Source organism: Pseudomonas sp. NFACC13-1, from assembly GCF_900104425.1.
Classification (GTDB): Bacteria; Pseudomonadota; Gammaproteobacteria; order Pseudomonadales; family Pseudomonadaceae; genus Aquipseudomonas; species Aquipseudomonas fluorescens_AA.
Window position 1 is genome coordinate 111,782 of the sequence record NZ_FMXV01000015.1, and the last position, 40,618, is coordinate 152,399.

At 60.7% G+C, this 40,618-nt stretch carries 43 protein-coding genes (1 of these 43 only partly in view); 24 read left to right on the plus strand and 19 right to left on the minus strand.

What is annotated here, in order from left to right; translation table 11 throughout:
* Positions 1 to 516, minus strand: partial view of a DMT family transporter gene (locus tag BLQ55_RS19100; RefSeq protein ID WP_092255950.1) — the 5' portion only. The gene continues 450 nt to the left of window position 1, outside the view; 516 of the gene's 966 nt are visible here — the first part of the coding sequence; the start codon lies at positions 514 to 516; its stop codon lies off the left edge, out of view.
* Positions 516 to 1,190, minus strand: a complete 675-nt coding sequence (locus BLQ55_RS19105; RefSeq protein ID WP_256326604.1) for a DUF3916 domain-containing protein — start codon at positions 1,188 to 1,190, stop codon at positions 516 to 518. Before BLQ55_RS19105 ends, BLQ55_RS19100 begins: the two co-directional genes overlap by 1 nt.
* Here BLQ55_RS19105 and BLQ55_RS19110 point away from each other — a divergent pair.
* Positions 1,180 to 1,722: a GNAT family N-acetyltransferase gene (locus BLQ55_RS19110; RefSeq protein ID WP_092255880.1), complete on the plus strand. Its 543-nt coding sequence runs from the start codon at positions 1,180 to 1,182 to the stop codon at positions 1,720 to 1,722. The two genes, BLQ55_RS19105 and BLQ55_RS19110, sit on opposite strands and share 11 nt — an antisense overlap.
* A 3-nt stretch (positions 1,723 to 1,725) precedes the next feature.
* Here BLQ55_RS19110 and BLQ55_RS19115 read toward each other — a convergent pair whose 3' ends face one another.
* Positions 1,726 to 2,847: a S1C family serine protease gene (locus BLQ55_RS19115; protein ID WP_143011748.1), complete on the minus strand. Its 1,122-nt coding sequence runs from the start codon at positions 2,845 to 2,847 to the stop codon at positions 1,726 to 1,728.
* Positions 2,848 to 3,050: 203 nt separating this feature from the next.
* Between BLQ55_RS19115 and BLQ55_RS19120 the strand changes: the two genes are divergently transcribed.
* The gene (locus BLQ55_RS19120; RefSeq protein WP_092255885.1) at positions 3,051 to 4,211 is read left to right on the plus strand and encodes a PDZ domain-containing protein; all 1,161 of its coding nucleotides are present in this window, start codon (positions 3,051 to 3,053) and stop codon (positions 4,209 to 4,211) included.
* 81 nt (positions 4,212 to 4,292) lie between these two features.
* On the opposite strand, the gene BLQ55_RS19125 is transcribed toward BLQ55_RS19120, so the two are convergent.
* On the minus strand, positions 4,293 to 4,634 hold the full coding sequence (locus BLQ55_RS19125) for a DUF2834 domain-containing protein (RefSeq protein ID WP_092255888.1): 342 nt from the start codon (positions 4,632 to 4,634) through the stop codon (positions 4,293 to 4,295).
* Between the two features lie 117 nt (positions 4,635 to 4,751).
* Between BLQ55_RS19125 and BLQ55_RS19130 the strand changes: the two genes are divergently transcribed.
* The 5 genes from BLQ55_RS19130 to BLQ55_RS19155 all read left to right on the plus strand — a co-directional run bounded on the left by BLQ55_RS19130 (position 4,752) and on the right by BLQ55_RS19155 (position 8,478).
* Positions 4,752 to 5,564: a helix-turn-helix domain-containing protein gene (locus BLQ55_RS19130; protein ID WP_092255953.1), complete on the plus strand. Its 813-nt coding sequence runs from the start codon at positions 4,752 to 4,754 to the stop codon at positions 5,562 to 5,564.
* A gap of 14 nt (positions 5,565 to 5,578) precedes the next feature.
* Entirely contained in the window at positions 5,579 to 5,944 is a 366-nt protein-coding gene (locus tag BLQ55_RS19135; protein ID WP_092255891.1) for a VOC family protein, read from the plus strand.
* Positions 5,935 to 6,738 (plus strand): diaminopimelate epimerase, encoded by an 804-nt coding sequence (gene dapF / locus BLQ55_RS19140; protein WP_092255894.1) that lies wholly within the window; start codon positions 5,935 to 5,937, stop codon positions 6,736 to 6,738. Before BLQ55_RS19135 ends, dapF begins: the two co-directional genes overlap by 10 nt.
* Before the next feature lie 204 nt (positions 6,739 to 6,942).
* A complete protein-coding gene (locus BLQ55_RS19150) occupies positions 6,943 to 7,758 on the plus strand; it encodes a suppressor of fused domain protein (protein ID WP_092255897.1) in 816 nt (271 codons plus the stop codon).
* A gap of 96 nt (positions 7,759 to 7,854) precedes the next feature.
* Positions 7,855 to 8,478: an SMI1/KNR4 family protein gene (locus BLQ55_RS19155; RefSeq protein ID WP_092255898.1), complete on the plus strand. Its 624-nt coding sequence runs from the start codon at positions 7,855 to 7,857 to the stop codon at positions 8,476 to 8,478.
* Positions 8,479 to 8,526: 48 nt separating this feature from the next.
* Here the strand turns inward: BLQ55_RS19155 and BLQ55_RS19160 are convergent, their stop codons facing one another.
* The 4 genes from BLQ55_RS19160 to BLQ55_RS19175 all read right to left on the minus strand — a co-directional run bounded on the left by BLQ55_RS19160 (position 8,527) and on the right by BLQ55_RS19175 (position 11,243).
* A complete protein-coding gene (locus BLQ55_RS19160) occupies positions 8,527 to 9,213 on the minus strand; it encodes an HD domain-containing protein (protein WP_092255901.1) in 687 nt (228 codons plus the stop codon).
* A 46-nt stretch (positions 9,214 to 9,259) separates the two neighbouring features.
* Entirely contained in the window at positions 9,260 to 9,649 is a 390-nt protein-coding gene (locus tag BLQ55_RS19165; RefSeq protein WP_092255904.1) for a hypothetical protein, read from the minus strand.
* Between the two features lie 244 nt (positions 9,650 to 9,893).
* Positions 9,894 to 10,433 (minus strand): VOC family protein, encoded by a 540-nt coding sequence (locus BLQ55_RS19170; protein WP_092255907.1) that lies wholly within the window; start codon positions 10,431 to 10,433, stop codon positions 9,894 to 9,896.
* A 57-nt stretch (positions 10,434 to 10,490) separates the two neighbouring features.
* On the minus strand, positions 10,491 to 11,243 hold the full coding sequence (locus tag BLQ55_RS19175; RefSeq protein WP_092204698.1) for an SDR family NAD(P)-dependent oxidoreductase: 753 nt from the start codon (positions 11,241 to 11,243) through the stop codon (positions 10,491 to 10,493).
* 109 nt (positions 11,244 to 11,352) lie between these two features.
* Here BLQ55_RS19175 and BLQ55_RS19180 point away from each other — a divergent pair, with 109 nt between their 5' ends.
* Both BLQ55_RS19180 and BLQ55_RS19185 read left to right on the plus strand, forming a co-directional pair.
* Positions 11,353 to 12,270, plus strand: a complete 918-nt coding sequence (locus BLQ55_RS19180; RefSeq protein ID WP_092255910.1) for a LysR family transcriptional regulator — start codon at positions 11,353 to 11,355, stop codon at positions 12,268 to 12,270.
* Between the two features lie 140 nt (positions 12,271 to 12,410).
* Positions 12,411 to 12,815 carry a nuclear transport factor 2 family protein gene (locus BLQ55_RS19185; RefSeq protein ID WP_092255913.1) on the plus strand — a complete coding sequence of 135 codons (405 nt, stop codon included), beginning with the start codon at positions 12,411 to 12,413 and terminating at the stop codon, positions 12,813 to 12,815.
* Between the two features lie 249 nt (positions 12,816 to 13,064).
* On the opposite strand, the gene BLQ55_RS19190 is transcribed toward BLQ55_RS19185, so the two are convergent.
* Together BLQ55_RS19190 and BLQ55_RS19195 are read right to left on the minus strand one after the other, a co-directional pair.
* Positions 13,065 to 14,120: an alpha/beta hydrolase family protein gene (locus tag BLQ55_RS19190; RefSeq protein WP_092255916.1), complete on the minus strand. Its 1,056-nt coding sequence runs from the start codon at positions 14,118 to 14,120 to the stop codon at positions 13,065 to 13,067.
* Between the two features lie 92 nt (positions 14,121 to 14,212).
* Positions 14,213 to 14,890 (minus strand): phytanoyl-CoA dioxygenase family protein, encoded by a 678-nt coding sequence (locus tag BLQ55_RS19195; RefSeq protein ID WP_092204701.1) that lies wholly within the window; start codon positions 14,888 to 14,890, stop codon positions 14,213 to 14,215.
* Between the two features lie 144 nt (positions 14,891 to 15,034).
* Between BLQ55_RS19195 and BLQ55_RS19200 the strand changes: the two genes are divergently transcribed.
* Complete coding sequence (locus BLQ55_RS19200) at positions 15,035 to 15,658, plus strand: hypothetical protein (protein WP_092255918.1); 624 nt, start codon at positions 15,035 to 15,037, stop codon at positions 15,656 to 15,658.
* A 140-nt stretch (positions 15,659 to 15,798) separates the two neighbouring features.
* Here BLQ55_RS19200 and BLQ55_RS19205 read toward each other — a convergent pair whose 3' ends face one another.
* Positions 15,799 to 16,077: a short-chain dehydrogenase gene (locus BLQ55_RS19205; RefSeq protein WP_092204703.1), complete on the minus strand. Its 279-nt coding sequence runs from the start codon at positions 16,075 to 16,077 to the stop codon at positions 15,799 to 15,801.
* A 567-nt stretch (positions 16,078 to 16,644) separates the two neighbouring features.
* On the opposite strand from BLQ55_RS19205, the gene BLQ55_RS19210 reads away from it, so the two are divergent.
* From BLQ55_RS19210 to BLQ55_RS19235, 6 genes are all read left to right on the plus strand, one after another.
* Complete coding sequence (locus tag BLQ55_RS19210) at positions 16,645 to 18,834, plus strand: GAF domain-containing hybrid sensor histidine kinase/response regulator (protein ID WP_092255921.1); 2,190 nt, start codon at positions 16,645 to 16,647, stop codon at positions 18,832 to 18,834.
* Positions 18,835 to 19,557: 723 nt separating this feature from the next.
* Positions 19,558 to 19,974, plus strand: coding sequence for a glycine zipper domain-containing protein (locus tag BLQ55_RS19220; protein ID WP_092204705.1), 417 nt, complete (start codon positions 19,558 to 19,560; stop codon positions 19,972 to 19,974).
* Positions 19,975 to 20,123: 149 nt separating this feature from the next.
* Entirely contained in the window at positions 20,124 to 20,297 is a 174-nt protein-coding gene (locus BLQ55_RS32205; RefSeq protein WP_170847657.1) for a hypothetical protein, read from the plus strand.
* A 69-nt stretch (positions 20,298 to 20,366) separates the two neighbouring features.
* Positions 20,367 to 20,570 (plus strand): hypothetical protein, encoded by a 204-nt coding sequence (locus BLQ55_RS19225; RefSeq protein ID WP_060741340.1) that lies wholly within the window; start codon positions 20,367 to 20,369, stop codon positions 20,568 to 20,570.
* An 88-nt stretch (positions 20,571 to 20,658) separates the two neighbouring features.
* Entirely contained in the window at positions 20,659 to 21,042 is a 384-nt protein-coding gene (locus tag BLQ55_RS19230) for a hypothetical protein (RefSeq protein WP_092255924.1), read from the plus strand.
* A 336-nt stretch (positions 21,043 to 21,378) separates the two neighbouring features.
* Entirely contained in the window at positions 21,379 to 22,074 is a 696-nt protein-coding gene (locus BLQ55_RS19235; protein WP_092255927.1) for an HAD-IA family hydrolase, read from the plus strand.
* 63 nt (positions 22,075 to 22,137) lie between these two features.
* On the opposite strand, the gene BLQ55_RS19240 is transcribed toward BLQ55_RS19235, so the two are convergent.
* On the minus strand, positions 22,138 to 22,884 hold the full coding sequence (locus tag BLQ55_RS19240; protein ID WP_092255930.1) for a 3-oxoacyl-ACP reductase family protein: 747 nt from the start codon (positions 22,882 to 22,884) through the stop codon (positions 22,138 to 22,140).
* A 125-nt stretch (positions 22,885 to 23,009) separates the two neighbouring features.
* On the opposite strand from BLQ55_RS19240, the gene BLQ55_RS19245 reads away from it, so the two are divergent.
* Positions 23,010 to 23,933, plus strand: coding sequence for a LysR family transcriptional regulator (locus tag BLQ55_RS19245; protein WP_092255932.1), 924 nt, complete (start codon positions 23,010 to 23,012; stop codon positions 23,931 to 23,933).
* Between the two features lie 143 nt (positions 23,934 to 24,076).
* On the opposite strand, the gene BLQ55_RS19250 is transcribed toward BLQ55_RS19245, so the two are convergent.
* The 3 genes from BLQ55_RS19250 to BLQ55_RS19260 form a co-directional block, all read right to left on the minus strand.
* The gene (locus BLQ55_RS19250) at positions 24,077 to 24,805 is read right to left on the minus strand and encodes an aspartate/glutamate racemase family protein (protein WP_092204709.1); all 729 of its coding nucleotides are present in this window, start codon (positions 24,803 to 24,805) and stop codon (positions 24,077 to 24,079) included.
* Between the two features lie 60 nt (positions 24,806 to 24,865).
* Complete coding sequence (locus BLQ55_RS19255; RefSeq protein WP_092255935.1) at positions 24,866 to 26,395, minus strand: NCS1 family nucleobase:cation symporter-1; 1,530 nt, start codon at positions 26,393 to 26,395, stop codon at positions 24,866 to 24,868.
* Between the two features lie 452 nt (positions 26,396 to 26,847).
* Complete coding sequence (locus tag BLQ55_RS19260; RefSeq protein WP_013693959.1) at positions 26,848 to 27,591, minus strand: phosphoadenylyl-sulfate reductase; 744 nt, start codon at positions 27,589 to 27,591, stop codon at positions 26,848 to 26,850.
* Positions 27,592 to 27,765: 174 nt separating this feature from the next.
* Here BLQ55_RS19260 and thrH point away from each other — a divergent pair, with 174 nt between their 5' ends.
* Positions 27,766 to 28,383: a bifunctional phosphoserine phosphatase/homoserine phosphotransferase ThrH gene (thrH, locus tag BLQ55_RS19265; RefSeq protein ID WP_092204711.1), complete on the plus strand. Its 618-nt coding sequence runs from the start codon at positions 27,766 to 27,768 to the stop codon at positions 28,381 to 28,383.
* Positions 28,384 to 28,529: 146 nt separating this feature from the next.
* Here the strand turns inward: thrH and pabB are convergent, their stop codons facing one another.
* The 4 genes from pabB to BLQ55_RS19285 form a co-directional block, all read right to left on the minus strand.
* On the minus strand, positions 28,530 to 29,873 hold the full coding sequence (gene pabB, locus BLQ55_RS19270) for an aminodeoxychorismate synthase component I (RefSeq protein ID WP_092255937.1): 1,344 nt from the start codon (positions 29,871 to 29,873) through the stop codon (positions 28,530 to 28,532).
* A gap of 224 nt (positions 29,874 to 30,097) precedes the next feature.
* The gene (locus BLQ55_RS19275) at positions 30,098 to 31,084 is read right to left on the minus strand and encodes an alpha-L-glutamate ligase-like protein (protein WP_092168683.1); all 987 of its coding nucleotides are present in this window, start codon (positions 31,082 to 31,084) and stop codon (positions 30,098 to 30,100) included.
* Positions 31,084 to 32,616, minus strand: a complete 1,533-nt coding sequence (locus BLQ55_RS19280) for an osmotic stress tolerance membrane protein RloB (RefSeq protein WP_060741350.1) — start codon at positions 32,614 to 32,616, stop codon at positions 31,084 to 31,086. The genes BLQ55_RS19275 and BLQ55_RS19280 overlap by 1 nt, the downstream gene beginning before the upstream one ends.
* Positions 32,617 to 32,621: 5 nt before the next feature.
* Positions 32,622 to 33,158: a retropepsin-like aspartic peptidase RloA gene (locus BLQ55_RS19285; protein WP_053186065.1), complete on the minus strand. Its 537-nt coding sequence runs from the start codon at positions 33,156 to 33,158 to the stop codon at positions 32,622 to 32,624.
* Positions 33,159 to 33,441: 283 nt separating this feature from the next.
* On the opposite strand from BLQ55_RS19285, the gene BLQ55_RS19290 reads away from it, so the two are divergent.
* The 6 genes from BLQ55_RS19290 to BLQ55_RS19315 form a co-directional block, all read left to right on the plus strand.
* Complete coding sequence (locus BLQ55_RS19290) at positions 33,442 to 34,155, plus strand: GntR family transcriptional regulator (RefSeq protein ID WP_053186063.1); 714 nt, start codon at positions 33,442 to 33,444, stop codon at positions 34,153 to 34,155.
* Entirely contained in the window at positions 34,152 to 35,036 is an 885-nt protein-coding gene (gene prpB / locus BLQ55_RS19295) for a methylisocitrate lyase (protein ID WP_030137801.1), read from the plus strand. Before BLQ55_RS19290 ends, prpB begins: the two co-directional genes overlap by 4 nt.
* Before the next feature lie 41 nt (positions 35,037 to 35,077).
* Positions 35,078 to 36,205 carry a bifunctional 2-methylcitrate synthase/citrate synthase gene (gene prpC / locus BLQ55_RS19300; RefSeq protein ID WP_092204713.1) on the plus strand — a complete coding sequence of 376 codons (1,128 nt, stop codon included), beginning with the start codon at positions 35,078 to 35,080 and terminating at the stop codon, positions 36,203 to 36,205.
* A gap of 201 nt (positions 36,206 to 36,406) precedes the next feature.
* A complete protein-coding gene (gene acnD / locus BLQ55_RS19305) occupies positions 36,407 to 38,998 on the plus strand; it encodes a Fe/S-dependent 2-methylisocitrate dehydratase AcnD (protein ID WP_092204714.1) in 2,592 nt (863 codons plus the stop codon).
* Positions 38,999 to 39,051: 53 nt separating this feature from the next.
* A complete protein-coding gene (gene prpF / locus BLQ55_RS19310) occupies positions 39,052 to 40,245 on the plus strand; it encodes a 2-methylaconitate cis-trans isomerase PrpF (protein ID WP_092255941.1) in 1,194 nt (397 codons plus the stop codon).
* Positions 40,246 to 40,408: 163 nt separating this feature from the next.
* Positions 40,409 to 40,618, plus strand: a 210-nt coding sequence (locus tag BLQ55_RS19315) for a transposase (protein ID WP_143011749.1), incomplete at its 3' end; no start/stop codon positions are given.

The following is a 40,618-nucleotide window of genomic DNA, read 5'->3' on the forward strand; positions in this document are numbered from 1 at the left end:
GAGCCACAAGACCACGGCACCGATTGAAAACAACAAGCCCATCGCCCACGAGCCCTCGCTTGTAACGGGTTGATGGACAGCGCCGAGATTCGACAGCAGAAGACCCACCGTCAAAAAAACCAGGGGGATCGCCAGTTTGCGCCATTGGAGGGTTTTGGTCGTGGCGTTGCCCAGCAATGCCAGCAAGACCGGCACCATGCCAATAAAGGCCGGGGTCAGCACCGGCCCGCCGAAAATGATGCCGGCGGCGATGCAGGCGCTATAGCCGAGGTAGCCGACCACGCCCAGGCCTGCGGCCAGCAGCACCTGATTACGGCGCAGCAGCCGCAACTGGGTCCGATAGAGCAGCACGACACCCAGGCCCAGGGCACCGGCGATCAGGAACCTTACGATCATCAAGTCATAGATCGTGTAGTCGCCGGTGACGTAGGGCGCAATGAAGTTCAACGCCCAGCTCAGTGTCGCGACTACCGCGAGGGCCAATCCGGTGATGAGGTTTGAATGGGGCTTCACTATCACGCAGGTTCCCCGATACACCACCAATGAATGTCGACTTCATCATCGCACTGGGTTACATCGTGCCCATGTTCGATGAAGGATTCGGGCACATTCAAAGCAAGTCGGTCGCTCAAGCGCAGCGGTGCAAGGGTGTTGTGTTGCCCCAGGAAGCTCAAGTAGTAATCACGGTCGTAGAACACCGTGACTTCACTTTGGTGAACAAAGGGCCAAACCAGCAGGCAGGCGACACGGTAGTAGCCTTGGCTGCGATCCGCCGCACGGGAAAGATGGGCGGCTGCTTCTAGCAACTGTTGAATACAGAAGGCCTGCACTTCGATGTGTGCGTGTGGACCCTGGACAAGTGAATTGATGACTGGGATTTTCCAATGCGCGTAGCGCTCGCTTTTATGGATGTGAGGGTAGAACCTGCCGTTGAATTTCGCGGCCCAGCGCTCCAGCGCTCGGAGACGGCGGGGGATACCTCGGAGTTTTCTGTCGCTGAGGGCAATTTGTCGCAAGGTGATGTCCTTATGCGATTCAATGGTACTGAGCGCATCCAGTGTAGGCCGCGAAACGATGTGATTGGAGTTCGCCGTGGTTGAGTGTGCAACTTGGTTTTTCCGCCCTACGCGGGCAGCATCCGTTTCGCAGCATGCCATAACGTTAGAAAAGGAATTCACCTTGGAACCCATCCCCACATTCCAAACCCGCCGCCTCATCCTCACACCCCTTGAACTGACGGATGCACCGGCGATTCAACAGTTATTCCCACACTGGGAAGTGGTCCGTTACCTGGACAGTCGCGTGCCCTGGCCTTACCCGGATGACGGCGCGCTGACATACGTGCGCGACCACGCGCTCCCCGCTGTCGCCGCCGGATGCGAGTGGCACTGGATGATCCGGATTGCCGACGATCCGCCACAGCGCATCGGCAGCATCAGCCTGTACGACCAGCCTGGCAACCACCGAGGTTTCTGGCTGGCGCCGCAGTGGCAGGGAAAGGGCTACATGCGCGAAGCGTGCGAGGCGATCAATACCTATTGGTTTGAAACCCTGGAACGCCCCGTCATGCAAGTGCCCAAGGCGGTGGGCAACCTGGCTTCACGTAAAGTTTCGGAACATGAAGGCATGCGCATGATTGCGACGCAGCAGGGGGACTTCGTTTGTGGGACGTTGCCTAAGGAAATCTGGGAAAAGACGCGGGAAGATTGGCTTGAGAGATAGCCATTATTTGCCCGCCAAAGGACGCCACGCGGTGGTCTGCAGATAAGGCCACTGTTTGAGCAGTAGACCACGCGTTGTTTCTACGCCCTGCAAGGTTTCAGTGCAATTGACCATCGCGGTAAAGCTGCGAGTGGTCAGCATGAAGCTCTCCGACCCTAGCGCTTGGCACTGCTCGCTGGCGCCGATGGGTTGGCAGAACATCGGTTGCATTTTCACGTCGTAGCCTTGGGCCCGAGTGAATGCCTGGAACTCCGGCATGGCAAGACGAGCCGGTGTGCCGCTCAGTGCCGGGCCTTGCCAGACGGGGGTGATAAGGCCCCTTGATGGATAGTCGCTCAGCCCCTGGACTTGCCTGGCCTCGAACAGGGCAAAACAGAACGAAGTATTTGTCGCGCTATTGCTCGCTGGCGATGTCACAGGGGCGGCCAGGGGGAGGCTCGGCGTCGGCGCGACGACTGCCGCAGGCGCAGGTGCTACCGAGGGCGCCATGCCCGATGAGTCGCCTACTTCCACCAGCACATCGATGGGAGCCCGATAACGCCACACCTTCAGCGGCGCCGCGAAACCAGGTCGAATACGGCTGGCGACAGCGGTCAGCTCGGCCGGGCTATTGACCGAAGTCCCGGCAATTTGCAAAACGATATCGCCGGCCAACATGCCTGCCTTTTCAGCGCCACTTCCAGGTACGGGTCCCAAGACCAAGACGCCACTGACAGCGGCTAAGCCGAATTGCCGAGCCACCGTCGGTGTAACAGGGGTGATGTGCAGGCCCAAGGTCCCCGACTGATTGGACACGGGTACGGGCAGTGCCGCTGGCGTCACGGATGTCGGAGCCACTGTAGCCGCGCTGGGCACAGGAGCGCTGCCGGCTGAACAGTCGCGTTGTGTGGCGACCTGTTGGATCACGAGGTTAACGGGGTCGGCGGCCATGTTGGGGTATTGTTCCCAACCCCGTTTGGTTGCCAGGAACGTTTCACAATCCATGGCGTAGTAGGTCGCCGGGTCTCTGACCTTGCGCAGGTATTCCGCTGTTTCGGCTCGCTCGGCGTCGCTGTACATGGGGTTGACGCAAGACGCCAGAAGGGGGGAGAGCACCAGTATTGCGGTAAGGCATTTTGTCGACATGGGCTTCTCTGGGGTCGTGGCGTTCAGGCGGGTCCAGGCAAGGTACTATTTGGCCATCATCCTGTCCAACCTCAAACCAAGCACTTCGTTGCCGTGGTGATTGAGACGGGCGGCATCCGGGCGAACCTGCATTCGATATACAACTTAAAGGCACTTTGCCATGATGCGCCGCGATCCATTCGAATCCATCACCGAGAAGCGAAATGTCTGCTCCTGCCTTCAAATCAAGCACCAGGCTCGCCGTTGTACTTTCGCTCACTGCCTTGGCTGGCTGTGCCTCTGATGGCGGTCTCGGTGAGGCGGCGGTAGTCGGCGCGATGCTGCTTCCCATGGGGGGAGTGGACACCAGCGTAATGACCAGTACCGTAGGCCTGGCGGCCGGCGCCTATGTGGTCTCCTCGGTCGCGACAGCGGACTCTGCCAGCGTCTCTCCCGCGACCTCCACCATTGCCGCGCCCCAAGGCCTGCCGCCCATTGACCTGCAAAAATTGGTGACCCGGGAAACGCCTGACCGCTATCGCTCCAAGTCCTGTGAGTACATCGAAATGTCCCTCAGCGAAGTGCCGATGTACCAGGCGAGCGCCGAGCCGATCATGAAGCAGGTCGCCACGGCTCGAAAAGAAGCGGCCAGCCAGGTATGGCTGGAAAAAGCTTGCCAGCCCGCCAATTTACCTCGTGGCCGGATCGGCGCCAGCATCGACACCATCGATCCGAAGCGGGCCATGGCCCTGTCAGCTCCCCCAGCTGGGGTTGTGGTGTTGTCAACCGTTCCGGGGAGCGGTGCGCAACAGGCCGGGATCTTGCCTCAAGACGTGATCGTGGCAGTGGATAACGGGCTTATTGCCGATTCAATCGATTTCAGGGTGGCCGTTGCAAAAGCGCCAATTGGCTCGCGGGTGAACCTGAAGGTATGGCGCAACAACGCGTTCAGCATCGTGCCGGTTCTGGTCGGGCCCGGCGGAACTCAAGTATCGATGACGCCGACGGTGATGGCGAACGGCGTAGCTGCTGCGGTTCCGGCCGATGCGCTGTATTGCACTGCCGTACTGTCCACCCAGCACACTTACGGCGCTAGCGTCAGCCCGGTCAAGTTGATCGCCGGAGCCGCGAGCGACATGCAGCCCTCGCTCAAAAACTACATCGCCAAGGTGAAGCAGGAACAACCTGGCGTTTGGGGGAATTTCAAACTTAACAGCGCTGTTTGTGCGCCGGGTGCGGTGATGTGCATGGCCGAGGCCAAGGGGCCGACCGGCAAGACCCAGAACGCCTTCGAGTTCTGCCACGCGACGCAAGCCAAGGCGGATGCTGAGCTGGCCCAGATGCGCCAGGGCGATCCGAAAGCAGTGATTGTTGATTGGCCTTGAGCTGCAATCGTCTTCTGCGGTTATGATCCAACGGTTTGAAGTGCTGGCGTGCCTGGAGGCATGCGCATGATGGGGGACGCTTTAAGGAGCTGGGTAATCGGGAATACCTGTCTCCGGCGATTGGCGTCCAAATCCGTTAACGACGATGTACAACAGTGGACCGATTGATACGAAGATGGCCGTGATCAGGAGGTAAGGCAGCAGCGATGTGAGCGACTTGCCTTTAGAACGTGCGTCCCGGTACATCCAGATGCACGCCATGCAAGCGAGTAGGTAAAGGTCGATGACGACCTGTGCGGTGTCTGGGCGAGACATGAGCCCGATGCCGAACGCCAGGAGCGATTGCTCGGCGAGAAACAAAGTAATCGCTGTGTACACGGAAAAAAGCAGCAGCGTGACAAGTGCGATGTAAGGTTTCTTCACTTTGCCTCCTTGGACAAGTTCATTGATCAGTGGAGATAGGCTAGTGATTTGACCGTCATGGTTTCAATGACCTCAGAGGTCATCGACGCCGCTCACCCGCAATGCCAGAGTCAACGGATGACCAGTCGACCTTTTTCTCGAACGACGCCGCCAACTTCGGCCGGTGCGCAACTGCGTCACTTGCGCCAACAGGCTGGACTGAGCCAGCTGGACTGCGCACTGATCACAGGCATCTCCCAGCGTCACCTTAGTTGCATCGAAACGGGGCGCGCCAAGCCAAGCCCCGGCACTCTGCATAACTTGTTGACTGCCCTGGATGTACCTTTGGAGCGATGCAACGACATCTTCCTGGCCAGTGGTTACGCCCCTCGCTACGAAACGACGCCGCTCACGTCGTCGTCAATGGAAGTGGTACGTGATGCCATTGACCATGTACTTCACGCCAATAACCCCGCTCCGGCGATTGTTCTGAATGCTCAATGGGACATCCTTGCCGCGAATGCCAGCGCGGGTGTCTTGTTCGATCTGGTTGGACTTGCCAGGGAAGCGGCAGAGGGACTCAACCTCTTGGTGACACTGCTGCAACCCGGCGGCTTGGGCGATCGTTTGAGCAACGCCGAGGAAATAAGAGTAGTGGCCTGGCAACGGGCATCTCGGGAAGCCTTGAACAATCCCGCGTTGGCTGAGATTCTGAAGAGCCTGCCGGCCCCACGCAGCGCTGCGGCGCTGGCGAACGAACTGCCTCCGTTGTTGCTGACACGAGTCGACTCTCCCCAGGGTGAGCTGACGTTCATGTCAACGTTCACAACCTTCGGCATGCCGTTCGACATCACCATGAGTTCATTGCGTATCGAGCATCTGATTCCTGCCGACGCCAAGACCTGGGCGGTCATGACCAAGGCATATGGGCAAGCGCAACACTCACAATGATCAAGGAAGAACCCATGCAACCGTCACTCAATCGAATCATGCTGTATGTCCGGGACGTTCAAGCGACCTGCGATTTTTATGAGCGTCACTTCGGTTTTACCAGTGAAAGAAAAGTCGATGACCGCGTCACCGAATTGAGCCCTGCAAACGGTGGCGCGATCCTGATGGTTCACCCTGTGGGGAAGGCGGTTAAAACGGGGCAAGTCACCGTAAAGCTTGTCTTTGATCTCCAGGATGTAGAAGGTTTCAAGGCAAAATGCCTGGCCCAGGGCCTGAAGTTTGGCGCGACGCACAGGGCGGACGGTTACTCTTTTGCCAACGCCAAAGACCCTGACGGTAATTCCATTTCTATCTCCAGCAGGGCGTTTGCATGCCACTGAGCTTTCATAAGATGCATGCCAATGGCGATGACTTCGTGATTGTCGATTCGCGAAATTCGGCCACTGCGGTGACGAGTGCCATGGCCCAGCGGATGGGGGATCGGAACCGGGGCATAGGCTTTAACCAACTCGCGGTGTTGCTCGACTGCGACGATGCCGCTGCGCGGGTGATGTTCTGGAACGCGGATGGCTCCGCGCTGGACGTTTGTGGCAGCGCGACACGAGGTGCGGCGGACCTGCTCATGCGCGAAGCCAATGTGACTTCGCTGGTGCTGCGCACTAACCGTGGTTTGCTTGCTTGCGAACGTACCCCCACCGGCGACATTTCCGTCGACATGGGCGTGCCGCTTTTCGGCTGGTCGGACATTCCCTTGGCACAGGAACTGGACTCCGCTGCCTTGCCACTTGCTGGCAGTCCAGCCGCCTGCAGCATGGGAAATCCCCACTGCACCTATTTTGTCGATGACCTGGCTAGCGTTGATCTCGCGACGATCGGCCCGGCCATCGAAACCAACGTGCTGTTTCCGCTCAAGACCAACGTGCATTTTGTCCAGATCATTGATCGCACGCATATTCGGTTGCGCATCTGGGAGCGCGGGGCGGGTATCGCGCTGGGGTCGGGGTCCTGTTCGTGCGGTGCGGTTGTCAATGGGATTCGTCGTGGTTTGTTGGACAGTACCGTCGAGGTTGAATGCGATGGCGGCAGCGTGACGGTGCAATGGGATGGCCTGGGTGCGGTCTTTCTCATCGGGCCGGTGGAGGCGAGTTTTTCGGGGACGATGAGTCAAGCTTGAGTGGATAGGATGAACTCCACAGAACCGGTATGCATTGAGTCAAACCGAGCGAAGGCAAGCGCGAAGTGATTTGTGCGTTGATTGGGTTGGTCATTGCTATGCTCATCAAACTTTCGACCGTCAACGTCATATCCATCCTTTTGAAATCGATCCAGGCGTAGTGACTGAGCCTACATCAACTGCAATTTTCGGATAGGAACACCCATGAATTTCTTCAAGAAACTCTTCGGTTCAGCGAAAACCCCTGAAATCCAAAACGACCAGCCCGCGCCGCAATCCTCCGAACTTGGCGACCTGACCGAGGCTGAAGCAGCCAATCTGGCCGTCCGGGAAGCCGGCGCAGCGTGCCTGGATCGTCATTGGAGCGCTGTCGGCACGGTCGAGCGGGATGTTCTTTCCTACTTGATCAGTCCGACCTTTTCCGGCGGCCCGTACTGGCCTTCGACCCGCCAGGCCTACCGCGTGGTGCGCCGTGGCGACGCGATCATTCTCGCCACCGAAGGTCTGTCCGATCCATTCGATGATACGGAAGGAATGGGCAACGGCTTCGAAATGGAACTGTTCGTCGAAACCGCGGATATCCCCGAGCACGCTTATGGCCCGGTGGGAGAGGTCGACCCTTTCAAACGCAGTTGGGCATTCGAGCTGGTGGAACACGTCGCCAAGACGGTGGCTGACGCGGGTGGCATCACCCACCAACTCGACCAGCACGGGGCGCTATCCCTTGAACTGCCCGGGCTGAGCCAATCGCACCACATGAGCGATCAACTGCCCAAACTCTTCGTGACCGATGACGACTCCACCGGCGTTCTGCTCGGCGCCCCGGCGCCGGATTTCCCTACCCAACTGGATGACATGCCCTTGTCCCCGGTCAGGTTGGTACCGGTGGTCTTGATCACCGCGGCGGAGCTGGAGTACGTGCGTTCAGGGGGGCGAACGGCTAGGGAGGATCTGGTGAGCCGGTTGAAGGCGGCGGGCGTTGGGCATATGAGCAGTCTGCATCGGGCGAGTGTGGTGTGAGGCCGGAGGGGGGCGGCCAAAAAACCAACCTCAGTGAACGGTCGCTTGTAAGATCGATTGATACCGTGTCCCATCCAATACCCTTTCGAGACACCAATGACTGACTACCGCGGACTCATCCTCGAAGACACTCGTGAAGGCGCCACCGACCTTGCCATCGCGCAATTGGAAGCCAGCCTGGGGGCCCGTTTGCCCGACGACTATCGCCAGTTCCTAAAAACCTGCAACGGCGCCTACCTGGAATACGATGTGCTGGCCACGCTCGCCAATGGCGATGAGGAGTTGCTCAGTTTTTCACTGTATGGGCTGGATCCGGACAAAGAGTATGAATCCAACCCCTTCGAGCTGGAGCAACTGCGGGCGCAGCCCGGCTTCCCTGCGACGGAATTATTGCCGATCGGGCGCGACGGCGGCGCGAGTATCTTGCTGCTGGACCTGCGGGAAGGGCGCCAGGACGTGGCGGCGATGGTGGCGGGCTTACCGGCCTGGACCGGGCGCCGTCAGCAGGGCGATGAGTATGTGGTGCTGGCGGATTCTTTCAATGGCTATCTGGATTCGTTGCATTTATCGGAAGAGCGGATCGAGGAGCATATCAATCACTTCATCATCAGCCCTGAAAGTGTTGAGGCGACGTTGGAGTGGCTGGATAAAGGAAGTCCGGGGTGGCGGGAGCGGTATCGGGAGTTGTGGAATGCGAGGGTTGTGGATCGGTTGATTTGAAGGGCTGATCAGATGGCTGGATCCCGCTTTCCCGAATGACGCCAGTCTTCAGTCGAGACGGTCGATGGCGCGTGCAAGATTGGCCCGTGCCTGCTGCTCGAATGCGTCGAAGTACGGTGCAGTCGTATAGATGCGCCCACGTGCCAGAAAACCTTCAAGGACCTGGCGGCGCTTTTGGCGGTACACAGGCAGAGGTACAAACGAGTACTCGCGGCGAATTTGTTGGTCGTACTCCTCGAACCGCTCGAACGCTGCCCCAAGGATCGCCAGATCCGTGTCCACCAGCACCGCTTCGTCTGCCGACGCCGGAGCGGCGTCGTGCCGCGTCACCATCACCAGCTCGTAAAGCCTGCGTCGCGTTTCATCGCCCAGGCCACTGTCGCGTGCCACGTCATCCAACCATTGGGCACTGCGCAGCTCGTTGTCGCTGCGAACAGGGTCGTAGATCGCATCATGGAACCATAGCGCGAGGTCGACTTCGGCGGGGGCCGGGCAGACCGCGTTGACGAATCGGCGCACCTGAAGGCATTCCTGCAGATGCTGGAGGGTGTGGTACGCGCGATGCGGCTCGCCGTAGCGTCGAATGAGTGCTTCGTACGTCTCTTGTGACGCGCATCCGACGCCAAGCTCCGCCCAGACCCGAGCCCAGGCAGCGAAACCCGTAGCATCAGCCACGTCGAGGTCGCCGTGTGTGCTGGCCGGCAACAGCGCACTCCCTTCTGGCGAGTCCGTCATCGTCTCTCCTGCGCTTCAAAAATGAAAAAGGGCATGCCCTTTTGAATTACTGGGCATCGCCCGCTGGCGCCTCGTCGGCATCGTCCGGTGGCGCCCCGTAAGGTACACCAATCTCGACCCGGTCCGCCTTTACCCAACCGGTGTAGTCGTCGCCACTCTTGGCGATGAAGTTCACTTCCAGCCATGATTCGTCTTCAAGGCTGGCGTAAACGGTGAGAGAGTCGCCGGGTATTACGAAAATCTTTTTATTGGCACAGGCTTCATCCGGCGCTTCGTGAAAATGCAGGCGTCCGGTGCCGATGACCTTGCCTTGCACCGACGGATGAAACTCAGGCACGGTGCCAGAGATCTTTTCTGCCAGGGCAGAACAGTTGACAGCGGCCTGGCTCAGGCTGCTGAAAAGGCACAGGCATAACACGCTTGAACGCAGATACATCTTGGCGAATCCGTTTGGGATGGAGGCGTAGGATAGTTAAGTCGGAAACTATTGGGAAAGAGACATCCTACAGTGCTCACGCGCTCACGTGGCTTTCCTGGATATCTCCCTGGGTATTACCAGCCCATTTGCAAACTTTTTGACCCGCGCATATGACTGCGGCTAGAGGGCTACTGCTGTAGGCCTGGCGTTTGTCGTGGCAGTCGGGCTGCTAATGAGCACCCGCCCGGCGCGAGCGGCGGGATTAGCCACCAACGCTTTGCGGCAGCGACACCAGCTCAATCTGGGTGCCCCACGGTGCTTGAAAATAGAACCAACGAACGCCGTCCGTGTTGGTGATGGGTTCGTTGAGAATGGTCACATTCAGACGCTTGAGGGTCGCTAGGCTGCCGTCAATATCGGCGGTGCGCAAGGCCACATGGCTGGCTCCGGCGTCGTCGCCGTGGGGTTGGACCTGATTGATCTCGGAGCCTTGGTATTGGAACAACTCCAGCTTCGCACCGCCATCCATTTGCAGCATCACAAAGCGTTGCAGCTCGCTGGAGCCATGCCAGCGGAATTGGCTTTTCCACTGATCCGGGATCGTTCCAGGGCTGATATCCGAGATCACCCGTGCACCCATCAGCGCGGAGAAAAAGCGGGTAGCGGTGTCGATATCCGGCACATTGATGCCGACATGGTCGATGGCTGAAACCTGAAGCGGTGCGGCTGAGTGGGTCGCCGCCTGAGTAGCGGCAGTCAGGGTCACGCTGGCGGCCAGCAATACCGATTGCAATGGGTTCACAATCTGTTCCTCTTGAGATGGGTTGGCGGGCGACCGTGGCAGTCGCCCGCTGGGTGGTCAGATTTGCGCCTGGCCGCCGTCAACAAACAGCTCGATACCGTTGACGAAGCTGGCGTCATCCGAGGCCAGGAACAACGCGGCGCTGGCAATTTCATCCGCTTCACCGACACGCCCCATGGGGATCAGCGATGCCATGTAGTCGAGCAAGCCCTGCTGCTGAGCGGCATCGGGGCCGGCCAATTCAACCAGGCCAGGAGTGCGGGTGGCGCCGGGGCTAATGGTGTTGATACGTACCTGGCGGTCTTTCAAATCCAGAATCCAGTTGCGTGCAAATGAGCGCACGGCGGCCTTGGACGCGGCGTACACACTAAAGGCGGCGGTGCCCGAGCTGCCCGCCGTGGAGCCGGTGAGAATCACCGAGGCTTTTGGGGCCAGCAGCGGCAGCGCCTTTTGCACGGTGAACAGCACGCCTTTTACGTTGCGATTGAAGGTGTCGTCGTACTGCTGTTCCGTGATGTCACCGAGCGGCAGCATGGAGCCGCCACCCGCATTGGCGAACAGCACATCGATTCGACCGTGGGTCGCGCCAATCTGGCGATACAACGCGTCCAACTGATCGAGGTTGGCTGAGTCCACCCGCACGCCGGTGGCGTTGCCAACAGCGGTGACAGCGGCGTCCAGTTCGGCTTGGCGACGGCCCGTGATATAGACATGGGCGCCTTCCTGAGCGAAGCGTTTGGCAGTGGCCAGACCGATGCCCGTACTGCCGCCGGTCACCAATGCAATTTTGCCTTCGAGTTTGTTAGCCATGGTGTTTCTCCCGTATTTCGATTGAGTGAGTTGCGGTGTGGGAGAAGCTTATCGACGGGGCAAAACTTTCAAAATAGAATTGTCTGAAACCTATCGTTGCAGAAATGAAATGAGCAAGCTTCCAGATTTCGAAGGGTTGGCGATGTTTGCCAAGGTGGCCGAAGAAGGATCGTTCGCCGGCGCGGCGCGCGTCATGAGCGTGTCGGTGCCAACGGTATCGCGGGCGGTCGCGCGCCTGGAGGAGCGCCTGGGCGGGCGCTTGTTCAACCGCACTTCGCGGCAACTGGCACTCACCGAATTCGGCGCGAGCATGGCGGCCAAGGCTGGGGAGATTTATCGGCAGGCTGAAGAGGTGGAAAGCGAGGCTCAGGAGTTATCGGTCCAGCCCCGCGGCCAAGTACGCCTTGCGATCCCCATGTCGTTTGGCCTGCGTTGGGTGGCACCGCTGATGCCGCAGTTGATGCGGCAGTATCCCGAGCTGTCGATTGACCTGCACCTTTCAGACGCCTCGGTAGACCTGATCGCCGAGGGCTTTGATGCGGCATTACGCATTGCCGTATTGCCGGACTCCTCGCTGGTTGCGCGGCGTCTCTGCGCGGTCACCCAATACCTGGTCGCTTCACCGGCTTATCTGGATGCCCATGGCCACCCTGGCCATCCCCGCGAACTGGCAGTCCGCACGTGCCTGAGTTATGCCTACCGAGCCCGCAGCCAAGTATGGCGGTTCACCCACAATGACGGCACGGAAGAAGACGTCGTGCCCAGCGGCCCGTTAAGAGTAACCAATTCGGATGCGTTATTGCCGGTGTTGCTTGAAGGCTTGGCTATCGCCGAACTGCCGGAGTTTATTGCCAGCGAATACTTGGCAGATGGGCGCTTGGTCGTGGTGCTACCGGAATGGAGCATGACCCGTGGTGGCCTGTATTTCGTCACCCCCTCGGCCCGCACACGGCCGGTAAAAATCAAAGCGCTGTCGGACTTCTTCGCCGAGCATTTAAGCGAGCCCGTATGGCGATGGCCGTCATAAGACGATGGGGGCAGCTCTTTCAATTATGAAATGATGACTTTCATTAACTGCTATTTTTGAAAACTGGTGGATGCCTTAACGTGGTTTGGTCGGCACAACACAGCGTGCCATCCAATTATTCGTTTCGGGAGAAAGTCGTCATGAAAAATGCCGTGGAATTACTTCAACAGTACTTGGATGCCATCCAGACGCCTTACTTGGCAGCCGCCCTGTTCGCCGAGGACGGTGTGCTGGAACTGCCCTACCTGGAGTCGCTCGGCATCCCACACAGCGTGAAGGGGCCTGCGGCGATCGAGGGTTTTATCGGCTCATTGCTCGGCAAAGTGCCGGATTTCAAATTCCGTAATGTGCGCTTTTTGATCGATACCCCCGATCAAGTGTTTGCCGAATACAGCGTAGAGGCCCTGGTGCCTGCCACAGGCCGCATCTACCGGCAGATGTACGCAGGCCGCCTGGTGGCCAAAGACGGCAAAATCCAGCTGCTGCGCGAATCCATGGATACCGTTGCCGCTGCCAAAGCGTTCGCGCTGGTTGAGCCGGCGTAAGGCTATTGAACCGCGACACCAAAATTCGTGGCTGGAACCGCTTCTACCTGAAAACCAAACGCCCTTGTGGGAAAGGCTTTAGCTTCAATTCTTTTCCTGATGCGCAAACCATGGCCGACTGTTTCAACAGGATCGGCCGATATCAGCTATCCAGCTCTGATCCCAAGCCAACGATCCGAGAGATTGTATGGGCGCAAAAATGGCTACTCCGGCGTTTTTGTCGAACCGCTTCAAGTCAGCAGCACCCGATTACAAACGACCTTCTTTATAACCCGATGACTGCGCCAAAAACTCTGCAATCAGCGATGCAACCTGCTGCTGAATCACCCCCCGAGCACGACCGCCATTACCATCCCGACAAATGATCCCATCCCCCGGCACTTCCTCTTCAAGCATTTCCTGCGCACCAGGCTTGCATACCGACATGAAACTGAAATGGCTCGCATCGCTGATCTCGATGTAACGGCTGGACGCCGGGGGCAGGCGCTTGGCCAGGTTGGCAGATTCCAACTCGGCGGGAAGTTCTTGCGACGGTACACCGGCAGCGATCACCAGGGTGGGGACAGGCAGCGTGGCCAGGCTTTTATCGGTCAGGCCCCGTGAAAGGCCCAGGTCCAATGTCACCACCGCAGTAACACGTTTATCGCGCCAATCGGCGGCCAGTTCGGTCTTTGCTTCTGAGGTGCTGGCGGGGTTCATCTGTTCGTAAACCGTGCAGCTGGATAACTGCGAATGGGCTTTGCAGTCCTGGGTGAAGCGCTCTGGGTCGAAGCGAGCGCCGGCGATCTCCAGGGCGGTCCAGCCGCCGAGTGAATGGCCCACGGCTGCAATTCGATCATTGGCGACCCGGCCAAATTTTTCAGGTTGAGTCGTGACCGCATCGATGGCTCGGCGCAGGTCGACGGGGCGCTGCCATAACTGCGCCGCTGCCTGGGGGCTGCGGTCATGGGTGGTGCTGCCGGGGTGGTTGATGGCGGCGACGATATAACCCTTCTGGGCCAAGGCGCTGGCCAACCAAATCTGGTTGCTCCAGTTACCCCTGTAGCCGTGGGAGAGCACCACCAATGGATGTTCACCGGCAGTTGGCGGCGCATTACGCACGGCGGACGCGCCGACAAACACCGCGTTGTCGGCGATCAGTTTCGGGGCTGCGGTGGTTGCGCTTGGGTACCAGACGACCATTTCCAGTGCGCGGCCATTGTGTGGCTCCGGCAGGGTGGAAGATTGAAAACCGATGGAGGGGGCGTCAGCCAATGCGGTCGTTGTCAGGCAGGCCAACAACAGGGTGCCGAAAGCTGTTTTCAATGTTGTTTCTTCCTTGAATGGGGTTCTCAAAAAGCACGGGCATTAAAGCTCAGATTCGAACCGTTGCGCACAACTTTCATCGACCCAAAAAACTAGCCCTCGAAAGTAAACGCCGCAGGGGCGAATCGCTCGCGGGTGTCCATGCGAATATTGCGCAGCGCCACGGTTTCCAGGTGTGACGCGTAGAGCGATTCCGCGAAATAGCTGATCAGGATGGAGCGACGGCGTGCGCCGATCGCGTTCAGGCTGCCCGCGTGCACCAGGTCGACATCGAACACCAGGATGTCACCGGCGTCGCCTGAAAGCTGTACAGCGCGTGACTCGTCATTGAAGTCGAAGGGGGGCGCATCCGGCTCGGAGCGATGGCTGCCGGGGACGATCCGTGTCGCGCCGTTCTCGGGGCCATAATCGTCGAAGAATGCCAGGGCGATGGCGATGTCGCCTGGTCGTTGGGCCGACAGATCGCGGTGCAGGGGTTGCTGGCCGCCACCGGCAAGAGGCTCGCGGCCTTCCACTTGGGAGAGGAAGAATTGCTCGCCGATCAATTCACCTGCCACGGCCAGTAGCCGGGGTAGACGACACACGGCCTGAATCCTCGAATCATCGTCCAGCATCGAATAGCGCCAGTCCATGCCACGGGGCACTGGCCATTGATCCGACGGCCGCACGCCTGCATCGAACACGCAGCGTAAGTCAGCCAGCCACTCGTTCGGGATCGCTCGACGGAGCAGGGCGTAGCCGTTTTGGTGGAGTTGTTTGCGGTCAGCCATGGTTCGTCCTTGGGCGGGTATCTGGAAGGCTAGTCTGTAAACCAAAGTGGGACCACCCGACACTGGAAAACGGAGGCGACAGAGACAATCCCGGAATGTTTTGCAATGATCATCCAACCACCATCCAAGAAAAGGACTTCACCGATGAAGCGTTTGCTCGCCTGCACCCTCCTGACACTGGCCGTCGTCGGTTACGCCAAGGCCGATCAGAGCACTTTCGAAGAAACGAACTCGTGCTCGGAAGACATCGATTGCCAAGGCGATTTCATCTGCAAAAACGGCCAATGCGACAGCCCCCAACTCCAGCGAAGCCCTGTTGCAAAAACCACCGCCAAGACTCAAGCCGCACCTCCCGCGCCGCCGGGCGTTGCCTATCAACCGCTGCCCGTCAATACCGAGCGTGCCGGACCTTTCACGACTCGGACTGAGGCGATGGCAACTGCGCTGAATTACCAATCGCGAGCGGGTGTGATGAACGTCATGGAATCCATCGTCGAGCAGGCCGAGTACACCGGTTATGTGACGATTGAAAAGGCTTACACGTTTGGCCCGAGCAAGTATGTGCTGGTGGTTTCCACAGGCGAAGGAGGCAATGCTTGCCCGGCGTCCACCTATGTATTCAGTTTCGACACCCAGGCCGAGCGTGTTGATGGCAAGCGTGAAGTGGAGGGGTGTTCTGAGTTGGTCGAGGCCATGGCGGAAGGGAACAAGCTCCTGGTCAAGAAAGAGGGCGGTGCGACTGTTGTTTATAACGGGACTGTCGAGTAGTTCAGGTCGACGATGCACCCGTGGCGAAGGAGCTTGCTCCCGCTTGAGTGCGCAGCGCTCATAAAAGGGGCCGCTGCGCAGCCCAGCTGCGCAACCCAGCGGGAGCAAGCTCCCTCGCCACAGGTTGTCGGCGGGCAGGCTTATAGGGTGGTACCTACCGGTGCCGCATCCAATCTTCGGGCAATCACATCCATCACGTCGCACCCATCGCGCAGTGGGATGCAGCACAGTTGTGCGAGGTCCTGAAGGGTTGCGGGATCGATGGTCAATTCATCACGCATCGCCAGGTTCTCCAGGAATTGGGTGGCGGCACGGATTCGGTAGGCGGCTGAGTCGAGCAGGATGTGTAGCGGGGCGGTGGTATCGACGTAGAGGGGTTGGTCGTCGGCGTTGCTGGTAAGGCTCATGTATCGGTTCATATCAATTCCTTGTGTCATGAATGAACTGCCACACTCTGTCGCCAAACAAAGGGTGACAGCTGTACGCAGGTTGGCGAACCGGAGACACAAGGAGCCGGCAGACCCGAAGGTCTCCCGCGCACAGCTGCCATAAAGCAGTTTCTGTGAGCACGAGTGTGCTTCTACCACAGCAGAAAGCACCGTTGCACTTGTATCAATCGAGTCGCCAAACCCGGTCGCCATCTGGGCGACGCCAAACCTATAGACGTCACTGCAAAAAATACGCAAGGGATTGATAGCGAAGGGGTTTCCCAATCATATGTAGGACGTTGCCATCGTCGTAAGCATCCGAGCTGTATGTCTTACAACTTGGCAGTCTCTTCACCTACATCAAGCCCATTCCCAACGATATGTAAGACATTTCTGTAGCCTAACCCCCGATTTCCGCCCTTCACCCCCCATTTGCCCCCCGACGCCTCCCACAATCCAATCGCGCATTCCTATCCAGCGCGGGATAATACGGCCCTGCCTGGGGTCACAAGCGTTTCCCCCCTCGTTGGTATTGGCGTCTCAGAAGGATCGAACGCAATGACAGATTGGCTTCAGAGCTCTGGAGAAATGGCTGAACGGGTTCGGCGCCATCCTTGGGAGGGCACGCCGCTCGGGCCGCCTTCGCAGTGGCCTGATGTGCTGAAGACCACCGTGGCGCTGAGCCTCGCCTCGCATTTTCCCCAGGCCATTGTGTGGGGCCCGGACCTGATCACGTTGTACAACGATGCGTTCCTGACGATCCTTGGCAGCAAACCCGAGGCGCTGGGGCGGCGGTTCGATGAGGTATGGCGGGAGGTCTGGAACGATATCGGGCCGATCGTGCGCGCGGCCTTCGATGGGCAAGCCACTTATATAGAGAACTTCCCCCTGGTCATCGAGCGCGGCGGCGGTCCTGAGCAGGCTTATTTCACGTTCTGCTACAGCCCCATCCGTGACCAGTTCGGCACAGTGGTGGGCATGTTGGATACGGTCACCGAAACCACGTCCACGGTGTTCATGACCCAACGGCTGGCCGTGCTGGATGCCATCGGCAATGCCGTGGCCAACGCCACCGACCCACAGGCCATCATGGCGACCACCACGCGGATTCTGGCGGCGCACTTGAATCTGTCCAATTGTGCCTACGCGGACATGGATGAAGACGAGGACGGTTTCACCATTCGCGGTGATTGGGCCAGGGCCGGTTCGCCTCACATTCTTGGGCATTATCGGTTGGCTGATTTCGGGCGGCTGGCTGTCACCAACCTGCGGGCCGGCAAGCCGTTGGTGATCAACGATAACCTCAAGGAACTGGCGCCGGAGGAAGCGGCGACGTTCCAGGCCATTGGCATCGCGGCCACCATTTGCGTGCCATTGATCAAGGGCGGGCGCTTGACCGCGCTGATGGCCATTCACGACAAAACGCCGCGGGTCTGGTCATCCAACGATCTGGCGTTGCTGATGGAAGTCACCGAGCGCTCCTGGGCCCACATTGAGCGCGCCCGTGCCGACGCTGCCGTGCGCGAAGGCCTGGCGGCCCTGGCCGAATTGAACGCGACGCTGGAAGAACGGGTCGAGGAGCGCACCACGCGCTTGAAACAGACCGAAGCGGCGCTGCGCCAGTCGCAAAAACTCGAAGCCATCGGCCAGCTCACCGGTGGCGTGGCCCATGACTTCAACAACCTGCTGACGATTATCCGTTCTTCGGTGGACTTCCTGCGCATGCCCAACTTGTCCGAAGAGCGCCGGCAACGCTACATGACGGCGGTTTCGGAAACGGTGGAGCGCGCCTCCAAGTTGACCAGCCAGTTGCTCGCGTTTGCCCGGCGCCAGCCGTTGAAGCCAGAAGTCATCGATGTGGGCAAGCAAGTGCTGAGCCTGGGGGACATGCTGCAAACCGTCACCGGGGCGCGGATCCAGGTCAACGTCGAGTTGTGCGATCGGCCCTGTTACATCCGCGCGGACCTGAGCCAGTTCGAGACGGCGTTGATCAACATGGCCCTCAATGCCCGGGATGCCATGAACGGCCAGGGCACGTTGTGGCTTCGGCTCAGTTGCGGCGGTGGCATACCGCCGATCCGTGGTCATGCCGGGGCCGGGCAATCCTTTGCCGCCATTGCCTTGGCTGACACCGGCACCGGTATTGACTCGCAAGTGCTCGAGCACATCTTCGAACCCTTCTTCACCACCAAGGAAGTGGGCAAGGGCACGGGGCTGGGCTTGTCCCAGGTGTTCGGTTTTGCCAAGCAGTCCGGTGGCAACGTCGATGTTTCGACCGTGGTGGGCGAGGGCACGGTGTTCACGTTGTACCTTCCGGAAGTGGCGCCCGAGCAAAACCATGAGCCGGTCAGGGAAGAAGTCGCGCACCTGGTGCTGGAAAAGGGCAAGCGCCGGGTGTTGATCGTGGAAGACAACCTGGAGGTAGGGCGTTTTGCCAACCAGATCCTCCAGGACCTGGGCTACGAAACCGCCTGGGCGACCAACGCCGAAGAAGCGCTGGAAATGGTCGGGCCGGATGCGATGGCATTCGACGCGGTATTTTCCGACGTGGTGATGCCAGGCATCGGCGGTATCGCCTTGGCCCGGGAACTGCGCCAGCGTCGCCCGGATCTGCCAGTGGTGCTTACTTCCGGCTACAGCGAAGAGTTGGCCCACAGTGGTCATGAAGGCTTTGAGTTCTTGTCCAAGCCCTATTCGGCCGACCAGGTTTCCCGGGTTTTGAACCGGACGATACTGGGCGCTGAATGAGTGTTTCCTTTCTGAAACAGTGAGTTCCACTCGTCGGCAAAGGGCTTTGTTGAATTAGCAGTCTGTTGATGACCGACTAGTCTCAATGTCGTGAAGGTCGATATTGTCAGGCAACCGGTTGTTGCCGGTATGGACCTGAATGAGAGGGGAAGGCAATGGGAGCATCGTACAGCGAGGAGCACGGAGCCGCGTATCCGATCAATGAAGGATTGCAATGTGGTCAGTCGACCTACCATGCAGACTTTGGCGACGAGCCGATCAAGTCCATCAGGACGAAGGTGGCCAAAGTGCAGCGAGGTGAGAAAGCCAAGTTCTTGCCCAGGGTTCCGGTCAAGAAATGACAGGCTTCCCACGCTGGCTGCGTAGGAGCTGTCGAGTGCAACGAGGCTGCGATCTTTCCCTATCGATTGAATCCAAAGCGAACGATAAAAGATCGCAACCTTCGGCAGCTCCCACAGGGGGCATCCGATCCTTGCGAAAATATTTTTCATCTTTTCTCAACCGTCGGTTTCTTTCACGTTTCTTTCACAAGCAGGTACGTACTCTCAGCTCATCCGTTAGAAAGCAGTACCTGCCCGTTTCCCCAGCGGGCTTTTTTTTGCCTGTCACAAAATAATCCGCCGTTTCGTTGTCCAACCGTCATGGCTGAGGCTGTTTGGCGTACACTCGCGCCCGCGCGCACCGGCCATTTCTCCCCGATGCGGCATTCTTGAGGTTTCTATCATGCGTTTGACTTTGTCCACCTTGGTACTTGGGCTGCTGGTTGCCCAAGGCGCGATGGCCGCCGGCGACGGTACCGCTGCAGTCGGCGGTGGTCTGGGCGGTGTGTTGGGCAATGTGGTCGGCCAGCAGATGGGCGGCAGCACAGGCGCCGCGATCGGCGCGGGTGTCGGCGGCGCAGCCGGCAGCGCCGTGGGCGCGCGCAAGGGCAGCCGCACGGAAGCCGCCATCGGCGGTGGCCTGGGGTCGGCAGGTGGTTCGATCGTCGGTAACCGTCTGGGCGGCTCCACCGGTTCCACCATCGGCGCTGGCGTTGGCGGCGCGGCGGGCGGCGCGTTGGGTAGCAACCTGTCCAATGACAACGACGGTCACTCCGGCGGCAAGAAGCACAAGTACAAGCACAAGAGAAATCATCGTTAAGCGGATGCTTGGATGAAAAGACCCGGCCTGGTGCCGGGTTTTTTATTGACCTGCCATTCCCGTGAACAGGGCCCCTGAACATTTCTCCGGAACGATTGCCGCCCCCCCACCTCAAATTCATACATCCATCAGCGATTGCGAGGTGTGCCATGACGCCGGAAACCGAAGGCAAGGAAGAAAAAGGCCCTACGGGCGTGCCTTTCATCAACGATCCGGGCCCCAACGACCCGGGCAATGAAGACCCCGGTTCCCTGATGGATGACGCCCAGGTGCCCTTGCTCGACGATGAAGACGTTGAACTTGAGGACGAATCCTACGAGTGAAGGCGTTCAAACTGATCGTCCGCGTTCTCTAGGCTGCAGGACAGGTGCGTGCACCTGTCAGGAGATTGTATGACTGCCGATTCCCCCGTTCCCAATGACGAAGAAACCCCGGAGTACCCGCTGCCATCGCCCACCAATCCGTTGAGCCGTGACCAGCTCCCGCCCGATGACGAGGCGGGCGTCGAACAGGTACCCAGCGACGACGAGGACGTCGAAGCGACTCCGGATGATCCGGACATCGCCGGTGACGACGCCTCTGGCACGCCGAGCTGATCCACGGGGCCGCCTGTCGATTCAGTGGCACCATCGCCCCGCCCCGCGTGCCAGACATCAGGTAAGCATCTTGAAAAGGAGACTCACCATGATGAAGTCCAACATGACAGCTCTGACACTCGCCGGAATTCTTTCCGTCAGTTCATTAGCCGCTTTCGCACAATCTTCGAGCGGCACGCCCCCCGTGGACAAGGGCGGGATGCCACCTTCCTCGGAAATGGAAGCCGGCTCCAATTCCGGTGCCAGCGGGAACGCCTTGCCTCCGGGCTCTGTAGGCGGCGGCAATGGCGGCGATGCCAGCGGCAGCAGCACCAGCCCCGGCACGGGCAGCGGTTCGCTGAGCGGCGGCAGCACGATGGGCGGTGACGACGCGGGCGGTGGGACCAACGGCGGAAGCGGTAGCAGTGACGGCGGGGGCAGCTCGGGCGGCAGTGGTTCGGGGGCGGGCGGCTCCGGCAGCTCAAGCCAGTAGCCGTCCGGTCATCATCCAACACCGATCCACCTCTGTGTTGAGCAAGAAAACTCGCTCCCGCTGGGTCCCATGGGCGCTGTGTAGGAGCCGTGTAGGAGCTGTCGAGTGCAACGAGGCTGCGATCTTTCCCCAGACACTTGAATCTCAAGCGAAAGATCAAAAGATCGCAGCCTTCGGCAGCTCCTACAGTGCACAACCGAGCCGTAAGCCACTCGATTTCCCATTGCCGGTTCCAAGCCCCCTTCGTTATCCTGCTGAATCCTTTAAGGCGAACACGCTGCCCTGGCCGCACCTGAGCCATCCCTGGAATGTTGTGTTGATAACGGATCAGATGCGATGAATGCACCGCTGAAAGAGTTTGGCCCGATCAAGGCTGTGATTTTCGACATGGATGGACTGTTGCTGGACACCGAGGGGATCTACACCGAGGTCACCTCCATCATCGCCGAGCGCTACGGGCGCACGTTCGATTGGAGCGTCAAGCAGAACATCATCGGGCGCGGGGCCACGGACCTGGCCAATTACGTCGTCCAGGCCCTGGAGTTGCCGATCACTCCCCAGGAGTTCCTGGTCATCCGTGAGCCCTTGATGCGCGAGCGTTTTCCTCATGCCCTGGGCATGCCCGGCGCCGAGGAACTGGTGCGGCATCTCAAGGCTCACAACATTCCCATTGCGGTAGGCACCAGTTCGTCGAGCCCTACGTTCGCGCTGAAAACCACCTTGCACCGGGACTGGTTCGCGCTGTTCGATTGCATCGTGACAGCGGACGACCCTGAAGTTGGTGCGGCGAAACCGGCACCGGATATCTTCCTCACCGCCGCCCGGCGCCTGGGTGTCGAGCCGCGCGATTGCCTGGTGTTCGAGGATTCGCCGTTCGGCGTGACAGCCGCGAAAGCCGCTGGCATGACCGCCATCGCCATTCCGGACTCGGCCATGGCGGACGAAAAATACGCCCATGCCGACGGGATCATCCGCTCCTTGCGAATGTTCCAGCCAAGCCTTTGCGGTCTGCCGGAGTTGGAGTGGGCCTGACAGCGAAGGGCTGCTGCGCAGCCCCGCGGCAGCAAGCGCCCTCGCCACAATGATCGGCTCGGATCAGGCGCCGAAACCACCATCGATGGTCAGGCTGGCGCCGGTGATATAGCCGGCTTCCGGCCCTGCCAGGTAGGCGACGAAACTGGCGATTTCATTGACATTGCCGTAGCGCCCGACGGCCATCAGCGACAACAGGCTGGAGGCGAAGTCGCTGTCGGCCGGGTTCATGTCGGTGTCCACCGGGCCGGGCTGCACGTTGTTGACGGTGATGCCGCGCGGGCCGAGGTCGCGGGCCAGGCCTTTGGTCAGGCCCACCAGTGCGGATTTGCTCATGGCGTAGGTCGCGCCGCCGACGAAGGGCATGCGGTCGGCGTTGGTGCTGCCGATGTTGATGACCCGGCCACCTTCGCCCATGTGCCGCGCTGCCGCCTGGGTGGCGACGAACACGCTGCGCACGTTGACGGCCAGGGTCTGGTCGAAATCTTCGAGTTTGAATTCATCCAGCGGCCCCATGGCCAGCACGCCCGCGTTATTGACCAGGATGTCCAGCCGCCCGAACGCTTCGACGGTGGCGGCGACGGCGTTACGGACGGCGTCGGCGTCGGCGCTGTCCGCCTTGATTGCCAAGGCCTTGCCGCCCGCTGCGGTGATGCTGTTCTGCAGTTCTTCGGATTTTGCGCCAGAGCTGACGTAGGTGAAGGCCACGGCGGCGCCTTCTGCGGCAAGACGTTTGACGATGGCGGCGCCGATGCCGCGAGAACCGCCCTGGATCAAGGCGACTTTACCGTTCAGTGCTTGGGTACTCATGATGTTCTCCAAAAAGTGCCGGGGCGAGGTGCCGCGGTGATGGAGCGAGTATCAAGAAGACGTCATGGGCTGTGTAGACCGTCATTGCTATAGTCTGTCTAAACCAAAAGTTTAGAGTGGGGCTCATGGAGACCTTCAACAGTATCGAATGCTTTGTGCGCAGCGCCGAAGTCGGTAGCTTTGCCGAAGCGGCGCGACGCTTGAGCGTGACCCCGGCGGCGGTGGGCAAAAGCGTCGCCAAGCTGGAGGCGCGGATGGGGGTGCGCCTGTTCCAGCGCAGCACCCGCAGCCTGAGGCTGACCGAAGCCGGCCAGTTGTTCCTGAGGGAAGTCGGCAGCAGCTTCAACACCATCCAGAACGCCGTCGCCAACCTGGCCAGCGCCGGTGGGCAACCGGCGGGAACGCTGAAGGTGAGCATGGGCACGGCGTTCGGTCGCTTGTATGTCGTGCCGTTACTGGGGGAATTTCTGCGGCGCTACCCGGCGATCAACCCGGATTGGCATTTCGATAACCGCCAGGTAGACCTGATCGGCCAGGGTTTCGATGCCGCCATCGGCGGTGGTTTCGAGCTGCCCCAAGGCGTGGTGGCGCGCAAGCTGACGGTGGCTCATCGGGTGCTGGTCGCGTCCACGGACTACCTGAACACTCACGCTGCATTGGTGGAGCCGGAAGATCTGGCGCAGCACCAGGGCATCCTGATTCGCTCGCCACAAACCGGTCGCGTGCGTTCCTGGCAACTGACCAGCCGAACCCAGCAACACAGCCCGCTCATGCTCAAGACCCGCATGACCATGAGCGATTCGGAAGCCGACTGCGCGGCCGCGGCCCAAGGGCTGGGCATCGGGCTGGTGAGCATGCCGGTGGCCGTGCCCTACCTGGAGTCCGGCGCGCTGCAACGGGTGCTGCCGGACTGGTACGTCGATGACGGCAATATCTCCATTTACTACGCCGAGCATAAGTTGCTGCCGGGCAAGACCCGGGCGTTCGTGGATTTCATCATCGAGCAGTTTGCCGAGCAGGGGTTGGCGCGGCGGTTCAGTGCGGTTTGAGTTGGGCTCTGGACCGAGGTGCCTCGAATCGCGAGCAGGCTCGCTCCCACAGGGTGGGCGGTGTTCACAAAACTGCTGATCCCTCATCAACTGTGGGAGCTAGCCTGCTCGCGATTAGGGGCACCTCGGTCCAACCTGTGAACTCACCGCCCAAACCGCCCCGGCCAGCCAATGATGGTCTTGGGCCGAGGCGTGGCGTAGGTGCGCACTTTCGAGGTCGACAACCCCAGCCGCACCAGCGACTCGGCAATGGTCACCGCCGCCGTTACGCCATCGACCACCGGCACCCCGGTGCGCTGGCGGATCTGCTCATCGAGCCCGGCCATGCCGCCGCAGCCCAGGCAGATCACTTCGGCCTTGTCCTGGCTGACCGCCAGTTCGGCCTGGTGCACGATGGCCTCGACCGCCCGTTGCGGGTCTTGCTCCAGTTCCAGCACCGCCAGGCCGCTGGCCCGTACCGAGGCGCAGCGGTCGAACAGGCCGGACAGCTTGAGCCGGTCTTCGATCAGCGGCACGGTGCGGTCCAGGGTGGTGACCACCGAATAAGCGTGACCGAGGAACATGGCGGTACTGGCGCCGGCATCGGTGATGTCCACCACCGGCACGTTCAGCAGTTCTTGCAGACCTTCGCGGCCATGCTCGCCGTAGCCGGCCTGGATCACCGCGTCGAACGGCTGGTCGTAGGACATCACCCGGTCCATCACCGCAATGGCCGCCAAGTAACTTTCAAAATTGCCCTCGATGGAATCGGCACCGAAATGCGGCGTGAGCCCGACGATCTCTGTGCCCGGCGCGGCCACGGCCTGGGCCTGGCGGGCGATGGCCTGGGTGATGGATTCGGTGGTGTTGACGTTGACCACGAGAATTCGCATGAGCTGTCCTCCTTGATGCATGAAAGTAAGCGGCCCGTACCGGCCGGGCCGTTTGAGGGATCAATGATGAACGTTATCCACAGCGATGGATTCGCCGCTGACGTCGTCGTAATACGGTTCGCGCTTGGCGATGATCAGGTACAGCAGCCCTGCAATCGAAGCGCCAATCAGCCAGGAAAACGGTGAGACGGCGTCAAAACCGGGCACCAGGGCCAGGATGATGGCGATCAGCGCGGCCGGAATGAACGCCGCCACCGCACGCAGGTTGACCCCATTGCTGTAGAAATACGCACCGTTCGGGTCCTCGCTGTACAGTTGCGGCACGTTGATGCGGCCTTTTCGCAGCAGCCAGTAGTCGACCATGATCACCCCGTACAGCGGCCCGAGCAGGGCGCCGAGACCGGACAGGAAATACACGATCACCAGTGGGCTGTTGTACAGGTTCCACGGCAGGATCAGCACGGCAATGGCGGCGCTGATCAGCCCGGCGCGGCGAAAGGTCAGGTACTTGGGCGCCAGGTTGCTGAGCACGAACGCCGGGGCGACGAAGTTGGCCATGATGTTCACCGCCACGGTGACGATCAGGAAGGCCAGGCAGCCCAACACCAGAAGGAACGTGTTGGGGATCGAGGCGACGACCTGGGTCGGGCTTTCGATGATTTGCCCGTTGATCTGGAACTGCGCACCGCAGAGCAGGATGGTGATCCCGGCAAACACCAGGATGTTCACCGGCAGGCCCCAGAAATTGCCGACGATGATGGTTCGGCGGCACGGCGAGGAGCGGGCGAAGTCGCAGAAATTGAGGATCAAGGTGCCGTAGATCGACAGCCACAGCGCGCCGCCGGCAAAGATATTGCGCCACATTTCGCCACCGGTCAGCGGCTCGCGGATCGACCAGGCTATGGTGGCGCCGGCCTGGGTGTACATCCAACCGGCCAGGGCCGCGACGGTCACCAGGATCACCGGGCCGGCGAAACCTTCATAACGGCGCACCGTCTCCATGCCGTAGGCCAGGATCACCAGTTGCACGAACCAGATCGCCACGAAACACACCCAGCCCAGGCTCGACAGGCCGAGGATCGAGTCGCGGTCGTAGTCGGCGAAGCCCGGGTGGACCGCCACCAGCAACACGCGGAACACCACCGACGCCAGGTAGGTCTGGATTCCGAACCAGGCAATCGCAATGACCGCCCTGATCAACGCAGGAATCTGCGCGCCGTGGATCCCGAAGCTGATCCGGCTGATCACCGGGAACGGCACGCCGGTTTTCTGACCCATGTAGCCGGACAGGTTCATGAAGCCATACACCAGTGCCGCGCCTATCCCCAGGGACAGCAAGATCTGCCAGCCACCCAGCCCCAGGGCATAGAGGCCGATGGCGAAGGAATAGTTGGCGATGTTGTGCACGTCGTTGGTCCACAGGGCAAAGATGCTGTAGCGGCCCCAGCGGCGACCTTCGGCCTTGGTGGGCGCCAGGTCCTTGTTGTGCAGCCTCGGGCTCAAGGCCAGTGAGACTGCGGCGTTGTCATCGGGGGCAGTGGTGGAGGAGGGCAGATCCAGCGCGATGTTATTGGAGAAACTTGTACGCATTCCGGCAGGCTCCTGATTCTCGGCGCTGCGATGACTGTGCATGAGCGCGGGGCTCGACAAATCTTCGTCGCGGCGGGCGAGTATCATTGGTTACGGGGCATCTGCAGCCTGTACGGGATAGGGCGCTTCAGGCTTGCGGATCTAAAGTGTGTGTATGTTTTATAAATGTTGTATACAAAACACTTGTCGACTAAAGCCAGATTTATGCCACTTGTGGATCTATCCACCGTGGCACTAATTTCGTTTCGTTATGATCTTTGAATAACTTGCTGAAATACGTAGATTTAAAGCTGACCATTTAAACAGGTATTTATTTTCTGGCGAACGCCAGCGAAGGAAGGACGCCAGTTGGGGCGGGGAATTGAGTGTAACTTTTTGGGGCAGTAACGACATAAGTGCACACAAAAATGCCACTTGTGGTGACATTTTTGTGTACAGAGAGTGGCGAGTGCTTAGACGGTCTTGGATTTGGCGATGATGTTTCCGGCGTGCAGCCCGCATTCTTTCTGCGTGGCTTCTTCCCACCACCAACGGCCTTCACGTTCGTGCTGGTTCGGCAGCACCGGGCGGGTGCAGGGTTCGCAGCCGATGCTGATGAAGCCGCGTTCATGCAGGCTGTTGTAAGGCAGTTCGAGCATGCGGATGTAGCCCCAGACTTCTTCGCTGGTCATCTGCGACAGCGGGTTGAACTTGTACAGGGTGCGCTCCGGGGTGGAAAACGCCGTGTCGATTTCCAACACGGCCACCTGGCTGCGGGTGCCGGGGCTCTGGTCGCGGCGCTGGCCGGTGGCCCAGGCGCGGACATCGGTCAGCTTGCGGCGCAGCGGCTCGATCTTGCGGATGCCGCAGCACTCGCCGTGACCGTCCTTATAGAAACTGAACAGGCCTTTTTCCTTCACGAAGGGTTCGAGTTTCGTGTAGTCCGGCGAGACCAGTTCGATGTCGATCTTGTAGTGCTCGCGCACCTGATCGATGAAGCGATAGGTCTCCGGGTGCAGGCGACCGGTGTCGAGGCTGAACACCTTGACGTTCTTGTTCAGTTTCCAGGCCATGTCCACCAGCACCACGTCTTCGGCACCGCTGAACGATATCCACAGCTCGTCGCCGAATTCGGCGAAGGCCAGCTTGAGGATGTCCTGGGGGGACTTGTTGGCATAGGTCGTGGCGAGTTCCACGACGTCGAACGATGGGCTCATCAGGGCGGTTTCCTACAGGTCGGTGGCGCTGGGCGCTCTATATGGGGCTGATGGTAACAAAAGCTGTCGGGGCTGGCGCGCTCCTGTGCGTTGCGCGGGCTCTGGCGAATGGCTAGAGTCGGCAAGCCTTTTATTCGCTCAACCGATAAACATCAGAAAAAATGGGAGTGTCTTGTGGAAATTGCCTGTCTCGACCTGGAAGGTGTGCTGGTCCCGGAGATCTGGATCGCCTTTGCCGAAAAAACCGGGATTGAATCCCTCAGGGCAACCACTCGGGACATCCCCGACTACGACGTGCTGATGAAGCAACGGTTGCGCATCCTTGATGAGCATGGTCTCAAGCTCTCCGACATCCAGGAAGTCATCGCCACCCTCCAGCCGCTGGACGGCGCCATCGAGTTCGTCGACTGGCTGCGCGAGCGCTTCCAGGTGGTGATTCTTTCCGACACGTTCTACGAATTTTCCCAACCCTTGATGCGCCAGCTGGGCTTCCCGACGTTGCTCTGCCATCGCTTGATTACCGATGACAGCGGGCGGGTGACGGGGTACCAGTTGCGTCAGAAAGATCCCAAGCGCCAGTCGGTTCTGGCTTTCAAGAGCCTGTACTACCGAGTGATTGCGGCGGGGGATTCCTATAACGACACCACGATGCTGGGCGAAGCTGACGCCGGGATTCTGTTCCATGCGCCGGAGAACGTGATCCGTGAGTTCCCGCAATTCCCGGCGGTGCACACGTTTGCCGAGTTGAAGCAGGAATTCATCAAGGCTTCGAACCGCGATCTCAGCCTGTAAGTAAAAAAACTGTGGGGGCGAGCTTGCTCGCGATAGCGGTGTGCCAGTCGGCTCAAATGCTGCTGATCCAACGCAATCGCGAGCAAGCTCGCTCCCACAGGGGGTATAGCGCCAGTCTGTGGGAGCAAGGCTTGCCCGCGATGCTTTTAGAGGTTCTGCAAGGTTTCCAGCAACACCCGAACCTTGGTAATCGACTCCTGATACTCGGCCTCCCAGTCCGAATCCGCGACAATCCCGCCGCCGCCCCAGCAGCACACCTGCCCATCCTTGACCAGTAAACTGCGGATGGCGATGGAGCTGTCCATTTCCCCGCGCACGTCCAGGTACAGCAACGAGCCGCAATACAGCCCGCGCCGGGTCGGTTCGAGTTCGTCGATGATTTGCATGGCGCGGATTTTCGGCGCGCCGGTGATCGAGCCGCCGGGGAAGCTGCCGGCGATCAGGTCCAGGGCGTCCTTGTCGTCGGCCAGTTCGCCGGTCACGCTGCTGACCAGGTGATGCACGTTCGGGTAGCTTTCCAGGCTGAACAACTCCGGCACCCGCACCGAGCCGATACGACAGGTGCGGCCCAAGTCGTTGCGCAGCAGGTCGACGATCATCAGGTTTTCCGCCCGGTCCTTGGGGCTGGCCAGCAGTTCGGCGGCGTGGGCCGCGTCTTCCTCGGGCGTCGTGCCGCGGGGGCGGGTGCCCTTGATCGGCCGGGTTTCCACCTGGCCTTCGCTGACCCTGACAAAGCGTTCGGGCGACAGGCTCAGCACCGCGCCGCCCTCCGGCAGGCTCTGGAAGCCGGAGAACGGTGTCGGGCAAGCCGTCCGCAATGCCTGGTAAGCGGCCCAGGCATCACCCTGGCAGGGCGCGCGGAAGCGTTGGGCGAAGTTGACCTGATAGCAGTCGCCGGCCTGGATGTACGCCTGGATACGTTCGAACGCCTGTCGGTAGGCTTCGGCACTGAGGTCCGGCGTCATCGGTCCTTCAAGGCTGAACGAGGGAGCGGCGGCGGTGGTCGGCTGGCTGAACAGCGCGATCAGGCGTTGGCGTTCGTCTTCGCCACAATGGGGATGGAACACCAGTTGGCTGGTGCCCGCCTGGTGGTCGCTGATCAAAGCCCAGTCGTACACGCCAAAACGTGCATCGGGCAGTCGCAGGTCGTCCTGGGCGTGGGACGGCAGGGTTTCGAGGTGTCGACCGAAGTCGTAGCTCAAGTAGCCGATCAGGCCGCCGGCAAAGGGCAATTGCACCGTGGCCGGCAGTACCGCGTCGCCCAGTTGCGTCAGCTGAATGCGCAGGCGCTGCAGGAAATCGCTGCCGCTCTCGTTCGGCAACACCGCCAATTGTGCCAGCGGCCAGGCGCTGAGCAGGTCGTAACGCCCACGCTCGGCACTCGGCCGGCCACTGTCGAGCAGCACGCTGCCCGGGGCATGACGGATCGCCGCGAAATACTCGGCGGGGTTGGTGCGGTAGGGCAGCGGGTGTACGGAGCAGGTTGGCATGGGCGGGGCGGGTCAGCCATTCAGGCGGGGGAGCGATTGTAATCCCCTGTAGGATTTGCTCCTAGGGGGATGTCGGAGATGAGCAAATTAACGGTAGGAGAGAAACCTGTGGGAGCAAAGCTTGCTCGCGATGCAGGCGCCCCAAGCCCCAGGATCTCATGATCTTCATCGCGGGCAAGCCTTGCTACCACAGGCTGTTCCCCACAGGTTGTTGCCTTCAGGGATCACCCTTCAACTGGCGGAATATGCCCAAACAGCTCCTGGGCAAACGCCACGCGTTCTTCCGCGGTTTCGATAACGCCCCGTTCCTTGAGTTCTTCCAGGCGGGCTTCCACCGCGTGGGTGCGCAGGGTCAGGCCGCAGTCGTTGGCGATCTGGATGTTCAGGCCCGGTCGGGCATTCAGTTCCAGGATCAACGGCCCTTTCTCCTGGTCCAGCACCATGTCGACGCCGATGTAGCCCAGCCCGCACAGTTCATAGCAACCGGCGGCCAGCTTCATGAAACCGTCCCAGTAGGGCAGCTGCACGCCGTCCACCGCGTTGGTGGTGTCGGGGTGTTTGGTGATGATGTTGTTCAGCCAGGTGCCGCGCAGGGTCAGGCCCGTGGCGAGGTCGACGCCCACGCCGATGGCGCCCTGGTGCAGGTTGGCCTTGCCGCCGGACTGTCGGGTTGGCAGCCGCAGCATGGCCATCACCGGATAGCCCATCAGCACGATGATGCGGATGTCCGGCACGCCCTCGTAGCTGATGCTCTTGAAGATCTGGTCCGGCGTCACGCGGTACTCGATCAGCGCCCGGTCACGGTGCCCGCCCAAGGAATACAGGCCTGTGAGGATGCTGGAGACATGGTGCTCGATTTCCTCATGGCTGATGATCTTGCCGGACACCGTGCGGTAGCGGCCTTCGAAGCGGTCGGCGATGACGATGATGCCGTCGCCGCCAGCGCCCTGGGCCGGCTTGATCACGAAGTCGGTGCGCCCGCCGATGATGTCGTCGAGCTTGTCGATTTCTTTCTCGGTGGAGATCACCCCGTACAGCTCCGGCACATGGATGCCGGCGGCGATGGCCCGTTCCTTGGTGATGATCTTGTCATCGACGATGGGGTACAGGCTGCGCTTGTTGTACTTGAGCACGTAATCGGCGTTACGCCGATTGATGCCCATGATGCCCCGGGCTTCCAGGGCCTTCCAGGTCTTCCAGAAGCCGAACATCAGGAGTCTGCCTTGAGGAAGGCCTTGAACCGCACCAGCTCGGTCAGGCGGTAGCCGCGATAACGTCCCATGGCCAGCATGAAGCCCACCAGGATCAGCAGGATCGCCGGGAAGGTGAACACGAAGTACACCAGTTCCGGCACGCTCATGATCAGGTGCGCCAGGGACGCGGCGAACAAGGTGCCGATGGCGACTTTCATCGCGTGGCCGGCGCCGCGCTCTTCCCAGGTGATGGACAGGCGTTCGATGGTCATGGTCAGGATCACCATCGGGAACAGCGCCACCGACAAGCCGCGCTCCAGGCCCAGCTTATGGCTGAACAGGCTGATGGCGGCGATCAGCACCACCACGAACGTCAGCACCACCGAGAGCCTTGGCAGCATCTGCAGCTTGAGGTGTTCCAGGTAGGAACGCAGCGACAGGCCCAGCGTGGTGATCACCGTGAACAGGATGATGCCGAAGCCCAACTGGGTCTCACGGAAGGCCAGCGCGATCAGCACCGGGGTAAAGGTCCCGAGGGTTTGCAGGCCGATCAGGTTGCGCAGTATCAGGATCACCAGCACGCCGATCGGGATCATTACCATGATCATGAAGGTTTGCTGGGTTTGCAGCGGCAGGCCGTAGAGCGAGTATTCGAGGAAGTTGGCGTCGGTGTTCTCGTCCGTCAGCTTGGCCAGGCGAATGGCGTTCATTTCGCTGTTGTTCATGCTGAAGGTGACGGTGGCTTTCTTGCCGCCATCGACGGTGATCAGGTTTTCATCGCCGGTCCACCACAGCAGGCGGTCGGTGGGCAGGCCCTGTTCGCCGGAGTCCGGGTTGAAATACAGCCAGTCGGTGCCGTTGAAGCTGCGCAGCCACAGCTCGGGCGTCTGCGGCTGGTCGGCCACCAGGCGGATGGTGTGGACCTTTTCCACCGGCACGTGGGCGATGGACAGCACCAGTTCGACGATCCTGGCCTTGTTGGCCGAGGAAGGATCACCGGCCAGCAACAGCTTGACGTTGTCGTCGTTGAGGTTGTTGACCCGCTTGATCGCTTCGCTGATGAACGTCTCGACGTCGGCCGAGTGCTGGCGGATCGGCGCGAGCAGGGCTTCGGCGGCCAGTTTCTCCGGGCCTTCGACGGCGATGCTGTCGCGGAAGGTCGGACCCTTGACCTTGGTTTTCTCGGCGCTGTAGCGCTTGGTCAGCACCAGGCGGTAGTAAAGGGTCTGGTTGCCCTTGGCGCGACGGGCTGACCAGGTCACTTTGCGGTTACCGTCGACCCGGTTCACCGCCACGCCGTAATTATTGGAAATGAAACTCTCGTTGAGGCTCACGTAGTCGCGGCTCAGGGGCGGCACGAACATCTGGATCTTCACCGGGTCCTTGGCGTTGGGCACGAATTCGACCTTGGCGTCGATGTTCCACAAATCGTCGGTGGCGTCTTCGGTGACCGGGATGCCGAGCACGAAAATCTGATAGGCCGTCACCGACAGGCCCAGCACCACCAGGATGGCGATCAGCATTTTCAGATGGAGGGTAAGGGAGCGCATTGGAATTACTCTGCGGTTTGAGCGGCATTGGCGCAGGCGGGTTTGCCGGCAGCGTATTTAAGACTGGGGTCGACCAGCGCGTCGAAGCGCTTGAGCGCCTCGGAGCCGATCAGCAACGGGTATTGGAAGGCGCTGCGGTCGGTCAGGTTCACTTCGATGCTGCGCAAGGCCGAGCCCATGCAGATGTCCAGTTCGATGACCGGCCGGGCCGTGTATTTCTTGCCTTCTTCCGGGTCGTAGTCACCGGCGCGGCGCTTGATCTTGCTGACCCGGGCCAGCGGACGTTCGATGGGGTGCGAGTGGGCGGCGTCGATGGCCAGGTAAAAACGCACCCAGGATTCGCCATTGCGCTTGAAGCGCTTGATGTCCCGGGCGCTGAGGGATGCGGTCTTGGCGCCGGTGTCGAGCTTGGCGGCGACCTCCAGGTCGATACCCTGCAGGGCGGCGTATTCGTTGAGGCCGTACACGGTTTTTTCACCCGCCACGGCAAGCCCCGGCAGGCACATGAAATAGAAAGCGGCAGATAAGGGCTTGAGTGTCATAGATCCTGGTGCGCAGCGTTCCGTTTATCGGTTCAGGCCCTGGCATTACTGCACAAGCTCCCTAGGCAGCCTTTCTCTAATAAAAGGAGAGCGGCGAATAACCGCGGCATTCTAGCACGGTGGTTTTCTGACGCCACCGCTGGCCGGAGGCTACGAGTCTTCATGCAACAGGGTTATCTTCAGGGCGTTTATTAGACGATTGTCGACAATGTTGATTTTTGTTTTGACGTAAAGGTCGTTGTTGGTTAGTTTTTGCCATATTGATTTCCAAGGTGTCGACAATATGCTCGATCAGCTCGAAACCCCGGTGATGGTCCAGGACGACTCGGAGACCCTGTCCGAGAACGTCTTCCGGCGTATCCAGGCCGCCATCGTCAAGGGCGAGATCGCCCCCGGCAGCAAGATCTCCGAGCCTGAGCTGGCGCGCACCTACGGCATCAGCCGCGGGCCGCTGCGCGAGGCCATTCACCGCCTGGAAGGCCAGCGCCTGCTGGTGCGGGTGCCTCACGTCGGTGCCCGGGTGGTGTCGCTGAGCCACGCCGAGCTGCTGGAACTCTACGAAATCCGTGAATCCCTCGAAGGCATGGCCTGCCGCCTGGCGGCCGAACGCATGACCCTGGAAGAAATCGACGAACTGCGCCGGGTGCTGGAAACCCACGAGCGCGATGCGGCGTTCCAGGCCGGTGTCGGTTATTACCAGCAGGAAGGCGATTTCGACTTTCACTACCGGATTATCCAGGGCAGCGGCAACCGCACCCTGACGCAGATGCTGTGCGGCGAGCTGTACCAACTGGTGCGCATGTACCGGATCCAGTTCTCCACCACGCCCAACCGTCCGCGCCAGGCCTTTGCCGAGCACCACCGGATTCTCGATGCCATCGCCGACCGTGACGGCGAACTGGCTGAATTATTGATGCGCCGGCACATCGGCGCTTCCAAACGCAATATCGCGCGTCATTTCCAGGACAGCGCCGCCACTGAACGAGGTGAGTCATGAGCAACAGCACTCCAGGCCAGCGTTTCCGCGATGCGGTCGCCAGCGAGCATCCGCTGCAAGTGGTGGGCACGATCAACGCCAACCACGCGCTGCTGGCCAAGCGCGCCGGTTTCAAGGCGATCTACCTGTCGGGCGGCGGCGTGGCGGCCGGCTCCCTCGGCGTGCCGGACCTGGGCATCACCGGCCTGGATGACGTGCTGACCGATGTACGGCGCATCACCGATGTGTGCGACCTGCCGCTGCTGGTGGACGTGGACACCGGCTTCGGTTCCTCGGCGTTCAACGTGGCGCGCACGGTCAAGTCGATGATCAAGTTCGGCGCCGCGGCGATTCATATCGAAGACCAAGTCGGCGCCAAGCGTTGCGGCCATCGTCCGAACAAGGAAATCGTCTCCCAGCAAGAGATGGTCGACCGCATCAAGGCCGCTGTCGATGCCCGTACCGACGACAGTTTCGTGATCATGGCCCGTACCGATGCCTTGGCGGTGGAAGGCTTGGAGTCTGCCCTGGACCGCGCCGCCGCGTGCATCGAGGCCGGTGCCGACATGATTTTCCCCGAGGCCATCACCGAGCTTGAGATGTACAAGCTGTTCGCCAGCCGTGTGAAAGCGCCGATCCTGGCCAACATCACCGAATTCGGTGCGACCCCGCTGTACACCACCGAACAGCTGGCCGGTGCCGACGTGTCCCTGGTGCTGTACCCGCTGTCGGCCTTCCGGGCCATGAACAAGGCGGCCGAGAACGTCTACACCGCGATCCGCCGCGACGGCACGCAACAGAATGTCATCGACACCATGCAGACCCGCATGGAGCTTTACGATCGCATCGACTACCACACCTTCGAGCAGAAGCTCGATGCGTTGTTCGCGGCGAAGAAGTAAGGCGCGACTCCCCTACAAATTCAAGAAAATGGAGACAGCAAATGGCCGAAGCAAAAGTACTCAGTGGCGCCGGGCTCCGTGGCCAGGTGGCCGGGCAAACCGCATTGTCCACTGTGGGCCAATCGGGTGCCGGCCTGACCTATCGCGGCTACGATGTTCGCGACCTGGCGGCAGATGCACAATTTGAAGAGGTGGCCTATCTGCTGCTGTACGGCGAACTGCCGACCCAGGCACAGTTGGACGCCTACACCGGTAAACTGCGCCAGTTGCGCGACCTGCCCCAAGCCTTGAAGGAAGTGCTGGAGCGCATTCCCGCCGACGCCCACCCGATGGACGTGATGCGCACCGGCTGCTCGTTCCTGGGTAACCTGGAACCCGAGCAGGATTTTTCCCAGCAACATGACAAGACCGATCGCCTGCTGGCCGCGTTCCCGGCGATCATGTGCTACTGGTATCGCTTCAGCCATCAAGGCCAGCGCATCGAATGCGTGACCGACGAAGTGTCCATCGGTGGCCACTTCCTGCACTTGCTGCACGGCAAGAAGCCGAGCGAGCTGCACGTCAAGGTGATGAATGTCTCGCTGATCCTCTACGCCGAGCACGAATTCAACGCCTCGACCTTCACCGCCCGGGTCTGCGCCTCCACGCTGTCGGACCTGTTCTCCTGCATCACTGCCGCCATCGGCTCGCTGCGTGGCCCGTTGCATGGCGGTGCCAACGAAGCGGCGATGGAAATGATCGAGCGCTTCGGCTCACCGCAGGAGGCCATCGAAGGCACCCTCGGCATGCTCGCGCGCAAGGACAAGATCATGGGCTTCGGCCACGCGATCTATAAGGACAACGATCCGCGCAACGAGGTGATCAAGGGCTGGTCGAAAAAACTCGCCGACGAAGTGGGCGATACCGTGCTGTTCCCGGTGTCCGAAGCCATCGACAAGACCATGTGGGAACAGAAGAAGCTGTTCCCCAACGCCGATTTCTATCATGCCTCGGCGTACCACTTCATGGGCATCCCGACCAAGCTGTTCACGCCGATCTTCGTCTGCTCGCGCCTGACCGGCTGGGCCGCCCACGTGTTCGAACAACGCGCCAACAACCGCATCATCCGACCGAGCGCCGAATACACCGGCGTCGAACAGCGCAAGTTCGTGCCAATCGAACAACGCTGAGATGGAGGGCGCTGACGCAGGAGCTAAAGAACCGAAAACCCCTTTTGTGGGAGCGAGCCTGCTCGCGAATACGGACTGACATTCAACATCAATGTCGACTCATGCACCGCATTCGCGAGCAGGCTCGCTCCCACAGGGGAATGGGTTGATTTCAATGGCTGCGCCAGCCCCTTCTGAAACCACCGTGACCGAGTCCTGACGATGAACACAGAATTTCGCAAACCGCTGCCTGGCACTTCGCTGGATTATTTCGACGTTCGCGGCGCAGTGGAGGCCATCCGCCCCGGCGCCTATGACGGCCTGCCGTACACCTCCCGCGTGCTGGCGGAAAACCTGGTGCGTCGCTGCGACCCGGCCACGCTGCGCGAGTCGCTGCTGCAACTGATCGAGCGCAAGCGTGACCTGGACTTCCCCTGGTTCCCGGCCCGCGTGGTGTGCCATGACATCCTCGGCCAGACCGCCCTGGTGGACCTGGCCGGCCTGCGCGACGCCATCGCCTTGCAGGGTGGCGACCCGGCGCAGGTCAATCCGGTGGTGCCGACGCAGCTGATTGTCGACCACTCCCTGGCGGTGGAAAGCGGTGGTGCCGATCCGCAAGCCTTCGCCAAGAACCGCGCCATCGAAGACCGGCGTAACGAAGACCGCTTCCACTTCATCAACTGGACCAAGAAAGCCTTCAAGAACGTCGATGTGATTCCGCCGGGCAACGGGATCATGCACCAGATCAACCTGGAAAAAATGTCGCCGGTGATCCAGCAGCGTGACGGCGTGGCCTTCCCCGACACCTGCGTCGGCACCGACAGTCACACCCCCCACGTCGATGCCCTGGGCGTGATTGCCATCGGCGTCGGTGGCCTGGAGGCCGAAAGCGTCATGCTCGGTCGCGCCTCGTGGATGCGCCTGCCGGAAATCATCGGCGTCGAGCTGACCGGCAAGCTGCAGCCGGGCATTACCGCCACCGACATGGTGCTGGCGCTGACCGAGTTCCTGCGCAAGCAAAAAGTCGTCGGTGCCTGGCTGGAGTTTTTCGGTGAAGGCGCCAGTGCCCTGACCCTGGGTGACCGGGCGACCATTTCCAACATGGCCCCGGAATACGGCGCCACGGCGGCGATGTTCCATATCGATCAACAGACGATCGACTACCTGAAGCTCACCGGCCGCGAAGACACCCAGGTGCAGTTGGTGGAAACCTATGCCAAGCACGTGGGCCTGTGGGCCGATAGCCTCAAGGGCGCGCAGTACGAGCGTGGCCTGACCTTCGACCTGTCCTCGGTAGTCCGCAACATGGCTGGGCCGAGCAATCCCCACGCTCGGGTGGCGGTGTCGGAGCTGGCCGCCAAAGGCATTTCCGGCCGGTGGGACGATGTGCCCGGGCAAATGCCCGACGGCGCGGTGATCATCGCCGCGATCACCAGTTGCACCAACACCAGCAACCCGCGCAACGTGATCGCCGCCGGCCTGCTGGCGCGCAACGCCAACCGCCTGGGCCTGGCCCGCAAGCCGTGGGTGAAGTCGTCCCTGGCGCCGGGTTCGAAAACCGTGGCGCTGTACCTGGATGAGGCCGGCCTGACGTCCGAACTCGAGAAACTGGGCTTCGGCGTGGTGGCATTCGCCTGCACCACCTGCAACGGCATGTCAGGCGCGCTGGACCCGGTGATCCAGCAGGAAATCATCGACCGCGACCTGTACGCCACCGCCGTGTTGTCGGGCAACCGCAACTTCGACGGGCGTATCCATCCGTACGCCAAGCAGGCGTTCCTGGCATCGCCACCCCTGGTGGTCGCATATGCCATCGCCGGGACCATCCGTTTCGACATCGAAAAAGATGTGCTGGGCGTGGTGGACGGTCGCGAGATCCGCCTCAAGGACATCTGGCCGAGCGACGAAGAAATCGACGCGGTGGTCAAGGCTTCGGTGAAGCCGGAGCAGTTCCGCCAGGTGTACATTCCGATGTTCGCCATCCAGGAAGACTCCGGGCCGAAAGTGACGCCGCTGTACGACTGGCGCCCACAAAGCACCTACATCCGTCGTCCGCCGTACTGGGAAGGGGCGTTGGCCGGTGCGCGGCCGCTCAAGGGCATGCGCCCGCTGGCGGTGCTGCCGGACAACATCACCACCGACCATTTGTCGCCGTCCAACGCCATCATGCTGGACAGCGCCGCTGGCGAGTACCTGGCGAAAATGGGCCTGCCGGAAGAGGACTTCAACTCCTACGCGACCCACCGTGGCGACCACCTGACCGCGCAGCGCGCCACCTTCGCCAACCCGAAACTGTTCAACGAAATGGTCCAGGAAAACGGCAAGGTCAAGCAGGGCTCCCTGGCCCGTGTCGAGCCGGAAGGCAAGGTCATGCGCATGTGGGAGGCCATCGAGACCTACATGGAGCGCAAGCAGCCGCTGATCATCATTGCCGGTGCCGACTACGGCCAGGGTTCGTCCCGGGACTGGGCGGCCAAGGGCGTGCGCCTGGCGGGTGTCGAGGCGATCGCCGCCGAAGGTTTCGAACGCATCCACCGCACCAACCTGGTGGGCATGGGCGTGTTGCCGCTGGAGTTCAAGCCGGGCACCGATCGCAAGACCCTGGGCATCGATGGCAGCGAAGTCTATGACGTGATCGGCGAACGCACGCCGCGGGCGACGCTGACCCTGGTCATCACTCGCAAGAACGGCGAGCGCGTCGAAGTGCCGGTGACCTGCCGTCTCGATACCGCCGAAGAAGTGTCGATCTACGAAGCCGGGGGCGTGCTGCAACGCTTTGCCCAGGACTTCCTGGAGTCGGCGGTGGCCGTTTAAATCGCTTGGGTGGCCCGTTCTCCGGCCATCCTTTTTTTCAGGAGTTAGAGCACATGGCTCACTCGCCTCAAATCAAGATCCCCGCGACCTACATGCGTGGCGGCACCAGCAAAGGCGTGTTCTTCAGCTTGCAGGACCTGCCCGAAGCGGCCCGCGTGCCTGGCCCGGTCCGCGATGCCCTGCTGTTGCGGGTAATCGGCAGCCCTGACCCGTATGAGAAGCAGATCGATGGCATGGGTGGCGCAACGTCCAGCACCAGCAAGACGGTGATCCTGTCCAAGAGCACCCGGGCCGACCACGATGTCGATTACCTGTTCGGCCAGGTGTCCATCGATAAGCCGTTCGTGGACTGGAGCGGCAACTGCGGCAACCTGTCGGCGGCGGTGGGGTCGTTTGCCATCAGCAGTGGTTTGGTGGCGTCCGACCGTGTTCCGCAAAACGGCGTGGCCGTGGTACGGATCTGGCAGGCCAACATCGGCAAGACCATCATCGCCCATGTGCCAATCACCGAGGGTGTGGTGCAGGAAACCGGGGACTTCGAACTCGACGGCGTGACCTTTCCAGCGGCCGAAGTGCAATTGGAATTCATGGACCCGGCGGCCGAGGAGGAGGGCGGTGGTGGCTCTATGTTTCCCACCGGCAACCTGGTGGACGACTTGGAAGTGCCCGGTGTTGGCACCTTCAAGGCGACGCTGATCAACGCGGGGATCCCGACGATTTTCATCAATGCCCGCGATGTCGGCTACACCGGCACTGAATTGCAGGGGGCGATCAACAGCGATCCCAAGGCGTTGGCGATGTTCGAAACCATTCGCGCCCACGGTGCCTTGCGCATGGGCTTGATCAAGCACCTGGACGAAGCGGCCCAGCGTCAGCACACACCGAAAGTGGCGTTTGTCGCACCGCCGGCGGATTACCTGTCCTCCAGCGGAAAAGCCGTGGCGGCGGGGGATGTCGACTTGCTGGTGCGGGCGTTGTCCATGGGCAAGCTGCACCACGCCATGATGGGCACCGCAGCCGTTGCCATCGGCACGGCCGCGGCGATTTCCGGCACCCTGGTGAACCTGGCCGCCGGCGGCATCGAACGTAGCGCTGTACGCTTCGGCCACCCCTCCGGCACCTTGCGCGTCGGTGCCGAGGCCAGCGTGGTCAACGGCGAATGGACGGTAAAAAAAGCGATCATGAGCCGCAGTGCGCGGGTGTTGATGGAAGGGTTCGTGCGAGTGCCTGGGGATGTTCTGAACTGAGTCGAAAAAACTGTGGGAGCGAGCTTGCTCGCGATGACGGTGTGTCAGCCGATACCAATGTTGAATGTGCTGGCCTCATCGCGAGCAAGCTGAACTGGCCTAATGATTTTGGACACTTCAATCGGGCGCTATGATGGCGCCCAAATCTGAGGTGTTTTTGGTTATGCGTAAATCTTACTCCAGTGAGTTCAAACTCAAAGCGGCCAGCATGGTGCTGGACGAGGGACAGTCGGTTCCCGAAGTCTGCGCCAGCCTGGATATTGGGCCCACGGCGCTTCGCCGCTGGGTCGATCAGGTTCGCAAGGAACGCTTGGGTTCGACCCCGGTGGGTACCAAGGCGATTACCGCTGATCAGCGTGAAATTCAGCAGCTC

Excerpts from the sequence above, each read along its gene's own strand:
- BLQ55_RS19105 (WP_256326604.1), bottom strand. The coding sequence starts at position 1,190 with ATGGGTTCCAAGGTGAATTCCTTTTCTAACGTTATGGCATGCTGCGAA.
- BLQ55_RS19115 (WP_143011748.1), bottom strand. The coding sequence starts at position 2,847 with ATGTCGACAAAATGCCTTACCGCAATACTGGTGCTCTCCCCCCTTCTG.
- BLQ55_RS19120 (WP_092255885.1), top strand. The coding sequence starts at position 3,051 with ATGTCTGCTCCTGCCTTCAAATCAAGCACCAGGCTCGCCGTTGTACTT.
- BLQ55_RS19130 (WP_092255953.1), top strand. The coding sequence starts at position 4,752 with ATGACCAGTCGACCTTTTTCTCGAACGACGCCGCCAACTTCGGCCGGT.
- BLQ55_RS19135 (WP_092255891.1), top strand. The coding sequence starts at position 5,579 with ATGCAACCGTCACTCAATCGAATCATGCTGTATGTCCGGGACGTTCAA.
- dapF (WP_092255894.1), top strand. The coding sequence starts at position 5,935 with ATGCCACTGAGCTTTCATAAGATGCATGCCAATGGCGATGACTTCGTG.
- BLQ55_RS19150 (WP_092255897.1), top strand. The coding sequence starts at position 6,943 with ATGAATTTCTTCAAGAAACTCTTCGGTTCAGCGAAAACCCCTGAAATC.
- BLQ55_RS19155 (WP_092255898.1), top strand. The coding sequence starts at position 7,855 with ATGACTGACTACCGCGGACTCATCCTCGAAGACACTCGTGAAGGCGCC.
- BLQ55_RS19160 (WP_092255901.1), bottom strand. The coding sequence starts at position 9,213 with ATGACGGACTCGCCAGAAGGGAGTGCGCTGTTGCCGGCCAGCACACAC.
- BLQ55_RS19165 (WP_092255904.1), bottom strand. The coding sequence starts at position 9,649 with ATGTATCTGCGTTCAAGCGTGTTATGCCTGTGCCTTTTCAGCAGCCTG.
- BLQ55_RS19175 (WP_092204698.1), bottom strand. The coding sequence starts at position 11,243 with ATGGCTAACAAACTCGAAGGCAAAATTGCATTGGTGACCGGCGGCAGT.
- BLQ55_RS19180 (WP_092255910.1), top strand. The coding sequence starts at position 11,353 with ATGAGCAAGCTTCCAGATTTCGAAGGGTTGGCGATGTTTGCCAAGGTG.
- BLQ55_RS19185 (WP_092255913.1), top strand. The coding sequence starts at position 12,411 with ATGAAAAATGCCGTGGAATTACTTCAACAGTACTTGGATGCCATCCAG.
- BLQ55_RS19195 (WP_092204701.1), bottom strand. The coding sequence starts at position 14,890 with ATGGCTGACCGCAAACAACTCCACCAAAACGGCTACGCCCTGCTCCGT.
- BLQ55_RS19200 (WP_092255918.1), top strand. The coding sequence starts at position 15,035 with ATGAAGCGTTTGCTCGCCTGCACCCTCCTGACACTGGCCGTCGTCGGT.
- BLQ55_RS19205 (WP_092204703.1), bottom strand. The coding sequence starts at position 16,077 with ATGAACCGATACATGAGCCTTACCAGCAACGCCGACGACCAACCCCTC.
- BLQ55_RS19210 (WP_092255921.1), top strand. The coding sequence starts at position 16,645 with ATGACAGATTGGCTTCAGAGCTCTGGAGAAATGGCTGAACGGGTTCGG.
- BLQ55_RS19220 (WP_092204705.1), top strand. The coding sequence starts at position 19,558 with ATGCGTTTGACTTTGTCCACCTTGGTACTTGGGCTGCTGGTTGCCCAA.
- BLQ55_RS32205 (WP_170847657.1), top strand. The coding sequence starts at position 20,124 with ATGACGCCGGAAACCGAAGGCAAGGAAGAAAAAGGCCCTACGGGCGTG.
- BLQ55_RS19225 (WP_060741340.1), top strand. The coding sequence starts at position 20,367 with ATGACTGCCGATTCCCCCGTTCCCAATGACGAAGAAACCCCGGAGTAC.
- BLQ55_RS19230 (WP_092255924.1), top strand. The coding sequence starts at position 20,659 with ATGATGAAGTCCAACATGACAGCTCTGACACTCGCCGGAATTCTTTCC.
- BLQ55_RS19235 (WP_092255927.1), top strand. The coding sequence starts at position 21,379 with ATGAATGCACCGCTGAAAGAGTTTGGCCCGATCAAGGCTGTGATTTTC.
- BLQ55_RS19240 (WP_092255930.1), bottom strand. The coding sequence starts at position 22,884 with ATGAGTACCCAAGCACTGAACGGTAAAGTCGCCTTGATCCAGGGCGGT.
- BLQ55_RS19245 (WP_092255932.1), top strand. The coding sequence starts at position 23,010 with ATGGAGACCTTCAACAGTATCGAATGCTTTGTGCGCAGCGCCGAAGTC.
- BLQ55_RS19250 (WP_092204709.1), bottom strand. The coding sequence starts at position 24,805 with ATGCGAATTCTCGTGGTCAACGTCAACACCACCGAATCCATCACCCAG.
- BLQ55_RS19255 (WP_092255935.1), bottom strand. The coding sequence starts at position 26,395 with ATGCGTACAAGTTTCTCCAATAACATCGCGCTGGATCTGCCCTCCTCC.
- BLQ55_RS19260 (WP_013693959.1), bottom strand. The coding sequence starts at position 27,591 with ATGAGCCCATCGTTCGACGTCGTGGAACTCGCCACGACCTATGCCAAC.
- pabB (WP_092255937.1), bottom strand. The coding sequence starts at position 29,873 with ATGCCAACCTGCTCCGTACACCCGCTGCCCTACCGCACCAACCCCGCC.
- BLQ55_RS19275 (WP_092168683.1), bottom strand. The coding sequence starts at position 31,084 with ATGTTCGGCTTCTGGAAGACCTGGAAGGCCCTGGAAGCCCGGGGCATC.
- BLQ55_RS19280 (WP_060741350.1), bottom strand. The coding sequence starts at position 32,616 with ATGCGCTCCCTTACCCTCCATCTGAAAATGCTGATCGCCATCCTGGTG.
- BLQ55_RS19285 (WP_053186065.1), bottom strand. The coding sequence starts at position 33,158 with ATGACACTCAAGCCCTTATCTGCCGCTTTCTATTTCATGTGCCTGCCG.
- BLQ55_RS19290 (WP_053186063.1), top strand. The coding sequence starts at position 33,442 with ATGCTCGATCAGCTCGAAACCCCGGTGATGGTCCAGGACGACTCGGAG.
- prpB (WP_030137801.1), top strand. The coding sequence starts at position 34,152 with ATGAGCAACAGCACTCCAGGCCAGCGTTTCCGCGATGCGGTCGCCAGC.
- prpC (WP_092204713.1), top strand. The coding sequence starts at position 35,078 with ATGGCCGAAGCAAAAGTACTCAGTGGCGCCGGGCTCCGTGGCCAGGTG.
- acnD (WP_092204714.1), top strand. The coding sequence starts at position 36,407 with ATGAACACAGAATTTCGCAAACCGCTGCCTGGCACTTCGCTGGATTAT.
- prpF (WP_092255941.1), top strand. The coding sequence starts at position 39,052 with ATGGCTCACTCGCCTCAAATCAAGATCCCCGCGACCTACATGCGTGGC.